Source organism: Cupriavidus sp. 207A1, assembly GCF_057798955.1.
In genome coordinates, this window is record NZ_JBYOJO010000004.1 from 174357 (window position 1) to 231372 (window position 57016).

The 57016-nt window shown below is 70.3% G+C and carries 45 protein-coding genes and 1 pseudogene (1 of these 46 running past the window's edge); 22 read left to right on the forward strand and 24 right to left on the reverse strand.

All coding sequences use genetic code 11. From position 1 onward, the window contains the following. The first annotated feature begins 145 nt into the window (after nucleotides 1-145). Nucleotides 146-2794, forward strand: a complete 2649-nt coding sequence (hpnN, locus tag AC3FMM_RS08895) for a hopanoid transporter HpnN (RefSeq protein ID WP_488686457.1) — start codon at nucleotides 146-148, stop codon at nucleotides 2792-2794. 35 nt (nucleotides 2795-2829) lie between these two features. Next, nucleotides 2830-3714, forward strand: coding sequence for an MlaA family lipoprotein (locus tag AC3FMM_RS08900; protein ID WP_473704655.1), 885 nt, complete (start codon nucleotides 2830-2832; stop codon nucleotides 3712-3714). On the opposite strand, the gene AC3FMM_RS08905 is transcribed toward AC3FMM_RS08900, so the two are convergent. Further along, a complete protein-coding gene (locus tag AC3FMM_RS08905; protein ID WP_111516743.1) occupies nucleotides 3630-4082 on the reverse strand; it encodes an FKBP-type peptidyl-prolyl cis-trans isomerase in 453 nt (150 codons plus the stop codon). The genes AC3FMM_RS08900 and AC3FMM_RS08905 overlap by 85 nt on opposite strands. Before the next feature lie 209 nt (nucleotides 4083-4291). Between AC3FMM_RS08905 and AC3FMM_RS08910 the strand changes: the two genes are divergently transcribed. The 3 genes from AC3FMM_RS08910 to AC3FMM_RS08920 all read left to right on the forward strand — a co-directional run bounded on the left by AC3FMM_RS08910 (nucleotide 4292) and on the right by AC3FMM_RS08920 (nucleotide 6614). After that, a complete protein-coding gene (locus AC3FMM_RS08910; protein ID WP_488686458.1) occupies nucleotides 4292-5626 on the forward strand; it encodes a tetratricopeptide repeat protein in 1335 nt (444 codons plus the stop codon). An 81-nt stretch (nucleotides 5627-5707) separates the two neighbouring features. Then, nucleotides 5708-6088: a DUF6152 family protein gene (locus tag AC3FMM_RS08915; protein ID WP_116313996.1), complete on the forward strand. Its 381-nt coding sequence runs from the start codon at nucleotides 5708-5710 to the stop codon at nucleotides 6086-6088. A 13-nt stretch (nucleotides 6089-6101) separates the two neighbouring features. After that, nucleotides 6102-6614 carry a DUF6644 family protein gene (locus AC3FMM_RS08920; protein ID WP_115713897.1) on the forward strand — a complete coding sequence of 171 codons (513 nt, stop codon included), beginning with the start codon at nucleotides 6102-6104 and terminating at the stop codon, nucleotides 6612-6614. A gap of 60 nt (nucleotides 6615-6674) precedes the next feature. Here AC3FMM_RS08920 and copD read toward each other — a convergent pair whose 3' ends face one another. Genes copD through AC3FMM_RS08940 form a run of 4 tightly spaced genes read right to left on the reverse strand, consistent with a single transcriptional unit; the run spans nucleotide 6675 to nucleotide 10967 of the window. Beyond that, a complete protein-coding gene (gene copD / locus AC3FMM_RS08925) occupies nucleotides 6675-7613 on the reverse strand; it encodes a copper homeostasis membrane protein CopD (protein ID WP_116313995.1) in 939 nt (312 codons plus the stop codon). Then, the gene (gene copC, locus AC3FMM_RS08930) at nucleotides 7614-8000 is read right to left on the reverse strand and encodes a copper homeostasis periplasmic binding protein CopC (RefSeq protein WP_115702003.1); all 387 of its coding nucleotides are present in this window, start codon (nucleotides 7998-8000) and stop codon (nucleotides 7614-7616) included. Nucleotides 8001-8049: 49 nt separating this feature from the next. Then, the gene (locus tag AC3FMM_RS08935; protein WP_488686459.1) at nucleotides 8050-9081 is read right to left on the reverse strand and encodes a copper resistance protein B; all 1032 of its coding nucleotides are present in this window, start codon (nucleotides 9079-9081) and stop codon (nucleotides 8050-8052) included. Then, nucleotides 9081-10967, reverse strand: coding sequence for a copper resistance system multicopper oxidase (locus AC3FMM_RS08940; RefSeq protein WP_488686460.1), 1887 nt, complete (start codon nucleotides 10965-10967; stop codon nucleotides 9081-9083). The genes AC3FMM_RS08935 and AC3FMM_RS08940 overlap by 1 nt, the downstream gene beginning before the upstream one ends. Nucleotides 10968-11134: 167 nt before the next feature. Here AC3FMM_RS08940 and AC3FMM_RS08945 point away from each other — a divergent pair, with 167 nt between their 5' ends. After that, complete coding sequence (locus AC3FMM_RS08945; protein WP_115713900.1) at nucleotides 11135-11860, forward strand: heavy metal response regulator transcription factor; 726 nt, start codon at nucleotides 11135-11137, stop codon at nucleotides 11858-11860. Next, entirely contained in the window at nucleotides 11857-13248 is a 1392-nt protein-coding gene (locus AC3FMM_RS08950; protein WP_116313992.1) for a heavy metal sensor histidine kinase, read from the forward strand. Before AC3FMM_RS08945 ends, AC3FMM_RS08950 begins: the two co-directional genes overlap by 4 nt. Nucleotides 13249-13466: 218 nt before the next feature. On the opposite strand, the gene AC3FMM_RS08955 is transcribed toward AC3FMM_RS08950, so the two are convergent. From AC3FMM_RS08955 to AC3FMM_RS09000, 10 genes are all read right to left on the reverse strand, one after another. Beyond that, complete coding sequence (locus AC3FMM_RS08955) at nucleotides 13467-15935, reverse strand: CHASE2 domain-containing protein (RefSeq protein WP_488686461.1); 2469 nt, start codon at nucleotides 15933-15935, stop codon at nucleotides 13467-13469. Beyond that, nucleotides 15913-17616: a FecR domain-containing protein gene (locus AC3FMM_RS08960; RefSeq protein WP_414248583.1), complete on the reverse strand. Its 1704-nt coding sequence runs from the start codon at nucleotides 17614-17616 to the stop codon at nucleotides 15913-15915. The genes AC3FMM_RS08955 and AC3FMM_RS08960 overlap by 23 nt, the downstream gene beginning before the upstream one ends. Next, nucleotides 17609-18334 (reverse strand): response regulator transcription factor, encoded by a 726-nt coding sequence (locus tag AC3FMM_RS08965; protein ID WP_115682430.1) that lies wholly within the window; start codon nucleotides 18332-18334, stop codon nucleotides 17609-17611. The genes AC3FMM_RS08960 and AC3FMM_RS08965 overlap by 8 nt, the downstream gene beginning before the upstream one ends. A gap of 249 nt (nucleotides 18335-18583) precedes the next feature. Beyond that, nucleotides 18584-19954: an exopolysaccharide Pel transporter PelG gene (gene pelG / locus AC3FMM_RS08970; protein ID WP_115682429.1), complete on the reverse strand. Its 1371-nt coding sequence runs from the start codon at nucleotides 19952-19954 to the stop codon at nucleotides 18584-18586. A 2-nt stretch (nucleotides 19955-19956) separates the two neighbouring features. Beyond that, nucleotides 19957-21552, reverse strand: coding sequence for a GT4 family glycosyltransferase PelF (gene pelF / locus AC3FMM_RS08975; RefSeq protein WP_488686462.1), 1596 nt, complete (start codon nucleotides 21550-21552; stop codon nucleotides 19957-19959). After that, the gene (locus AC3FMM_RS08980; protein ID WP_115682427.1) at nucleotides 21549-22535 is read right to left on the reverse strand and encodes a tetratricopeptide repeat protein; all 987 of its coding nucleotides are present in this window, start codon (nucleotides 22533-22535) and stop codon (nucleotides 21549-21551) included. The genes pelF and AC3FMM_RS08980 overlap by 4 nt, the downstream gene beginning before the upstream one ends. Beyond that, on the reverse strand, nucleotides 22528-23967 hold the full coding sequence (locus tag AC3FMM_RS08985) for a PelD GGDEF domain-containing protein (protein WP_115713905.1): 1440 nt from the start codon (nucleotides 23965-23967) through the stop codon (nucleotides 22528-22530). The genes AC3FMM_RS08980 and AC3FMM_RS08985 overlap by 8 nt, the downstream gene beginning before the upstream one ends. A gap of 65 nt (nucleotides 23968-24032) precedes the next feature. Then, nucleotides 24033-24599 (reverse strand): penicillin-binding protein activator LpoB, encoded by a 567-nt coding sequence (locus tag AC3FMM_RS08990; RefSeq protein WP_172581882.1) that lies wholly within the window; start codon nucleotides 24597-24599, stop codon nucleotides 24033-24035. A 67-nt stretch (nucleotides 24600-24666) separates the two neighbouring features. Next, nucleotides 24667-28746, reverse strand: coding sequence for a tetratricopeptide repeat protein (locus AC3FMM_RS08995; RefSeq protein WP_488686463.1), 4080 nt, complete (start codon nucleotides 28744-28746; stop codon nucleotides 24667-24669). Beyond that, a complete protein-coding gene (locus tag AC3FMM_RS09000) occupies nucleotides 28709-31477 on the reverse strand; it encodes a bifunctional glycoside hydrolase/polysaccharide deacetylase family protein (protein ID WP_488686547.1) in 2769 nt (922 codons plus the stop codon). The genes AC3FMM_RS08995 and AC3FMM_RS09000 overlap by 38 nt, the downstream gene beginning before the upstream one ends. A gap of 1100 nt (nucleotides 31478-32577) precedes the next feature. Between AC3FMM_RS09000 and AC3FMM_RS09005 the strand changes: the two genes are divergently transcribed. The 4 genes from AC3FMM_RS09005 to AC3FMM_RS09020 all read left to right on the forward strand — a co-directional run bounded on the left by AC3FMM_RS09005 (nucleotide 32578) and on the right by AC3FMM_RS09020 (nucleotide 36667). After that, complete coding sequence (locus AC3FMM_RS09005; protein ID WP_010810931.1) at nucleotides 32578-32781, forward strand: cold-shock protein; 204 nt, start codon at nucleotides 32578-32580, stop codon at nucleotides 32779-32781. Between the two features lie 222 nt (nucleotides 32782-33003). Then, nucleotides 33004-33867 (forward strand): presqualene diphosphate synthase HpnD, encoded by an 864-nt coding sequence (gene hpnD / locus AC3FMM_RS09010; RefSeq protein ID WP_488686464.1) that lies wholly within the window; start codon nucleotides 33004-33006, stop codon nucleotides 33865-33867. Nucleotides 33868-33926: 59 nt separating this feature from the next. Further along, nucleotides 33927-35978, forward strand: a complete 2052-nt coding sequence (gene shc / locus AC3FMM_RS09015; RefSeq protein WP_488686465.1) for a squalene--hopene cyclase — start codon at nucleotides 33927-33929, stop codon at nucleotides 35976-35978. Continuing rightward, a complete protein-coding gene (locus AC3FMM_RS09020; RefSeq protein WP_326346532.1) occupies nucleotides 35975-36667 on the forward strand; it encodes a phosphorylase in 693 nt (230 codons plus the stop codon). The genes shc and AC3FMM_RS09020 overlap by 4 nt, the downstream gene beginning before the upstream one ends. A gap of 110 nt (nucleotides 36668-36777) precedes the next feature. Here the strand turns inward: AC3FMM_RS09020 and AC3FMM_RS09025 are convergent, their stop codons facing one another. Next, nucleotides 36778-38043, reverse strand: a complete 1266-nt coding sequence (locus AC3FMM_RS09025) for an Hsp70 family protein (protein WP_488686466.1) — start codon at nucleotides 38041-38043, stop codon at nucleotides 36778-36780. Between the two features lie 218 nt (nucleotides 38044-38261). On the opposite strand from AC3FMM_RS09025, the gene AC3FMM_RS09030 reads away from it, so the two are divergent. Both AC3FMM_RS09030 and AC3FMM_RS09035 read left to right on the forward strand, forming a co-directional pair. After that, nucleotides 38262-39461, forward strand: a complete 1200-nt coding sequence (locus tag AC3FMM_RS09030; RefSeq protein ID WP_488686467.1) for a CaiB/BaiF CoA transferase family protein — start codon at nucleotides 38262-38264, stop codon at nucleotides 39459-39461. Next, complete coding sequence (locus AC3FMM_RS09035) at nucleotides 39458-40321, forward strand: citryl-CoA lyase (protein WP_488686468.1); 864 nt, start codon at nucleotides 39458-39460, stop codon at nucleotides 40319-40321. The genes AC3FMM_RS09030 and AC3FMM_RS09035 overlap by 4 nt, the downstream gene beginning before the upstream one ends. Before the next feature lie 46 nt (nucleotides 40322-40367). Here the strand turns inward: AC3FMM_RS09035 and AC3FMM_RS09040 are convergent. Beyond that, nucleotides 40368-41614, reverse strand: a pseudogene (locus AC3FMM_RS09040) (GGDEF domain-containing protein). Between the two features lie 210 nt (nucleotides 41615-41824). Next, the gene (locus AC3FMM_RS09045) at nucleotides 41825-42574 is read right to left on the reverse strand and encodes an IclR family transcriptional regulator (RefSeq protein ID WP_116313982.1); all 750 of its coding nucleotides are present in this window, start codon (nucleotides 42572-42574) and stop codon (nucleotides 41825-41827) included. Nucleotides 42575-42992: 418 nt separating this feature from the next. Here AC3FMM_RS09045 and AC3FMM_RS09050 point away from each other — a divergent pair, with 418 nt between their 5' ends. Together AC3FMM_RS09050 and AC3FMM_RS09055 are read left to right on the forward strand one after the other, a co-directional pair. Next, nucleotides 42993-43226: an IclR family transcriptional regulator gene (locus tag AC3FMM_RS09050; RefSeq protein WP_231942229.1), complete on the forward strand. Its 234-nt coding sequence runs from the start codon at nucleotides 42993-42995 to the stop codon at nucleotides 43224-43226. A 162-nt stretch (nucleotides 43227-43388) separates the two neighbouring features. Further along, nucleotides 43389-43754 (forward strand): helix-turn-helix domain-containing protein, encoded by a 366-nt coding sequence (locus tag AC3FMM_RS09055; RefSeq protein WP_115683683.1) that lies wholly within the window; start codon nucleotides 43389-43391, stop codon nucleotides 43752-43754. 40 nt (nucleotides 43755-43794) lie between these two features. Here AC3FMM_RS09055 and AC3FMM_RS09060 read toward each other — a convergent pair whose 3' ends face one another. The 6 genes from AC3FMM_RS09060 to soxC form a co-directional block, all read right to left on the reverse strand. After that, nucleotides 43795-44676: an ABC transporter permease gene (locus tag AC3FMM_RS09060; RefSeq protein ID WP_115682414.1), complete on the reverse strand. Its 882-nt coding sequence runs from the start codon at nucleotides 44674-44676 to the stop codon at nucleotides 43795-43797. A gap of 15 nt (nucleotides 44677-44691) precedes the next feature. After that, nucleotides 44692-45528, reverse strand: coding sequence for an ABC transporter ATP-binding protein (locus AC3FMM_RS09065; protein WP_473704644.1), 837 nt, complete (start codon nucleotides 45526-45528; stop codon nucleotides 44692-44694). Between the two features lie 2 nt (nucleotides 45529-45530). Beyond that, nucleotides 45531-46541, reverse strand: coding sequence for an ABC transporter substrate-binding protein (locus AC3FMM_RS09070; RefSeq protein ID WP_488686469.1), 1011 nt, complete (start codon nucleotides 46539-46541; stop codon nucleotides 45531-45533). An 81-nt stretch (nucleotides 46542-46622) separates the two neighbouring features. Next, complete coding sequence (locus AC3FMM_RS09075; RefSeq protein ID WP_488686470.1) at nucleotides 46623-47552, reverse strand: TauD/TfdA dioxygenase family protein; 930 nt, start codon at nucleotides 47550-47552, stop codon at nucleotides 46623-46625. A gap of 153 nt (nucleotides 47553-47705) precedes the next feature. Further along, entirely contained in the window at nucleotides 47706-48293 is a 588-nt protein-coding gene (locus AC3FMM_RS09080) for a c-type cytochrome (protein WP_488686471.1), read from the reverse strand. Next, nucleotides 48280-49521, reverse strand: a complete 1242-nt coding sequence (gene soxC / locus AC3FMM_RS09085; protein WP_488686472.1) for a sulfite dehydrogenase — start codon at nucleotides 49519-49521, stop codon at nucleotides 48280-48282. Before soxC ends, AC3FMM_RS09080 begins: the two co-directional genes overlap by 14 nt. Nucleotides 49522-49736: 215 nt before the next feature. Here soxC and AC3FMM_RS09090 point away from each other — a divergent pair, with 215 nt between their 5' ends. The 7 genes from AC3FMM_RS09090 to AC3FMM_RS09120 all read left to right on the forward strand — a co-directional run. Further along, the gene (locus AC3FMM_RS09090; RefSeq protein WP_115713921.1) at nucleotides 49737-50867 is read left to right on the forward strand and encodes an ABC transporter substrate-binding protein; all 1131 of its coding nucleotides are present in this window, start codon (nucleotides 49737-49739) and stop codon (nucleotides 50865-50867) included. Between the two features lie 4 nt (nucleotides 50868-50871). Continuing rightward, nucleotides 50872-51708 carry an ABC transporter permease gene (locus AC3FMM_RS09095; RefSeq protein ID WP_115713922.1) on the forward strand — a complete coding sequence of 279 codons (837 nt, stop codon included), beginning with the start codon at nucleotides 50872-50874 and terminating at the stop codon, nucleotides 51706-51708. A gap of 12 nt (nucleotides 51709-51720) precedes the next feature. Beyond that, nucleotides 51721-52518, forward strand: coding sequence for an ABC transporter permease (locus tag AC3FMM_RS09100; protein WP_115713923.1), 798 nt, complete (start codon nucleotides 51721-51723; stop codon nucleotides 52516-52518). A gap of 33 nt (nucleotides 52519-52551) precedes the next feature. Continuing rightward, nucleotides 52552-53346 (forward strand): ABC transporter ATP-binding protein, encoded by a 795-nt coding sequence (locus AC3FMM_RS09105; RefSeq protein ID WP_115713924.1) that lies wholly within the window; start codon nucleotides 52552-52554, stop codon nucleotides 53344-53346. 26 nt (nucleotides 53347-53372) lie between these two features. Beyond that, nucleotides 53373-54335 (forward strand): TauD/TfdA dioxygenase family protein, encoded by a 963-nt coding sequence (locus AC3FMM_RS09110; protein WP_488686473.1) that lies wholly within the window; start codon nucleotides 53373-53375, stop codon nucleotides 54333-54335. 31 nt (nucleotides 54336-54366) lie between these two features. After that, entirely contained in the window at nucleotides 54367-55740 is a 1374-nt protein-coding gene (locus AC3FMM_RS09115; RefSeq protein ID WP_488686474.1) for an LLM class flavin-dependent oxidoreductase, read from the forward strand. A 230-nt stretch (nucleotides 55741-55970) separates the two neighbouring features. Beyond that, nucleotides 55971-57016, forward strand: the 5' portion of a protein-coding gene (locus tag AC3FMM_RS09120; RefSeq protein ID WP_115713927.1) for an O-acetylhomoserine aminocarboxypropyltransferase/cysteine synthase family protein. 229 nt of this gene lie beyond the right edge of the window; only the first 1046 of its 1275 coding nucleotides appear in the window; it begins with the start codon at nucleotides 55971-55973; its stop codon lies off the right edge, out of view.

Sequence of the window (57016 nt, forward strand, 5' to 3'; positions counted from 1 at the left end):
GCGCCGCGCCATCCGACGCCCGGGCCGCCACCGGCTTCCTTTTTATCGCGTATCGGCCCGCATCGCGGCCGCGCCGTGCCGCATGGCGCATGCGGCACGGCGCCAGCCGATATACTCGCGGTTCGTGCTCCTTCCGGATCCGTCCATGCTGACCTCGCTGCTGACACGCATCGTCCGGCTTGCCACCGCCTGGCCGTGGCGCGTCATCCTGCTGGCGGCACTGCTGACGGCTGCCAGCGGCGTCTACGTGGCCCGCAACTTTGCCATCAACACCGACATCGGCCGCCTGCTGGATTCCGACGCGCCCTGGGCCCAGCGCGACGAAGCCATCGCCAAAGCGTTTCCGCAACGCGGCCAGATGATCCTGGCGGTGGTGCAGGCGCCGGCCGCGGAGCTGGCCGATGCCGCCGCCGATGCGCTGGCCGAAGCCTTGCGCCGGCAGCCGGCGCGTTTCAACGCGGTCAGCCAGCCCGGCGGCGGCGCCTTCTTCGCGCGCAACGGGCTGCTGTTCGCCGGCACCGATGAAGTCAACCAGCTGACGCAGCAACTGACGCAGGCGCGCCCGCTGCTCAACGCCCTGGCACACGACCCGACGCTGCGCGGCCTGTCCGATGTGCTCGCCACCACGCTGGCGCTGCCGCTGCAGATGGGGCAGGTCAAGCTGGGCGACATGGCCGGGCTGATGGGCAGCAGCGCGCGCACGCTGGACCAGGTGCTGGCCGGCAAGCCCGCCGCGCTGTCGTGGGCGGGGCTGCTCGACGACAGCCTCAAGCCCGGCCCCGACGGCCAGGTCTACCGCTATGTCGCGCTCAGCCCGGTCCTCGACTACAGCGACCTCAAAGCCGGCGCCGCGGCGGCGCGCGCGATCCGCCACGCCGCGGACGAACTGCAGCTGGCACAGCGCTACCAGGCCTCGGTGCGCCTGACCGGCCCGCAGGCGCTGGCCGACGATGAATTCGCCTCGGTCAGCGACGGTGCCGTGCTCAACGGCGTGCTGACGGTGCTGGCAGTAGTGCTGATCCTGTGGCTGGCGCTGCGTTCGGCGCGGCTGATCGTGGCGGTGCTGGCGAGCCTGTTCGCCGGGCTGCTGATCACCGCCGCGCTGGGGCTGGCCATGGTGGGCGCGCTGAACATGATCTCGGTGGCGTTCGCGGTGCTGTTCGTCGGGCTGGGCGTGGACTTCGGCATCCAGTTCGGCGTGCGCTACCGCGCCGAGCGCCATGGCCGCGACCATATCGTCGATGCGCTGGGCCTGGCCGCGCGCGCCGTCGGCGCGCCGCTGGCGCTGGCCGCCGCGGCCACGGCGGCGGCGTTCTTCTGCTTCCTGCCCACCGACTACCGCGGCGTGGCCGAACTGGGCCTGATCGCCGGAGTCGGCATGGTGGTGGCCTTCGCCACCACCTTCACACTGCTGCCGGCGCTGATCGCGGTGCTCAGGCCCGGCGGCGAATCCGCGTCGCCGGGCTTTGCCTGGCTGGCGCCGGCGGACCGCTTCTTCGACCGCTACCGCAAGCCGGTGCTGCTGGTGACGCTGCTCGCCATCCTCGCGGGCGCACCGCTGCTGCCGCACCTGCGCTTCGACTTCGACCCGCTGCACCTGAAGGACCCGCAGTCCGAATCGATGGCCACGCTGCTGTCGCTGCAGGACGCGCCGCAGGCCGGCACCGACGATGTCAGCGTGCTGGCGCCATCGCTGCCGGCCGCGCACGCGCTGGCGGGCCAGCTCGCGGCGCTGCCCGAAGTGGCGCGCGCGATCACGCTGCAGAGCTTTATACCCGACAACCAGCCGCCCAAGCTGCAGGCCATCGCAGCGGCCTCGGCCGCGCTGATGCCGGCACTGACCCAGGCCCCCGCGGCGCCCGCCACCGACGGCGCACGCGTCAATGCGCTGCGCAATGCCGCGCGGCAACTGGCCATCGCCGCCGACGAACATCCCGGTCCCGGCGCTGCCGAAGCGGCGCACCTTTCCGCCACGCTGAAAAAGCTGGCCAGCGCCGATGCGCACATGCGCGACCGCGCCGAGCGTGCCGTCGCCCTGCCGCTGCAGCTGGCACTGGCAAAACTGAAGCTGGCGCTGACGCCGCAGGCGGTCAGCCAGCAGACGCTGCCACCCGAGCTGGTGCGCGACTGGATCGCCCCGGACGGGCGCGCGCTGGTCAACGTCAGCCCGAAGCTGCCGCCGTCCGCCAGCGCACAGCGCGAAGCCGCGCTGGCACGCTTTATCGCCGCGGTGCAGCGCGTGGCGCCCGCCGCCACCGGAGGGCCGATTTCGATCCGCGGCTCGGCCGATACCATCATGACCGCGTTTGCGCAGGCAGGGGCCTGGGCGGTGCTGTCGATCACCATCCTGCTGTGGATCACGCTGCGCCGCTTCGGTGACGTGCTGCGCACGCTGATCCCGCTGCTGGTGTCGGCCATCGTCACGCTGGAACTGTGCGTGGTGTTCGGCATTGCGCTGAACTTCGCCAACGTGATCGCGCTGCCGCTGCTGCTGGGCGTGGGCGTCGCCTTCAAGATCTACTACGTGATTGCCTGGCGGCACGGCAAGACCCAGCTGCTGCAGTCCAGCCTGACGCACGCCGTGCTGTACAGCGCCGCCACCACCGCGGTCGCCTTCGGCAGCCTGTGGCTGTCGCGGCATCCCGGCACCGCCAGCATGGGCAAGCTGCTGGCGCTGGCGCTGGCGTGCACGCTGGTCGGCGCGGTGTTCTTCCAGCCGATCCTGATGGGCCGTCCGCGCGCGGATGGCCACGAAGGCGGCCATCAGGGACCGGACCAGCCGGCCCGGCCCTGAACGCGCATTGCGCCCGCGCGACCCTCGTTGTCTCGATGCCCGTTCCGCTTCGCTTACCGACGCTCGCCACAGCCGCCATCGCCGCGACCGTGCTCGCGGGCTGCGCCACCGGCCCGCAAGCCAGTCCGGACGATCCGCTGGAGCCGATGAACCGCGCCATCTTCAGCGTCAACGACAAGCTCGACCAGTATGTCGCGATGCCGGTGGCCAAAGGCTACAAGGCGGTCACGCCGGAGCCGGTGCGCGCGGCGGTCAGCAATTTCTATTCGAACCTCGCGGACATCGGCAACTTTGCCAACAACCTGCTGCAAGGCAAGGGCGTGGCGGCGGCGGAGAGTTTTATGCGGGTGGCGATGAATTCCGTGCTGGGCCTGGGTGGGCTGATCGATATCGCCACGCCGGCGGGGCTGCCGAAGCACTCGCAGGATTTCGGGCTGACACTGGGCACGTGGGGCGTGCCGTCAGGGCCCTACCTGGTGCTGCCGCTGTTCGGCCCCAGTTCTTTCCGCGACGGCGCGGGCCTGTATGTGAATTTCTGGTTCGATCCCACCACCTATGCCGAGCCGGCGGTGCGCAACTCGGTGTACGGGATGAACGTGGTCGACGTGCGCACCAACCTGCTCGGCGCGACCGATCTGCTCAAGCTGGCGGCGCTGGACAAGTACGCCTTCGTGCGCGACGCCTACCTGCAGCGGCGGCGCTACCTGCTCGGTGAGAACACCGCGTTGCCGGACTACGGGGATGACGAGGACGCCGGCGCGCAGCCGGTGCCGCCAGCGCCGGCCCCCGCCGGGACGCCGACGCCCGCGCAGCCGCAGGCGCCGCGCCGAGGCGCTCAGCTACCGATGCCCAGCAGCACCACCTCGAAGGTCAGCGTGGCGTTCGGCGGGATCGTGCCCGGCACGCCGCGCGCGCCGTAGGCGGTGCCCGGCGGGCAGGTCAGGCGCGCCTTCCCGCCCACCTGCATGGCCTGCACGCCTTCGGTCCAGCACGGGATTACACGATTGAGCGGAAACGAGATCGGCTGGCCGCGCTTGTACGAGCTGTCGAATTCGGTGCCGTCCGCAAGCGTGCCGCGGTAGTGCACCTGGACCGTGTCGGTGGCCTTGGGCGAGGCGCCGGTGCCCTTGATCAGGTGCTGGATGGTCATGCCCGACGCCAACGTCTGCGGCGCCGCGGCAGGGGCAGCAGGGGCGGCGGAGGCGGCAGGCGCCGAAGCGGCCGGCCCGGCAGCGCAGGCGGCGCCGGCAAGGGTCAGGGTGCCAAGGAAAAGCGCAAGTGTTTTCATGGAAGGGCCTGCTCTCGAGGTCGTGATTGGGGATGCGGCAGTTTAACCGACCCGCGCCGCCGGTATGGCGGCGGCGGCATATCGCGCTCCGCGGCCGCGCCGCCCGCGGGCATGGTGCGCCGCACCGCGCCGCGTCCGTTACACCGGCCGTTTTGCCGTCTACGATGGTTCGTGACAGCCCGCTGCCGCGCGGGCGCACGGAGACGGTCATGGCACTGACGGATTCCAGGGACCTCGCGGTCTCGACCCTGAACACGCGCTCGGTGGCGCAGTACGAGACCGCCCTGCGCCTGCTGAACGGCTACTACGGCGACCCGCTCGCCGTGATCGACGCGGCGCTGGCCGACGACCCCGGCTTCGCCATGGGCCACGCGCTGCGCGCCGCGCTGATGGTAACCTCCGGCGACGGCACCGCCGAGCCCATGCTGCGCCAGAGCGTCGAGGCCGGCGAGGACCTGCACGCCCGCGCCAATGAGCGCGAGCGCCGCCATATCGCCGCGGCGCGCGCCTGGCTCGACGGGGACTTCGAGCGCGCGGTGCGCTGCTATGGCGACATCGTGATCGATTATCCACGCGACCTGCTGGCGCTGCAGACCGCGCACCTGGGCGACTTCCTGCTGGGCCAGTCGACCATGCTGCGCGACCGCGTGGCGCGGGCGCTGCCGCACTGGGACGCCGCCATGCCCGGCTACGGCTACGTGCTCGGCATGCACGCGTTCGGCCTGGAAGAGACGCAGCTCTACGAACGCGCCGAAGAAGCCGGACGGCGCGCGCTGGAATGCCAGCCGCGCGACCCGTGGGCCGTGCATGCGGTCGCGCACGTGATGGAGATGCAGGGCCGGACCGACGACGGCATTGCCTGGCTCGAAGGCCGGCGCCAGGACTGGGCCGACGACAACATGCTGGCGGTGCATAACTGGTGGCACCTGGCGCTGTTTCTGCTGGAAGACGACCGGACCGACGAGGTGCTCGCGCTGTACGACCGCGCCATCAGCCGGCCCGCGCCGGCGATCGCGCTGGACCTGGTCGATGCCTCGGCGCTGCTGTGGCGGCTGCAGCTGCGCGGCGTCGACGTGGGCCGGCGCTGGCATGCAGTGGCGGATGACTGGCTCGGCCGCGGTGCGGCCGGTTATTACGCCTTCAACGACGTGCATGCGGTGATGGCCAGCCTGGGCGCGCAGCGCCCCGCCGCGGCCGACCAGGTGCGCGCCGCACTGGAGCGGGCCGCGCTGGGCAACGGCACCAACGCGATGATGTCGCGCGAGGTGGGGCTGCCGGTCGCCGATGCGCTGATCGCGTTCGCACAGGGCGATTACGCCACCGCCATCGAGCTGCTGGTGCCGGTGCGCCTGGTGGCCCACCGCTTCGGCGGCAGCCACGCGCAGCGCGACGTGATCGGCCTGACCCTGCTCGAAGCGGCGCTGCGCAGCGGCAGCGGCAACCTGGCGCTCGCGCTCACCGCCGAGCGCGCCGCGCTCAAGCCCGTCAGCCCGAGCCTGCGCCGGCTGGTGCAGCGCGCCGACACCTGCCGCGCGCAACCCTGAGGCGCTGGCCGGCGCGGCGGCAAGGGCCGCAAGGACGGACACGGGCGCCTATACTGCACCTGTCCTGACCGGAGACCCGCCATGCCCAGCATCCGCGCCCTGTTCCGTCCCGCCCTGCTCCGCCCCATCCTCGGCGCCGCCGCCCTGGCCATGGCGGCCGTGCCGGCCATCGCCCACCACGGCTGGTCGACCTATGACGAGGCCAAACCGATGACGCTGACCGGCAAGATCGTCGAAAGCCATTACGAGAACCCGCACGCGCATATCCGCATCGACGCCGGCGGCAAGCGCTGGCTCGCGGTGCTGGCGCCCGTGTCGCGCATGGAAGCGCGCGGCGCGACCTCGGACAAGGTCGCGGTGGGCCGCGAGGTCACGCTGGTCGGCTACGCCAGCAAGGAAAAACCGGACGAGCTGCGCGCCGAGCGCATCACCGTGGACGGCAAGACGGTCGAGCTGCGCTGAGCCGGCACGCCGCATGCCGGCGCTCTTCACCACCTGGACGGAATGGGCCGGCGCGCTGGCGCGGCTGCCGTTCGCGACGGCGCTGCGCAGTTCGGCGTGGGCCTATCCCGCGGTGGAGATCGTCCACCTCGCCGGCATGGCGCTGCTGTTCGGCTCCATCGTCGTGGTCGACATGCGGCTGGCGGGGCTTGGCCGGCGCCTGCCGGTCAGCCTGCTGCTGCGCCATGCGCTGCCCTTCACCATCGGCGCCTTCTTCGCCGTCGCGGCCAGCGGCGTGCTGCTGTTCGTGGCCCATGCCGACGAACTGGCCGCCAACCCCGCGTTCCTCGCCAAGCTGGGGCTGATCGCGCTGGCGCTCGCCAACGTGTTGTGGTTCCACGCCGGGCCCAGCCGCAGCCTGCATGACCGTGAACGCGGCTGGGACGCCGACGCCCCGCCGCCTGCCGGCGTCCGCCTGAACGCCATCCTGTCCATTGCCGCCTGGCTGCTGGTGATCTGCGCCGGACGGCTGATCGCTTATGTCTGAAGCGGCACGCCGGCACGCAAGCATTGGCTGGCCCATGCCGCGAGTGCCAGCCCGCGGCAGTCATGCCGGCGTCGGCGACTGCATGCCCAGCACCGCCACCAGCGCCAGCACCAGCGCGGCGGTGCCGGCTTCCAGCAGCAGGCTGCGCCGCAGCGCCTGGACTGCCTGCAGCGCCGGGCCCCGCTCGCCGGTGCGCGCCGCCGCTTCCAGCCGCGGCGCCAGCGCAAACCGGTTCGCCGCCGCCAGCCCGAGCATGGTGGCAAACAGCGCAAGCTTGGCCGCCAGCAGCCCGCCATAGGACATCGGCGCAAATTCCGGCAGCACCGGCCCGACGATGAACCAGTAATTGAGCGCGCCGGTAATCACCAGCAGGGCCACGATCCCGGTACCGATGCGCGCGAAGCCGTTGGTGCTGCGGCTCAGCAGCGCAAGGGCCTCGCGGTGCGGCGGCGGCCCGGGCCAGGCCATCAGCAGGAACGCCGCCAGCGCCCCCACCCATGCGCCCGCGGCCAGCAGGTGGGTCACGTCCGACGCCAGGTGCAGGTAGCGCACCGCACCGTCGTGCATCGCGCCATGCCCGCCCCACGCCAGCGTGGCCAGCGCCACGCCGCCATACGCGGCCAGCACGGCGCAGTGCGCGCGCAAGCGGTGCAGGCGCATGCCGGCCAGCACGAACAACAGCAGCGCCGCCACGCGCGCGCACCAGGCCACGCCGAAATCGGTCCCAGTGACGATCATCGCCAGCGCATGGGCCTGCAGCGCGGCATAGTCCGACACGCCCGTCATGGCGCGCGCCATCTCGACCAGGGCCAGCAGCGACAGCGCGATGCCCACGCCGGCGCCACCCAGCGCGAGCGCCCGGCAACGGCGCGCGAAGCGGCCGGCGCGTTCATCCCGATGCAGTGCGTAGAGGCAGAACAGCGGCAGCCCGAACACCAGCGCGAGGTCGAGATAAAGCGCCAGGCGCAGCCCGGCGGCCAGCCATTGCGGCTGCGCCAATTACTTCACCGTGAACGTGACGTTGCCATTGACGGGATGGGTGTCGGAAGAGACCGCGCGCCAGTCCACCCGGTAGCTGCCCGGCGGCAGCGGCTGCGTTGGGGTGATGACCATGGTCTTGGGGTCATCGCTGCCCGAGACCTTCACCGCCATCTTCATCGGCGCATGGTTGGCCATGCCCGGCATCCCGGTCATCACCAGGTTGGCGCCGGAAAACTGGGTGACGAGGTTCTCGGAGAAGCGCAGCTCGATCTTCTGCGGCGCGGGCACCTCGGCCTTGTCGGCGGGCGCCGACGCTTCCAGCTTGGGATGCGCGAAGGCAAGGCTGCTGGCCAGCGCGGCAGTGGCCGCAATCATGGCGTGGATCAGGGGGCGATTGGCATGCATGAGGGTCTCCGCTGAGGGATGTAGAAGTGGGATGGTCCGGGCGACCGCGTCAGAACCACACGCGCACGCCGGCGACGAAGCGCGTTTCGCCCGACTTGCCGCCGGCGCTGCGGATCATGTCGGCGGTATTGCCGAAGCTCTGGTAGCGCTCGACGCCGATATACGGGGCGAACTGCCGGCTGAACTCATAGCGCAGCCGCAGCCCCACGGTGCCGTTGGACAAGCCGCTGCCGATGCCCACTTCGGGGTCGTTCTTGCCATAGAGGTTGGCCTCGATGCGCGGCTGCAGGATCAGGCGCTGCGTCAGCAGCAGTTCATACTCCGCCGACAGCCGCAGCGCGGTGCGGCCGCTGGTGCCGACATAGGCGGTGGCATCGACCTCGAACCAGTACGGCGCCAGGCCCTGCACGCCGAACGCCAGCCAGTTGCGCGCCGGGCGCCCGCTGCCGGCGTCGTTGCGCAGGCCCAACTGGGTGTCCCAGTAGCTGGCCACGGCATGGCCCCACAGCAGCTCGGTGCGGGCTTCGTGCAGCTTGCCCCTGGAGGCCTCGCCCTCGGCCTTGAGCACCAGCTTGTCGAAGCTGTTGCCGAACCATGCCTGCGCCTCGTAGGCGGCGGCATTGTGGCCGTTGGCATGGGCCCATTCCAGGCGGTCGACCAGCACCGACGCGAACAGGTGCTCGTCGGCCATCACCAGCTGGCGCTTGTCGCCCAGTGCGTACTGGCCGACGCCGAGCTGGTAGCCGCCGGAATAGGCGTGCGGGTCGCGCGCGTCGGGCGGTGCGCTGCCGCCCTGCATTTTCATGTCGCCATGGTCCATCGCCGGGGCCGACTCTTGCGGCGGCGCGTTGGCGCCGTCCATGGTCTGGATCTCCGGCTGCTCCATCCCTTGCATCTGGCTATGGTCCATCCCTTGCATCGCGGCAGGCGCGGCCGGCGCGGCCTGTTGGCCATGGCCGTGCGCATGGCCGGCATGCGGGTCCTGCGCAAAGGCTGCGCTCATGGCGCCCAGCGCCAGCGCCGCGGCGAGCATGGTCTTCTTGTATCCGGGCATGACAATCGAGAGTTCAGCTTGCTTCATCAAGCCACCACCACTTCGCGGAACATGCCCGCATCCATATGCAGCATCAGGTGGCAATGCCAGGCCCAGCGCCCCAGGGCATCGGCCGTGACCAGGAAGCTGATGCGCTGCGCCGGCTGCACCGGGATGGTGTGGCGCCGCGCCTGGAAGCTGCCGTCGGGCGCCTCCAGCTCGCTCCACATGCCGTGCAGGTGCATGGGGTGGGTCATCATGGTGTCGTTGTGCAGGATCACGCGCAGCCGCTCGCCATGCTTGAAGTAGATCGGCGTGGACTTGCCGAACTCGACCCCGTCGAACGACCACGTATAGCGCTCCATATTGCCGGTCAGGTGCAACTCCACCTCGCGCCCCGGCCCGCGCGCATCCATGGCCCCGCCGATGGTGTGCTGGTCGGCCAGCGTCAGCACGCGCCTGCCGTTGTTGCGCAGGCCGATGCCGGGGTCGTCAAGGTTGGTGCGGGCCATGTCGACGCGCATGTCGGTGCTGGCGCCGTATTCGGTGCGGGCATGGCGCGCGGTCTTGCTGGGCACCCGCAGCGCATCGGTGGGCGCCATCGCGTGCTGGCTGTGATCCATGCCGGCGTGGTCCATGCCCGCCATCGGCATCGCGCCATGGCCGGCGTGAGCACCGTGGCCGCCATCTGCTCCATGGCCGGTCATCGCGCCCATCATATCGGTCATGGTCAGCCATTCGGCCCGGTCCAGAGCGGGCACCGGCGCCGACAGGCCTTCGCGCACCGCCAGCGTGCCGCGCGCATAGCCGGTGCGGTCCATCGATTGGGCGAACAGGGTGTAGGCGTCGTCCTGCGGCGTCACGATCGCGTCGCAGGTCTCGCCGGGACCGAAGCGGAATTCGTCGACGCTGACGGGCTCGATGTCCTGGCCGTCGACCTGCACCACGCGCAGCTTGAGGCCGGGGATGCGCACGTCGTAGAAGGTGTTGCCCGAACCGTTGATAAAGCGCAGGCGCACGGTCTCGCCGCGGCGGAACAGGCCGGTCCAGTTGCCCGCCGGCGTGACGCCGTTGGCCAGGTGGGTCAGGGTGGCGCTGGACAGGTCCGCCAGGTCGGTCGGGCTCATCCGCATCTGGTTCCACATGCGGCGCTTGTCCAGCGCCTGCTTCAGGCCGTCGCGCGACACGTCGCGGAAGAAGTCGACCACCGTGGGCTGGTTGTAGTTGTAGTAGTCGCCCTGGATCTTGAGCTTGTTCAGCACCCGCATCGGATCTTCGTCGGTCCAGTCCGACAGCAGCACGGTATGGTCGCGGTCGGCGTGCGCGCGCTCGTGCCCGGAGGCGGGATCGATGACGATGCCGCCGTACACGCCGGTCATCTCCTGGAAGCCGGAGTGCGAGTGATACCAGTAGCTGCCGGTCTGCGCGACCTTGAAGCAGTAGGTAAAGGTCTCGCCGGGCGGGATGCCCGGGAAGCTGATGCCGGGCACGCCGTCCATCTGGTAGGGCAGGATGATGCCGTGCCAGTGGATCGAGGTGGCCTCGCGCAGGCGGTTGGTCACGCGGATGGTGACGGTGTCGCCCTCGCGCCAGCGCAGCGTCGGGCCGGGCAGCATGCCGTTGATGGTGGTGGCGATGGCCGGCTTGCCGGTGTAGTTGACCAGCGCTTCGCCGATCACCAGGTCGAACTCGGTGCCGCGCAGCACCGGGCCGGCACCGCTGCCCGCGGGGGCGGGCTGTCCCTCGCGCGCGCCGCCGCCGTGCCCCGCATGCTGCGCCCAGGCGCTGCCGCCAAACCCGGCCAGGCCGGCCACCACGCCGCCGGCGGCCAGCCCCTGCACGAAGCGGCGGCGTCGGAGATCAGGCAATCCGGAGAGCGGGTCGGGCAGCAAAAGTGGCAGCGCTGGGCGGCCGGGGCTTGGATGGCGTCGCATGTCAGTCGGTTCGGTTAGTTGGCACGCCAAGCGTAGCCAGCGCCACCCTACCGAGGTCTGACCGGAACATGACAATCCGGTAATCTTGCGGTCATGTTGGCGCCGGCAACGCCGGCGTAGAGTTGGCCGGCCTTGTACCAGGGGCCAATCGCATAAGGAAAGCGCTGATGAAACTGCTTGTGGTGGAGGACGAATCCAAGACCGGCGAATACCTGCGCCAGGGACTGACGGAGGCGGGCTTCGTCGTCGACCTGGTGCGCAACGGGCTGGACGGCCAGCACATGGCCATGACCGAGCCCTATGACCTGATCATCCTGGACGTGATGCTGCCGGACGTCGATGGCTGGCGCATCGTGCAGGCGCTGCGCGCGGGGCAGAACCCGGTGCCGGTGCTGTTCCTGACCGCGCGCGACAGCGTGGCCGACCGCGTCAAGGGCCTCGAGCTGGGCGCCGACGACTACCTGGTCAAGCCATTCGCCTTCTCCGAACTGCTGGCGCGCGTGCGCACGCTGCTGCGCCGCGGCACTGCGCAGATGACGCTGGACCGCATCCAGGTGGCCGACCTGGTGCTGGACCTGACCCGCCGCCGCGCCACGCGCGCCGGCCGCCGCATCACGCTGACCAGCAAGGAGTTTGCGTTGCTGGAATTGCTGGCGCGCCGCCGCGGCGAGGTGCTGCCGCGCTCGCTGATCGCCTCGCAGGTGTGGGACATGAACTTCGACAGCGACAGCAATGTCATCGACGTCGCGATCCGGCGCCTGCGCGCCAAGATCGACGACGGCTTCGAGGCCCGCCTGATCCAGACCGTGCGCGGCATGGGCTATGTGCTGGAAGCGCCCGAAGCCGCCGATGAAGCAGACGCGCCGCCGGCACACGACGGGCGGCCCACATGACGCCCCGGCTGTCGCTGACGGCACGACTCACCATCCTGTTCTCGCTGTCGTCGGCGGCAGTGCTGCTGGGTCTGGGGGTGCTGATCTGGCTGGCGATCGACGATCATTTCGCCGACGAGGACTACGCGGTGCTGGCTGACAACGTGCGGCTGATCGAGAAGATCGCCGCCGACGGCCCGGCGGCGTCACTGCCGCAACGGCTGGGGCCGGCGCTGGAACACCATGCCGGCTTCGTCGCCGAAGTGCGTGGCGCCGATGGCAAGCGCCTGTACGCCACGCGGGATTTCGACTTCCGCCCGGCGCTGGCTGCCGCCGCGCAGGCGCCGGCAGGAAACGACGCCTTTGCCTGGGAACAGCAGGGCCAGACCTACCGCGGCCTGCGCGCGCGGCTGGCGCATGCTGGTGCACAGTCGGGCGGCCAGCCGGGCGCGCTGCGGGTGCTGGTCGGCATGGACACGGCGCTGCATGACCACTTCCTGCACGCGTTCCGCAACACGCTGGCCTTCTACGGCACGCTGGCGGCGCTGGCGAGCGGGCTGCTGGGCTGGTGGGCGGCGCGCCGCGGGCTGTCGCCGCTGCGCACCATGGCCTCGCGCGCGCGCGCCGTCACCGCGCACAAGCTCGACGCGCGCATGCCGGTCGAGACCGTGCCGGTGGAAATGGCTGACCTGGCCGCCAACCTCAACGCGATGCTGGAGCGCCTGCAGCGCGACTTCGCGCGCCTGTCGGAATTCTCTTCGGACCTGGCGCACGAGCTGCGCACGCCGATCACCAACCTGATGACGCAGACCCAGGTGGTGCTGTCGCAGCCGCGCGATGCGGCGCGCTACCGCGACGTGCTGTCCTCGAACATGGAAGAGTTGCAGCGACTGTCGCGCATGGTCTCGGACATGCTGTACCTGGCGAAGACCGAGCATGGCATCACGCTGCCCAGCGCGGAACCGATCGAGGTGGCGGATGAAGTCGGGGCGCTGTTCGACTTCTACGATGCGCTCGCCGAGGACAAGGGCGTGCGGCTCGCGCTGCGCGGCCGCGGCCGCATCACCGGCGACCGGCTGATGCTGCGCCGGGCGCTGAGCAACCTGTTGTCGAATGCGCTGCGGCATACACCCGCGGGCAAGGGCATCGTGGTCGAGATCACGCCCGGCGCCAACGCGGTGCAGGTGGTGGTGGAGAACGAAGGCGAGACCATCCGTCCGGAGTTGCTGCCCGCGCTGTTCGACCGCTTCTTCCGCGCCGACAAGTCGCGCGCGCGGCCCGAGTCGGATGGCGCGGGACTGGGGCTGGGGCTGGCGATCACGCAGGCCATCGTAACCGCGCACGGTGGCGCAATCGGCGTGTCGTCAGAGGCGGGCAAGACGCGTTTTACCCTGACGTTCCCCGCTTAGTTTTGCGCTTGGTTTTGCGCTTCCTTTCGCGCCTTGGGCAAGAAAAAGCCGCCCACGCCAGTTACAGCCGTGGGGGAGCTGGCGTGGGCGTGAAGACAGCCGGATGCGGCTCCAGCGGTGCTCCGATGCTACGCAAATCCCCCGTTTGCGACTGCCAACAATTGTGTCGGCGGCCGTAACAGGCAGTGCCCTGAAACGCGTGCCGGGCCGCGATCACGTCATGCCGAGGCAGGCTGCGAGGTCGCGGAAAACGGCAGCTCGATGCGGAACACCGCACCCATGCCGGGCTGGCTGCGCACGCTGGCCTGGCCGCCATGTCGCTCGGCCACGGCGCGCACCAGCACCAGGCCCAGGCCGGTCCCTTCCGGCGCGCCCTGCTGGCCTTCGTGCAGCCGCGCAAATGGCTCGAACAGCCGCGCCTGGTCAGCCTCGGCGATGCCCGGCCCATGATCTTGCACGGCCACCACGAAGCGCTCCGGCGCGCGCGTCAGCGACACCGTCACGGTCCCGCCCGCGGGGCTGAACTTGATCGCATTGCTGACCAGGTTGGCGATGGCGCGCACCAGCAACGCGGGTTCGCCCTGCAGCACCGCGGGGTCGTCGGGCAGGTCGATCTGCAAGGACACCTCGCGCGCCCTGGCCAGCGCCCATAACTGATCGGTGGCGTCGAGCACCAGCCCGCCGAGCTCCACCTCCATGAACGCCAGCGCCTTCGACTCCGCGCGCGCGACGCTGATGAAATCGTCGGCCAGCGTCAGCGTGCGGCGCGCATGCGCGCCGATGCGGGCCAGCACGCCGCTGCCTGCGGCGGCATCGCCGGTGCTGGAGCCCGCCTGATGCGCGCGACGCTGTTCCAGTTCGATCAGCGCCAGGATCGACGCCTGCGGCGAGCGCATGTCGTGCGACAGGAAACGCAGCATCTGCTCGCGCTGGCGCTCCGCCAGGCGGATCGCGGTGATGTCGATCACGCTGACGATCAGGCCCGCCACGGCGCCGGATTCGCCATGCAGCGGCGCGCCATGCAGCAGGTAGCGGCGGTCGCCGCGCCCGGACACTTCGATGCCGCCCTCGGGCACCGGCGCCGCGGCCTGGGTCCACGCCGCCGGTGCGCCGGCGTAGCGATCGTGCAGCGCCTGCCAGTAGGCCAGCGCCGGTGCCGGTGCCGGGCACACCGCCTCGATCAGCGCGCGGATGCCGGGACGCGACAGGCCAGGCTCCACCGGCCCTTCCGGTACGCGCGCCAGCAGCGCCGGGGCCAGCGCCACGCAGCGCCGGTTGGCCAGCAGCACGCCGCCGTCGAGGTCGCAGATGGCGGTGGCATCGGGCAGGCTTTCCAGCCCGTCGGAAAGGAAGCGGCGCAGGCCGCGCAGCTGCGCGCTCATGCCGTAGACCGCGCGCATGCGGCTGTCGAGCGTGGCGCCGGGGTGGCGCGGCGCGGGCATCACGCCGGGCTCGCGCTCCAGCCGCGCCAGCTCGCCGCTGAGAAAGCGCAACGCCGCTTCCTGGCGCAGCCAGCTCCACAACGGATAGAACAGCACGCAGCCCAGCGCCGCGGCGGCCGGCGCGAACCATAGCCGCGCCAGCGCCAGCAGCGCCAGCGACCCCAGCAGCAGGCCGGACAGCAGCAGCCCGGTGGCGACCAGCGCGCCGCGCGGCGGCAGCCGCAGCGCCGCCAGCGCCGCCAGCAGCACCGCCAGCAACGTGCCGCCGGCCTGCCATGCCGGCGACACCGCGACAATGGCATCGCCGTCGCTCACCGCCTGCACCGTGTTGGCCAGAATCTCCACGCCGCTCATGCCGCGGCCGTCACGCGAGACCGGTGTCGGCAGCACGTCGCCCATGCCGGTGGCAAGCGCGCCGATCAGCACCGCCTTGCCGGCAAACATGGCCGGATCGACGCGGCCATCGAGCACGTCGCGCACCGACACGCGGGCGAAGGTGCCGGGCGGGCCGGCGTAGGGGATGCGCAGGCGGCCGCTGCGTTCCCAGCCATTGGCTTCGGCGACCACGGCGGGCTCGTGGCGCACGTTCTCTGGCAGCGCGCCCGCGCGGCCGAAGCCAGCCATCACCGCGGCCAGGTGCGGCACGCCGGCGGCAGCGACCGGATGCGGGCCTTCGCGCAGGTAGACCTGGCGCGCCACGCCATCGGTATCGACCACCATGTTGATATGGCCGACGGCGGCGCCCAGTCCGGCCAGCGGGTAGCGCACCAGCATCCCGGCGGGACCGGGCTCGGCCAGCACCGGCAGCACCACGTTGCCGGCCAGCGCCATGCTGCGCGCCAGCACGGCGTCGTCCTGCGGATAGCGGGTATCGCGCTCGGACAGGATCACGTCGACGCCGATCACGCGCGGGCCGCCGGCGGCGATGCGTTCGATCAGCTGCGCCAGCACCGCGCGCCGCCATGGCCAGCGGCCGATGGCGGTGATGCTGGCGTCGTCGATGCCGACGATGACGATGTCGTTGCGGGCGGGATGAGGCTGGGCGCCGATGGCGATGTCGTAGGCGGCCAGGTCGGCGCGTTCGGTCCAGCCCTGGCGCGCCGCGAGCATTACCAGCGCCAGCACCGCGGCGGCCAGCAGGCACCATTCGACCAGCGTGCGCTGGCCGAAGGCGCGCCCCGCCGCACGCGGCTCCGCGCGCGCGCCCGGCGCGCGGGTTGCGTCAGCGGAGCCGGATGCGGCCACCGCCGTCCGGCCGGTCGCCCGAACCGATTGCACCGCCCTGCCCGTCGCGCAGCATGGCGATGACTTCAATGCGCTGCGGCGCCGAGAACGCGGCCGGGTCGGGCGCCACGCCGGGCGCGGCGCGCGCCACGCGGATGAAATAGACCCCCGGCGCGGGGCGCGGCAGGTCGATGGCGTTGGTGGCGGTGTGCTCGTCCGCCAGCAGCGTGGCAAAGCCCGCATCGGCCGCCAGCTGCACCCGGTAGCCGGGGCCGCTGCCGCCATCGGGCCAGCCGATGTGCAGCGCGCCGCCGTCGTCCTGCAGGGTGGGAACCGGCGGCTTGGGCTCGACGCGGAACGGCACCGCGTCCGACCACGGGCCCGTCAGTCCCGCCGCATCGACACTGCGCACGCGCCACCACCAGCGGCCCGGCGCCAGCGCCTGCGCGGCGGGCGACGCGGCGGCGGCGTGGACGGCGGCGTCGCGGGTAAAGGCGGCATCGGTGGCGAGCGCCAGCTCGTAGCTGGCCGCGCCCGGCACCGTGGCCCATTCGAAACTCACGGCATCGGCATAGCGCACCGCATCCGCGGCGGGCTGCTGCGTGAAAGGTGCCGGCGGGTTGAGCCGCACCGAGACCGGCGCCTGCGCGTCATGGCCGGTCAGCTGGTGCCGGTCGATGGCGCTGACGCTCAGGTACAGCGTGCCTTCCGGCAGGCCATCGACCCGCACCCGGACGGCATCGGCGCCGCTGGCGGTGCCGGTCCAGACCAGTTCGCTCAGCGCCGCATCGCGCGCCACCCGCACGCGGTAGGCCACGGCGCCCGGCACCGGTTGCCAGGCCGCCTCGAACGAGGGCCCCAGCACGGTTTCATTCGGCGGCAGCAAGGCCGGCGCCGGCAGCAGCGCCACCGGCTGCGACAGCTTGCCGCCCGCCGACACGCCGATACCAAAGCCGGCCTCGAGCGACGCCGCCGCGGTCATCGCGCGCTCCGGTGCCGCTGCCGCTGCCGATCTTGCGCGCGCGGCGCTGACGCCGACACGGCCTTGCAGCACCTCGCTGCGGCTGCCGCCGGCATCGGCCGAAACCCGGTAACGGGTGCCGCGCACGCCGGTCACCATCATCGGCGTATGCATCTCGAAGCGGCCGACGCCACCGCCCTCGGGCGCCACGCGGGTCTCGGCGGCCCCCTTGTCGAGGCGGATCACGGTATCGACCAGGCCGCTGCGCGCGAACGTGCGCAGCCGGTTCACCGCCACCGTGGTCGCGGGCGGCAAGGTGACGCGGGTGCGGTCCGGCAGCTCCAGCGTGACCGAGCCGCCGGCGGGAGTCTCGATGCGCGCTGCCTCGTCAAGGGTCATGCCCACTTGCACCGGCCGGCCGTTGGCGCGCACCTCGCCGCTGACGTAAACCACACGCGCCGACGCCGCCTGCTCCGGGATCTGGCTCAGCGGGATGCGCACGCGCGACCCCGGCACCAGCCGGTACGGATCGGCCACGCCGTTCAGGCGCTGCAGCGTGCGCCAGCCCTGCTCGGATGCCATGTAGCGCGAGGCCAGCCCGATCAGCGTATCGCCCGGTTCCACCACGTAGATGAAGTCGGCGCCCTGCGCGCCCGCGGGCCCGGCCTGCGCCGGCACTGCTGCACCGGCCAGCACGGCCAGCGCGATACCACGCACGACCCTAAGCACGCACCTAAGCATCGCGGTCCTCATCCGCCTGCGCTTCGGCGGCGGAAATCTCCTCGAAACGATAGCCGTGCGAATACACCGAGGTCAGCCGCACGCCGTTCTCGGGGCGCAGCCCCAGCTTCAGGCGCAAGCGGGAAATATGCGTGTCGAGCGTGCGCGAGCCCGCCCCCATGGCGCGGCCCCACACCGCCTGCTCCATCACTTCGCGCGCCAGCAGGCGCCCGGTATTGCGGAACAGGAACAGGGCCAGCTCATATTCGCGCGGCGACAGCACCGCGGCTTCGCCGCCGACGGTGATGGTGCGCGCGTGGGTATCGACGGTGTAGTTGCCGCGCCGGATCAGCTCGACTTCCTGCGCGGCCTCCGGGTAGGCGCGACGCAGCAGCGAGCGCACGCGCGCGACCAGCTCGCCGGCGCGGATAGGCTTGAGCATGTAGTCGTCGGCGCCCACCGTCAGGCCGTCGACGATATCGGATTCGGCGGTACGGCTGGTGACGAACAGGATCGGCGGCATGTTGCCGGACTTTTGCCGCACCCAGCTGACCAGCTCATAGCCGCTGGTGCCCGGCAGCTGCCAGTCGACCAGCAGCAGGTCGTAGGCGCGCTCGCGCAGCGCGCGCAGCAAGTCGGCACCGTTGGCGAAGGATTCGCACTCGAAACCGGCTTCGCCCAAAATCTGCCGGATCAGTTCGGCCTGATCCGGATCATCCTCCACGGATGCAATTCGCATACCTCTACACCCTTCTGCCAGCTTCCGACTGCAACTGCGGTCTCTGCCACGGCGTGTCGACGGCTCGGCCGGCAAGTCATTCTTTGTATTTCACCCTGGCAAGGGGGCGCGGCCGTCGATCTGAACCGGCGGGCCAGGCCGAAGCCCGCCGGCTGCCGCCATGTTACCCAATCGCGGCCCATTCCGTCGAGACGCCCCGAGGTGGGGTGCGCCGGCGTGCCCACCTGGCACCATTGCACCCTGCGCACGCTATTGCAGCATGTAGGTCTCGTACTCCAGCCGCTCGAGCTTGTGGTCCAGCATGGCCAGCGCCAGCGCCACCACCACCAGCAGCGACACCGCGAAGCCATAGCCATACCAGGCCGGCCCCAGCTGCAGCGTCACCAGCGTCAGGGCGCAGTTCAGCACCACGAACAGCGCGGTCAGCAGCAGCACCTCGCGGCGCCGGTCCAGGTAGAAGTAGATGTTGAGCACGCCCAGCAGCACCACTTGCAGGCTGGCGCCGATCACGTCGACGTACAGCAGCGGCAGGTACAGCTCGGAAATGCCCAGCAGCCGCAGCACCCAGGTACCGACCGCGAACAGCAGCAGCGCGGCAATGGCCTGCACCTTGACGATCTCGTACAGGCCCAGCCGGATGGTCTGGACCATGGTGTTGCGCATGTCCTCGATATGCTCGAGCGAGCTGCCGCCGCGCACCGCATCGTAGAACGCGTCGTAGTATTCGACGAAATCGGTCTCGATTCGCACCAGGAACACCGCCATGCCGGGAATGATGGCGAGGTAGGCCAGGAACACCGGGATGTCGTAGATGATCGACGCGCGCAGCGGCCCGATCACCTGGTGGCCGGTGGACGGCGCGTACCAGAACATGAACTTGTCGATCCAGATGCCCAGGTTGTAGAGCAGCCCGATCGCCACCAGGCTGGGGTAGGCATAGCGGCGCCGGAACACCTCGAACGAGATGAACTGGCGGCTGGTGTAGTTGCGGTAGATCAGGGTCACCATGCCGGTCAGCAGGCACAGCTGGCCCGCGACAAACCCGCCCAGCAGCCCTTCCATGCCGTAGCGGCGCAGCCCCAGCGCGGCCGCCACCGAGACCGCGTAGCCCAGCAGGAAGGTCCAGACGATGGCCTTGTATTGCTTCATGCTCGACAGGAAGATCGCGGCGATCCAGATATTGCTCAGCACCACGAAGCCCGCCACCATCAGCAGCCGGTACAGCACCGACTGCTCGCCGAAGCTGAACGCCGCGCACGCCACGCCGATGCCGCCCGACAGCACCGTGGCCAGCAGCGCCACCGCGTGGTAGTTGCTGAGGATCAGGTGGTCGCGCTTCTCGAACAGCCGGTCCGAGGTAAAGCGCGTGAACGACAGCTGCATCGGCCCGGTCAGGATCAGGCTGCCCGCGATCAGGTAGGTCACCGAGACCTGGAACTGCGTGATCAGCGTGCCCGGCACCACGAACGGCAGGCTCAGCATGCCGATCAGCAGGATGCCGACGATCGACAGGATCCACGGCCCCGAGCTGATGATGCCGGCATACGCGTAGGCGCTCAGCATGCCGGACAGGTTGTCCCGCCGCAGCATCTTGCGCAGCTCGAATCCAATCCCAGCCATGCTCAGGCTCCTCGGTGGACCGGGCAGCGCGCGGGATTGCCGCCGTGCCGTGCTGGTCCGTCATGCCCGGCGCCATCGGGCTGCGCCATCAGCCGTTGATACAGTTCGCGGTAGCTGCCGACCATGCGCTCCTGGGTGTAGTAGCGCTCCACGCGCGCCACGCCCGCGGCCTGCGCCCCCTGCCAGCGCGCCGGCTCGCGCAGCAGCCCGAGCGCGGCCGCGGCCAGCGCGGCGGGGTCGGCGATGCGCACCACCTCGCCCGCCTGGCCCAGCGCGGCGTCCTCGCCGGGCAGGCCGAACAGCAGCTCGCGGCACGAGCCCACGTCGGTGGTCACGCACGGCACGCCCGCGGCAAAGCCTTCCAGCACCACCAGCGGCAGCGCCTCGCTGATCGAACTGAGCACCAGCACGCCCACCTGCGGCAGCAGCGCGTCGATGCGCTGGAAGCCGAGGAATTTCACCTTCTTGCCCAGGCCCAGGCTTTCGGCCAGGCTGCGGCATTCGCGCGCGTATTCCGGGTCTTCGTCCTCCGGGCCGGCGATCCAGCCTTCGGCCTCGGGGTATTCGCGCACCACCGTCAGCATCGCGCGGATAAAGGTCTTGACGTCCTTGATCGGCACTACCCGGCCGATCAGGCACAGCACCGGCGGCACCCCCGGCTGGCGCCGCGCGCGCAGCGGCGCCAGGCGCGGCAGGTCGATGCCGTTGGGGATGCTGCGCGTGCGCGCCTCGGGCGCGCCGTCCTGCACCTGGCGGCGGCGGTTGCCTTCGTACAGCGCGACGATGTCGTCGCCGGCGTCATAGCAGACCCGGCCCAGGGTTTCGAAAAAGCGCACCCACAGCTCGCGGAAATAGCTGATCTGGGAGATGTCGCGCTCGAACACATTGCGGTTGTCGCGGATCCACTGGCTCTGGAACAGGTCGATCTTGCGTTCCTTGGTATAGATGCCGTGCTCCGACACCAGCAGCGGGCGCTGGTTGCGGTGGCGCAGCAGCGCGCCCAGAAAGCCCGCATAGCCGGTGGAAACGGTGTGGTAGACGCGCGCCGGGATCAGCCCGTCGGCAATCCGCACCAGCTGCCACAGCGGCTTGTGCATGATGCGCACGGTCCAGAAGTAATCGGTGAACGACGGGTCGGTGCAGAAGCGCCGGTATTGGTCGGTGATGGTCTGCCAGGCACGGCGGCTGTACAGGAACGCGTCCTCGCCCAGCGCGCCGCCTTCGCGCAGCGCCGGCATCAGTTCGCGGATCATCGCGCCAGCCTCGGCCTCGCGGCCCGGCTCGCGCAGCAGGTCGTGCAGGCGGTCGGCGGCGTCGAACGCCTTCGCGTCGCCGCTGCGGCCCTGCGCCAGCGGCGGCGGTGGAAAGTCATAGAGATAATGCGTTTCCAGGTGCACCACGTTGGCCGGCAGCTGGTAGGCCATATCGCCATAGTCCTCGCGCCGGCTGCCGATAAAGACGATGCCGAAGCGCAGCTCGGGGAACGCGCGGATCATCTGGTTGACCCAGCTCGACACGCCGCCGCTCACGTACGGGAAGGTGCCTTCGAGCAGCAGCATGACGTCGGCCGACGCCGCTTTCAAGAGGATCTCGCTCATGATTGCCAGTACCGCAGCAGGGGCCGCACCAGCGGGAGCGGCGAGGGGCTGTCAAACGATGCCATCAGCTGTCGCACCGCGGCGTAGTCGCGCTCCAGGTAGGCGGCTTCGGCCAGGTGCGGCAGCACGCGCTCGCGCGCGAAGCCGAGCGCCTCGGCGCGCTGCAGCCAGGCGCGCGCCTCGCGCGGGGCGTTGCGCGCCAGCGCCAGGCGCCCGCGCATGTACCACAGCGAGGCAATGCCGTCGTCATGCGACAGCGCCGCGCTGGCGTAGCGCTCGACCTGGCTGGCGGTATAGCGGTAGACGTCGCCCTGCACCAGGTTCTGGTAGATCAGTTCCCAGTACAGGTCGGCCAGGCGCTTGCTGATCTCGGCGCGCTCGCTCGGACTGTAGGCGGTTTCCAGCCGCGGCAGCTCGGCCAGGATCTGCTGGGTCAGCTGCTTCTCGGCGCCGTCCAGCATGCCGTAGGCCAGCAGCCGGATATCGTCGGCGCTGTCGGCCAGCAGCTCGCGCAGCACCGGGCTGACGGTGCGCGCCGGCATCGACTGCATCGCCACCAGCGCGGTCATGCGCTCCGGCAGCGGCGCGCGCGCATTGCCCAGCTGCGCCCGCAGCCGCGCGCCGCCGCCGTGCGTGACGCGCGACATCAGGTGCGTGACGAACTCGGGCAGGCCCACGGTGCCGATGCCGCTGGTGTCGATGCGGCGCGGGAACAGCTTCGACAGCAGGTAGCTGCCCACGCACACCAGCGCGCCGCCGAGCGGCACGAAGAAGCAGAACAGCGCCAGGAAGCCGTAGCTCCACGCGAACGGCACGCGCATGCGCCGCGGCAGCAGGCGCCACAGCAGCAGCGCCGTCAGCGCCGCGGCCACCGCCTGCATGCCCAGGAACGCCAGCAGCAGCGCGGTGCTGTTGCCGGCGCGCGCCAGCAGCGCCAGCGCGGCGATCTGGGCGGCCAGGCCGCCGGCGCCGAACTTAAACATGGGGCGCTTCCCCGGCCGCCGGTGTCGGCCGCGCCGCCGTGCCGTCGACCTGGGCCCGGCGCAGCAGCTTGACCAGCGCCTCTTCCGCGCCGGTCGCGGGCACCGCCAGCGAGTAGACGCCGATGCCGGCGCTGGTGAAATCGGTGCCGAACTGCGCGCGCAGCATGTCTTCGATGCGCACCAGGTAGGCCGCCACGGCCTGCGCATCGGACAGCGGCATCAGCGTCAGCATGGCGCGGTGGTGGGGATTGACCAGCGGCCAGGCCACGTCCAGCGCGCGCCGGCTGCGCACCACCTGCTCGAACAGCGCATCGCGCTCGGGATCGGTGTCGAACACCAGCGCCACCACCGAGCTGTCGATGCCGGTCTCGCGCTGCAGCCGCGACAGGCGCGCATAGTCCAGCGCAAACGGATACGGGCATGCCGGCAGCGCCGCCAGGATGGTGCGGGTGGCGCCGACATGCTCGACGCCGTCGGCGTAGTAGCCCAGCAGCACCATCAGCATCTGCAGGTTCTCGTAGTTGAGCGACAGGAACGGCATGCGCTCCACCACCAGCAGGCCGATCAGGTGGTCGGAGCCCGCCAGCACCGGCGCCACCGCCACGTAGCGGGTGCGCGCATCGTGCTGCAGGCCCTCGGCGCGCAGGTGGGCCAGCTGGCGCGTGTCCAGGCAGTGGCGCACCAGCGGATCGGTGGGGTCGAGGGTGAAGGCCGGGCCGATGCTGGCCGCGGGCTCGGCGTCGACGCGCTCGCCGTTGCAGGCGTAGAGCGCGGCCGCCTCGACCTGGCAGGCCTGCGCCACCACCTGCAGCACCGGCTGCGCGCCGGCCAGCACGTGGCCGCCGCGGGCGGCCTCTTCCAGCGCCACGCCGCGCAGCTGCGACAGCGTGTCGCGCAGCGTGGTGGGCCGCGCCAGCAGGTCGTTTTCCAGCCGCGAGTGGGAGATGCGCAGCAGGTAGTGGTTCTTGGTCAGCGCCGCCAGGCGCTCGTCCAGGTAGCGGTTGACGGCGCGCGCGCGCGCCAGGCGCGTGCCCCAGATATCGCCGAACTGCCCCGCCACCAGCACCAGCAGCAGGCCGCCCAGGAAGAACAGGCGCGGGAACGGGCCGGGCATCACGCCGGTCTGATGGTACACATACCAGGCGCCCAGCAGCATCAGCACGCTGCCCACGCCGATCAGCGTGCCGTAGCGCAGCGCCAGGACCACCGGCAGCAGCCAGGCCCACGGAAAGCCCATGCCCAGCAGCAGCGGGTTCTGCGGCAGCACCAGCCAGGCCAGCCCCAGCGCGGCCAGCATTGCCACCACCAGTTCCACCACGGCGGCCGGCCCGGTGACCGCGGGCGCGAGCAGGCGCGCATAGCGCCCGCCCAGGCCGATGCCCTGTCCCTGCCGCGCGCGATAGGTGTTGTCAGCCGTCTTGGCCACGCTCATCCCCTTGCTCCAACCATCCATCGCCGCGCTGGCGCGGCGCCGTGCCGATCAACGCCACCCTCACCTCAGCCCTGCATCAGTGGCGCCAGCAGGCGGCGCAGCAGCTTCTGCGCGGTGCCCGACAGCGAGGCACGGCTCCAGCCGCTGTCGCTGCCGGTGGCGGACCACACCACTTCGCCGCTGTTCACGTCGAGCAGCTGCAGCGAGATGCCGACCGCCGGCTCGCCGTCCACGCCCACTTTGTAGCGCCATTCCTGCACCGCGCCGGTGAGCGCATAGCGGGCCTTCTCGGCGCGCGCCCATTCCAGCGCCTTGCCCACCGCCTCGCGCTCGGCCGGCTCGAACAGCGTTTCCGGGTTCAGCGCGGCCGGATAGCGCTTCAGGCTGGCCACGCCGCCGGTCTTGAGCAGGCTCTCGGCGATGGCTTCGGCGCGCAGGCCGGCCTGCGGCGTCTCGGTGTAGTTGACGATCGGCAGCACCGCGATGGTCTCGCCGCGCGCCAGCGCCGGCGCGCGGCCGACGTCCGTCACCGCGCAGCCCGCCAGCCACAGCGCCGCGCCCAGCGCGCCGCACCATGCCGCCAGCCGCCTCGCCACCGTCTTGCCCGTCATGCCCGTGCCTTGCTTGTCCATATTCATCCCCTTTTTCCGTATTGCCATATCTGTTGATGCCCCGCCTGTCCCGCCATGCGCCGCGCGCTCAGTACAGCCAGCGGTAGCGCAACCCCAGTTCCGTCATCGGCCGCCCGCCGTTGCGCGCCGCGGTCTCGTGCGAGACATAGAGCGCCAGGTGGTCGTTGCCGAACAGAGATCCCGCCACGCCGCCCTGCACGCGGAAGTTCTGCCGCGCGCGGGTGTCGTGCAACAGCCCGATCTCGCCGAACGGCCGCCACTTGCGGGTGTATTCGTCCAGCAGCTCGGTGCCGAAGCCGAACAGCACGCCAGCCTGCGTGAAGCCCTGCGGCATGTAGAACGCCGGTGTCGCGGCGTCGCCGGCCGGCACCAGCGCGGCCTGGCGCGGCGTCAGGCTGCCGCCCTGCGTGCTGTAGCTGGCGTGCGTGGCGACCACGCGCACGGTGTAGTCCGGATACGCGGTGCGGATCTTGTAGCCGGCCTCGACGTCATACACCATGCCGTGGCCCAGCGTGCTGCGGTCCTGGCCGCGGAAGCGGCTGTACTCGATGCGCGCGCCGACGAACTCGCGCAGGCTGAAGCGCCACGTCGCGCCCAGCCCCAGCACGTCCTTGGCGCCGCCCACGCGCAGCGGCGCGGACTCGTCGGCCGGCTGGTTGAGCCCGGCCAGCGTGCTGAACTGCAGCCGCCCCTGCTGGTTCCACTCGCCGAAGAAGCGCGCCGTGGCCATGGTGTCGAGGCCCTCGCGGTAGCCCGCGGTGGCGCGCCAGCGCTGGTTGCTGTCGCGGTAGCCCAGCGACAGGTCGGCGCTCCGGTCCGATGCTGGCACGTTGGCCAGCTGGCGCGGATCGGTGCTGCGCTGGTCGCGCCAGGTGCCGCGCAGGTTCAGGTCATAGCCGTCCCACAGCCGCACGCCGCCGGCCAGGCTGCCTTCGGTGAACTCCAGCGGCTTCTGGTGCAGAAAGCGCACGCGCGGCTCGATCGCCTGGGCGTTGAACAGCAGCGTGTCGCGCAGGGTTTCCTGCAGCGCGTCGTCGGAGCGGGCCCGCTCCTGGGTTTCGAAGGCCAGCGTCTGCGCCGCGCCCAGGCGGTCCAGCCGCTGGTTGGCCTCGATCTGGCTCGCCACCGGCACGCGGCCGGCCTGGCGCTCCAGGATGCGGTCCAGGCTGTTCAGGTCCTGCCGGTCCAGCGCGATCGCCACCTCGGCATACGCCGGGCGCTGCAGCCGGCTGGCGTACTGGCGTGCCAGCCAGCCGCGCGCCAGTTCGTTCGATTCCGCCGACATCGCCCACGCCAGCGCGGCATCGCGCCCGGCGGCCGACAATGCTGCCTCGCGCCGCGCCGCGTCGCGCACGACCTCGGCGGGCACGGGCTCGCGCAGCGGCGGCAGTCCTGCGATCTCGCCCAGCTGCGACGCCGCGTCCGCGTCGGGCGGGCTTAGTTCGCGCGCCGCCGTGGAAGCGCGGTCGGCGCGCAGCATCTGGACCACCAGCGCGCGCGAGACCTCGCCCGAGGCAAAGATCTGCCCCAGCGCCACGGTCTGGCGGCGCAGGTCCGCGCGCGACGGCGCGCCCGAGGCGTTTTCGCGCTCCTCGTCGCCATCGGCATGGTCCGGGCGCATGCGCGCATCGCCAGCGCCGCGCCGGGCCCAGCCACGATGCAGATCGATCCACGCCTGCCGGCGCACGCGCCAGGCCATGTCGGTCTGGCCGACGGCTTCATAGGCGTCGGCCAGCAGGCTGAGCCAGAGCGGATCGGCGCTCTTGCCGTCGTTGAGCTTGCGCAGGTAATGCAGCGCCGCGCGCCCGTCGTGGAAGCGCATATGGCCGGCGGCGAAGGCGCCCCACAGGTCGGGATTGTCCTCGGCCTGGTCCTGCAGGCGGCGCATCACCGCGCGCACCTCGGTATCGCTGCCCTGGTCGACCAGCGTCCACAGCAGCGCCGCCAGCGTTTCGCTGTCGGCGTCCGGCAGGCCCGCGGCATGGCGCAGGTCGGCCAGGGCCTGCTCGCGTTGGCCCGTGACGCGGTAGTACTCGGCGCGACGCATCAGGAAGCGGCCCGACTGCCAGGCGGCGCGGCGCTGCTCCGCGCTCATGTCCTGCAGCAGCCGCTCGATGCGGCGGTAGGCGTGGGCGCGCGTGTAGTAGTACAGCGCCAGCTCCAGCGAGGCCGGGCTGGCGCTGCGGCGCCAGTCGGCCTCGGCGATGCGGCCGGCGTCGATCGGGGTCCTGTCGTAGTAGGCGATCAGGTTGGAGAAGTCCGCTTGTTGCGTGGCGCGGACCTCGGCCGTGCAGTCGTTGCGCGCCGGGCCCTCCGGCAGCTGCCGGCAGTGCTCGTCGCGGGTCTGCGCGGCCGCCATCATCAGATGCCGATAGCCGTCCTGCAGCAGGTCGTCGCGCTGGTTGAGCCGCGCCAGCTCGGTGAACGTGCGCCAGAACAGCAGGTCGCGCGGACCCGCGGCGGCGCGCGCCGGCAGCATCGCGTCGAGCGCCTGGGGCAGCCGGCCGCGCACATAGAGCAAGTTGGCCAGCTTGAGCGCGTAGGCGGGGCGCGGGCCGAAGCGCTGCTGCAGCTGCGTATAGAGCTGGAAGGCGCGCTCGTCCTTGCCGGCGCGTTCGGCCAGCGCGGCGTGGCGCTCCATGATGTCGCGCGCCTTCGGGCCCCGGCTCAGGCCTTCGAGGAAGCGCATGGCCTCTTCCGGCTCGCCCAGGCGCTCGTAGGCGGCCACCACCTCGTCCACCGTCTTCAGGTCCGAGCCGCCCGCGCGGTGGCGCAGCGCGGCCAGGTAGGCGCGATCGTCTGACAGCCCCGGCGCCAGCCGCATCACCGCATCCCACGCGCGCTCGTCGTTGGTGGCGCGGGCATAGTCGAGCCAGCTCTTCAGCGCCACCGCCGGCTGGCGGTTCCATTCCGCCACCTGCGCCAGCCGCTCGCGCCAGATCGGCTCGGCCGGCAGCCGGTGCACCGCGGTCTCGGCCACGCGCTGGGCCTGGTCGAGCTTGCCCGCGGCCAGGAACACGCGATAGGCCAGCTCGTAGTCGTCGGCATTGAACCTGGTCTCGTCCGGCTGCGCGGGCGCGGTTGCCTGGGCCGCAGCCCTGCTCACGCCGAACTGGCCGGAAGCGGCCAGCGCCTCGCGCAGCGCCACGCCGCGCGGCCCGTCGAGAAACACCACGCCGCGCTCGCGCCACGGCTGGCTGGCCGCGATGCGCCGCACCTCGGCCTCGCGCGCGGCCAGCGCGGCCGGGTCCGCATGGCCGGCATCGCGCAGCCGCGCCGACACCTTCAGCAGCCGCTCGACATAGCGGCTGGCCTGCTCGGGCTTGTTGGCCGCCAGCGCCAGCCGGGTCAGGTAGCGCAGCACCTCGGGGTCGTCGAGCAGCTTGCCGCCGTGGCGCTCGGCCTGCGCCAGCGCCTCGTCCAGAAGGTTGCCGGACTGCAGGGTCTGCACCGCCTTCAGGAACAGCGCGCGCCGCTCGGCCAGCGTGGTCGCGGCCGCCTGCTGCGCGAACAGTGCGTTGGCGGCATCGCGGTAGTCGCCGCCGGCAATCGCCATCTCCGCCAGCTGGCGGTTCCAGAATGCCGCGTTGTTGCGGTCCTGGCTCGCCAGCGCGGTATAGAAACGGCGCATCGCGGCATCCGCGCCGGCCTGGCGCGCCTGCGTGGCCAGTGCCTGCAGGTCGGCCATGCTCCAGCGGCGGCCGGCGGCCTGGTCCAGCAGGCTGCGCAGCTGCACCAGGTTCTGTTCGCGCTCGGCGGTTTCCGGCTGCGCGGCCCAGGCGCGCTGCTGCGCGATCTCGATACGCGTGCGCAGCACCTGGCCCGACAGGTCGATGCCCTGCACCGCCTGCATCCGCTCCAGCATCGCCTGCGCGTCTTCCAGGCGGCCGGTGCGCGCGTATTGCTCGGCCAGCACGCCCATGAAGGCGGGATCGTCGGGCGTGACCTTCCACCAGGCTTCCAGGTAGGCCATGGTCAGCCCGTCGATGGTGCGGCCCTGCCCCAGCAGCCGTTCGCGCAGGGTTTCGCGCGGGAACATCAGCGCCAGGCCGATGCCCACGATCGCGGTAAAGGTCAGCACCAGCGTCGGCGGCAGCAGCCGCTCGCGCTCAGCCGGCGCAGCGGACTTCGACTTGTTGCCTGACATGATTGGGGTCGGTCACGGGTGCGGTATCGACGCGCAGCGTGTTGCGTTCGCGCACCGCCGCCACGGCCTTGCCATCGACGCTGATGCGGCAGTGGCCGGCGTTGGCCAGGCGGAAGAACGGCTTGAAGTAGCCACTGAAGGCAAAACGGGTGACGCCGTCGCGCTGCGACCAGTCGCGCACGATGCCGTTGGCTTCGGCGAGTTGCGGCGTGGCGGCCGCCGTCAGTGCGGCCGAGTCGCGCATGGCAAAGCGCGCATCGCCGCCGTCCAGGTGCAGGTAGACGCCGCCGCCGGGCGCCGGCGAGGTTCCGGTCACGCCCTTCGCCGCGGCAATGTCGGGCAGGCCCGCGCCGCTCCAGCGCAGGTTGCGCAGGTTGCTGTCGCCGCGCACGATCCATTGCGTGGCGCTGCTGCCGGCACTGCCGTCGCCCACTTCGCGCGCCACCGCCATCTCCTGCCAGTCGAGCACCTTGCGCACGTAATCGGTCGAATGCAGCGGCAGCAGCGGCTGCGCCAGCACGTAGTCGTAGACCTTGCGCAGCGCCTTCAGCGACGCCGCCTTGGTGCCGGAGTAGCTGTGGTAGTAGATGTTGACGGGCTTGAAGCGATACGGCCGGTCGGTCAGCTCGAAGGTCTCGATCACGCGCTCGAAGCCGTAGAACGGGCCATGCCACAGGTTGGTGTAGACATTCTCGTTCTGGTTGGGCGCGAACACCTGGAAGGTGCCGCCCGGCTTGTTGATGCCCAGCGGCGCGATCGCGGTCCAGCTGGGATTGCTGCGCGTGATCAGCGTGTCGCCGCCGTTCATGTTGAACACGCGCGCCTGGTCGGTCAGGCGCAGGGCCTCGGCCGGCGGCTGGCAGTCGCCCGACCACAGCAGCAGGCTGACCGGCTTGCCGGCGGGCGCCAGGCTGCGGTTGATGTAGTCGATGGAACCACCGATCTCGCGGTTCAGGTCCATGGTGTAGCCGGGGATGTTCAGGTGGAAGGCCTCGTCGCCCGCGCCCGCGGCGGCGTTGCCGCCCTGAGCCGGAACCGTGCGCGCCCACTCGAACGGATGCGAGAAGGTATGGCTGGCCACCTCGACATAGGGCTGGGCGAAGATCTTGCGCGCGATCGGCTCCAGTTCGGCGGCGAGCTTCGGGTACATGCCGTCGCGGCTGACCTCGCCCTGGATCACCGACATGGTCATCGGCAGCCGGTAGCGGTCGAAGATCTCGCGCAACAGCACCTCGCCGGAGAAGCCGCCGCCGGGAATCTCGGCGCGCGAGGCAAAGCCGTCGCCATCGATATGGATGGTCAGCAGGCGCCGGCCGTTCTCGGTGGTGACGTCGGGCACCGGCATCGCGGGCAGGCGCAGCGCCTCGCGCAGGAAGTCCAGCGGCTGCACCACCCAGCGGCTGTCGGCGGTGCCGATGCCGCTCTCGTGCACCGCATACGGCCCCAGCACATAGCCGCCCCACGGCGTGATGGCCGCGGCGTCATAGGTCAGCGTGCCGGAGCGCAGGCGCAGCAGCGTGCGGAAGCCGTCGCCATCGGGCACCTGGATCGCCTCGGCCTGGTTGCGGTCGGGCGCCACCGGCATCTCGAAACCCATCATCGGGTCCTTGGCCAGCACCTCGACCGGGCCCGATACGCGCCCCCTCACCGCCTTCAGGCCGAAGCCGCGCGCCACCGCGCCACTGACGCTGGTGCCGAAGTCGTTCAGGAACACCACCGGCATGCCCTGCGCCATGCGCGCCTGCACCCAGGTGTGGAAACGGCCCGGCTGCGCCGTGACCTTGCCCGTCAGGTACATCACCACGCCGGCATAACGGTCGGGGCCGATCTCGGGCAGCTCCTCGCTGGTGTCGGCAAATTCGACGCGGTAGCCCAGGTAGTTGAGCGGCATCGAGACAAAGCGCACGCCCTCGGACTGGTCGATCGCCACGCCCGGGCCGCGCTCCTGCACCACCAGCACGCGCCGCGGCAGCACTTCGACCTTGCCGATGCCGATGGTCTGCAGGCCGGGGTCGGCAACATAGGGGGTGATGCCCAGCGCGCGGATGCGCCGCGCGGTGTCGCGCGCGCAGCGGCGGTCCGCCGGCGGGCAGTAGTCGATCGACACCACCGGCAGCCGGTATTGCTCGCGGATGGTGCGCGCCTGCGCCAGCAGCCAGTCGCGGTCGGCCTGCGGCACCTCGACATAGCGGCCCTGGGCCTGGTTCCAGCCGCGGAACAGCGACTCGAAGGCAACGGCATACGCCAGGCCATGCACCTGCGGCAGGATCTCGAAGCCGCGGTTGAAGATCAGCCGGGCATCGGGGTAGCGCGCCTTGATCGCGCGCACCACGCGCACCAGGCCGGCTTCCTGCCGCGCGCGCTCGGCGTCGGTTTTGGCGGCGAGCTGGTACGAGTCCAGGGTATCCAGAAAGAAGCCGCGGAAACCCCGTGCCCACAGCGGCGCGATCACCTTGTCGACATAGAAGGCGGGCCAGCCGTCGGCCGCCTGGTCGATCACCGGCGCGTTCCACGCGTCGTTGCGGCCGACGAACCAGCTCTTGGGGATGTCCTTGAAATACGGGCGGCCTTCCAGCACCTCGCCCACGCTGACATAGGCAAACCAGGCGGTCGCGGGGGTGGCGACCCGGCGCGGGTCGAAGCCGCTGTCGGGTTCGACCACGGCGATATCGAATGCCTGCAGCGCGTCGACCGGCGGCTTGGCGCCGTAGTGCAGCGCGATCGACGGCATTGCCGGCGCGGATGCCGCAGCGCCGGCTGCCGGCTGTGCCGCGGCGGCCCCGGCCGCTCCGAGGGCCAGCGCCAGCGCAGCGCACTGCGCCAGATGCCCCAGCAAGGCCAACCATCCCGGCCGGCATGGCGTGCAGCCACCCAGGCCGCGCCGGCTGCCTTGCGCTTCCCCCAGTCGATTCACAGCGTGCTTCCCTTTATTTTTGCGCACCCGAAGTGCACGGTGCCAGACATTTTAGAGGCGGTTCGCGACCGCGTGCGCCTGGTTCTGACCGTCAATTCGGAAAAGTCCGATGGTATCCGGCATCCGCATGCTAGAGCAGGCACCGGGCCCGTATTGTCAACAATTGTCCCGAAAAGGAGACATGGAGGCGGCTCGGCCGCCCGCGTGGGCGGCCGATGCTTGGGGACGACGGGCTGCCAGCCAGCCTCGGAAAGATCGATCCTCGCTACGCCCAGCGAGGTCGCTGTCCGTCAGCGGATTTCCGGACAGCCGCTTTGCCACCACATGAAATCTTTGCGTTCATTCTCTTATGTATGGACGCGCATGCAGGCCATTGACTCATGTATTGGCATGGATAACCTGTCTGCTGTCACGGGTATAGTGGTTTATCCGCATAATGTTATATCCGCGACGGACTGGCCTCACCCGAACGCGGTAGGAACGGTGCCGTAAAAATTTGTAAAAAAGATGGCACCAGCTTGCAGCGGGCGGCAGCCCATTATGCACGACTACATGGCACGCGGCCCGGCTGCGGTGCATGCACAGGCAAACGCAACAATAAAAAATCAGGGAATTCACTGAATCGGTACTGAAGTAGAAAACGCTAATATCTCCTGTCGGAACCTCTCATCATGATTAGGCGCTTAGCCTGATTGACACACCGGGAAAATTCGGCAGAATGATTCCCACTTGTGCAGCGCCCATTCGGTGTGTCATTTGGTGTTGTCGTTCCGTGACGGTTTCGGTTGTCACGACAGCGACATATCGAAGTCATATGGAATGCGCTGGCGGGGAAGATAAAACAGATCCGCCGGGTGCTTGCACACGGTGTATAACGAGCGTTTTCGCTCATTTTGAAATTCAAGGTTGAGATAGATATGGAAACCGGTACCGTTAAGTGGTTCAACGACGCCAAGGGCTTCGGCTTCATCACGCCGGATGAAGGCGGCAACGATCTGTTCGCGCACTTCTCCGCAATTGAAGGCAATGGCTTCAAGTCGCTGAAGGAAGGCCAGAAGGTGCGCTACGTCAAGGCCATGGGCCAGAAGGGCGAGCAAGCCACCAAGATTCAGGCCCTCTGATACCGGTGAGGTTCCGGCTGGCCCGACGGGTCGGCCGGCACGAAAGCCCCGCAGATTTGCGGGGCTTTTTGTTTGGGCGCAACCATGCTGCAGCACGGTTGCGCCCGCGCCGTTGCAGGTGAAATTGCTATAATCGCCCGACCCACAACCACCTCCCAAACGAGTCGCGCGCCAACGCCGCGCGGCCGGCGCGGGACGGTAAGCAGCGTGTCGAGGAGTTACGTGGCCGGTACTCAGATCGCAGCTTCAGACAGCCGCTCCGGCATCGGCGCCCAGGCTGGTCCCGCCGCCTCGTCGGGCAGCTCCTTCCATGCCGCGCTGCGCATCCTGCCGGCGGCGCAGCGCCAGGCCATGTTTCAGATCTACGCGTTCTGCCGCGCCGTCGACGATATCGCCGACGGCGACGCGCCGCATGCCGAGCGCCTGGCCGCGCTCGATGCCTGGCGCCGCGACATCGACGCCTGCTACGCCGGCAACCCGCCCGCGCCGCTGCAGCCGCTGTACGCGCAAATCCGCGCCTACGACCTGCAGCAGGCTGACTTCCTCGCCGTGATCGACGGCATGACCATGGACGTGGTGCAGGATATCCGCGCACCGGATGCCGCCACCCTCGACCTGTACTGCGACCGCGTGGCGAGCGCGGTGGGCCGGCTGGCGGTGCGCGTGTTCGGGCTGGAGACGGATTGCGGGATTGCGCTGGCGCACCACCTGGGCCGTGCGCTGCAGCTGACCAATATCCTGCGCGATATCGACGAGGATGCCGCCATCGGCCGGCTCTACCTGCCGGCCGAGGCGCTGGCGGCGGCCGGCATCGCGGCCGCCACGCCCGCGGCCGTGGCCGCGCACCCGGCGCTCGGGCAGGCATGCGCGGCCGTGGCGCGCGAGGCCCAGGCCCACTACGACCAGGCCCAGGCCATCATGGCGCGCTGCCCGGCACGCCAGGTGCGTTCGCCGCGCATCATGGCCGAGGTCTACCACCGCATCCTGGCGCGGCTGTGCGCGCAGGCCTGGCGGGCGCCGCGCCAGCGCGTACGCCTGCCGCGCGCGCAATTGCTCTGGATCGTGCTGCGCCACGCCATTGGCTGAGCGCGGCATGTCGATGCACGCCGGGGCCGGCCATGCCGGCGCCGGCACAAGGAGGTTGCATGTCGATTAACGAGACCGCCCTTGCCAACGCTGCGCCGCACACCGATGCGGCGCAGCGTGAGCCGGCCGGCCCGGCGCAAGCGCCGGCGACACGCTTGTCCGCGCCAGCGCTAGACCATGGCATCGGCCGCGCCCTCGACGCGCTGCTGCACCAGCAGCGCCCCGACGGCCACTGGATCTATGAACTCGAGGCCGACGCCACCATCCCCGCCGAATACGTGCTGATGGTGCACTACCTCGGCGAAGCGCCCGACCTCGACCTGGAAGCGCGCATGGCGCGCTACCTGCGCCGCATCCAGAACCCGGACGGCGGCTGGCCGCTGTTCCATCAGGGCCGCTCCGACGTCAGTGCCAGCGTCAAGGCGTATTTCGCGCTGAAGATGGCGGGCGACGATCCGCAGTCCGCGCCGATGCAGCGCGCGCGCCAGGCCATCCACGCCATGGGCGGCGCCGAGGCCACTAACGTGTTCACGCGCACGCTGCTGGCGCTGTACGGCGTGCTGCCATGGAAGGCGGTGCCGATGATGCCGGTCGAGATCATGCTGCTGCCGCGCTGGTTCCCGTTCCACCTGTCCAAGATCTCGTACTGGGCCCGCACGGTGATCGTGCCGCTGCTGGTGCTCAACAGCCTGCGCCCGCAGGCGCGCAACCCGCGCGGCATCGGCATCAACGAACTCTTCGTCGGCAACTGCCACACGGTGGGCCTGCCGCCGCGCGCGCCGCACCAGCATGCCGGCTGGTACACGGTGTTCCGCGGGCTCGATGCGCTGCTGCGCGTGGCCGAGCCGCTGCTCCCGCGCACGCTGCGCCGGCGCGCCATTGCCGCGGCACAGCGCTTCGTGCGCAAGCGACTCAACGGCGAGGACGGGCTGGGCGCGATCTTCCCGGCGATGGCCAACAGCGTGATGATGTTCGACGTGCTGGGCGTGCCGCCCGACGATCCGGCGCGCGCGGTGGCGCGGCGTTCGCTCGAGCGCCTGCTGGTCGAGCACGGCGACGAGGCCTATTGCCAGCCCTGCCTATCGCCGGTGTGGGATACCGCGCTGGCCACGCACGCGCTGATGGAAACCGGCGAAGTGCGCGCGGCGCAGGCCGCCGGGCGCGCGCTTGACTGGCTCAGGCCGCTGCAGGTGCTGGACCTGCGCGGCGACTGGGCGGTGCGGCGCCCGCTGGTGCGCCCCGGCGGCTGGGCCTTCCAGTACGCCAACGCCTACTACCCCGACGTCGACGACACCGCGGTGGTGGCCGCCGCCATGGACCGCTTCATGCGCGCGCACGATGCGCCGGGGCGCTACGGCGAAGCGGTGGCGCGCGCCACCGAGTGGATCGTCGGCATGCAGAGCGGCAACGGCGGCTGGGGCGCATTCGAGCCCGAGAACACGCACCTGTACCTGAACAACATTCCCTTCGCCGACCACGGCGCGCTGCTGGACCCGCCCACCGCGGACGTGTCGGCGCGCTGCCTGTCGATGCTGTGCCAGACCGGCGCCACCCCCCGCAAGAGCGAGCCCGCCGCGCGCGCGCTGCGCTACCTGCTGGCCGAGCAGATGCCCGACGGCAGCTGGTTCGGCCGCTGGGGCACCAACTACATCTACGGCACCTGGAGCGCGCTGTGCGCGCTGAACGCCGCCGGCCTGCCGCCTGCTGCGCCCGAACTGCAGCGCGCGGTGGCGTGGCTGGCACGGATCCAGAACGCCGACGGCGGCTGGGGCGAGGACGGCAGCAGCTACCGGCTCGACTACCGCGGCTACGAACCCGCGCCCAGTGTGGCCTCGCAAACCGCGTGGGCGCTGCTTGCAATGATGGCGGCGGGCGCCGCGCAGCATGCGGCGGTGGCGCGCGGCATCGACTACCTGCTGCGCACGCAGCAGCCCGGCGGCCTGTGGCATGAGCCCCGCTTTACCGCGGTGGGCTTCCCGCGCGTGTTCTACCTGCGCTATCACGGCTATGCGCGCTACTTTCCGCTGTGGGCACTGGCGCGCTACCGCAACCTGCAGCGCGGCCATGCCGATCACAGGGGCCACAGCGGCCAGGTGTCGTGGGGTCTGTGACGGCGCCGTTCGTGCTGGTCGTCACCGGCATGGCGTTCGAGGCGCGCATCGCGGCCGGACCGCACTGCCGCGTGGTGCACGGCGTGCGCGGCCTGGCGCTGGAGCAAGAGGTGTCGGCAATGGCCAGCCGGCACTGCATGGGCATCCTCAGCTTTGGCGTGGCGGGCGGGCTGGAGCCGGCGCTTGCGCCGGGCGATGTGGTGCTGGCCGATGCGGTGTGCGCGCCCGGCGAGCGCTACGACACCGACACGACGTGGACGCGCGCCATGCACGCGGCACTGCCGCACGCCCGCATCGGCACCGCGGCCGGGGCCGACCAGCCAGTCCTGACGGTGGCCGCCAAGGCATCGCTGCACCGGGCCACGGGGGCGCTGTGCGTCGACATGGAATCGCACCTGGCCGCGCGCATGGCGTCGGCGTGCCGGCTGCCGTTCGCGGCGTGCCGGGTGATCGTCGATCCGGCTTCTCGCGCCGTGCCGGCCGCTGCCGCGGCTGGCATGGGCGATGACGGCAAGACCGATGTGGCCGCGGTGCTGGGCGGGCTGCTGCGCGCGCCGCAGGAACTGCCGGCGCTGTTGCGCCTCGCTGGCGATGCTGCGGCCGCGCGCGGGGCGCTGCGAGCCGCAAGGCTGGCGCTGGGCGATGTATTTGGCCTGCGCGACATGCGCTCACAGCACGCTGACTCTTGAAGCGGCTGATGGGGACCCGCGGAGCAGCGAGATGACGCCGGTTTCTCCAACACTAACTGGGGGCTCCCTCTCCCGCAAGCGGGAGAGGGAGCAAAGCTAAAACCAATCCCTCATCCAAACTTCCTCGCCGCATCCAGCGCCAGCCCGCTGCCGATGCTGCCGAAGCGGTCTCCTTCCACGCAGCGCGCCTCGGGCAGCAGCGCTGCCAGCCGCTGGCGCAGCAGCGGCACGCTGCTGGAGCCGCCGGTAAAGAAGATGGTGTCGACCGCGGCGCCGCGCACGCCGGCGTCGGCCAGCAGCTTGTGCACGGTCTGCTCGGTCTTCGTCACCAGCTTGTCGATCGACGCATCGAACTCGTCGCGCGTGATGGTCAGCGACAGGCCCGGTTCCAGCCGGTGCAGGTCCACCTCGGTGCTGCCCGTGTCCGACAGCGCGATCTTGGCGGCTTCGACCTGGATTGCCAGCCAGTGTCCCGCGCGCTCGCGGATCAGCCGCACCAGGCGGTCGAGCTTGACCGTGTCCGCGGCGTCGCGATAGTTGTCCATCACCAGCGACCACGCCTTGCGCGTATAGAGCAGGTTGATGGTGTGCCAGCTGGCCAGGTCGAAATACTGGCTCGACGGCATCGCCTTGCCGTTGCGCAGCGCGCTGCCCAGGCCCAGCAGCGGCATCGCGCGCGCCAGGCTGAGCGCGCGGTCGAAGTCGGTGCCGCCGATGTGCACGCCGCCGTTGGCCAGGATGTCGTCGCGCCGGTCGCTGCGCGCGGCGCGCTCGGGCGACAGCCGCACCAGCGAGAAGTCCGAGGTGCCGCCGCCGATATCGGCAACCAGCACCAGCTCCTCGCGCGTGATGCCGGCCTCGTAGTCGAAGGCCGCCGCGATCGGTTCATACTGGAACGCGACCTCGCTGAAGCCCGCGTCGCGCGCGATCCCGGCCAGGGTGTCTTCGGCCAGCTGGTCGGCCACCGGGTCCTCGTCGATAAAGAACACCGGACGCCCCAGCACCGCGCGCGAGAACCCGGTACCGGCGGCCTGCTCGGCGCGCGACTTAAGCTCGCCGATGAAATGCGCCAGCAGCTTGCGGAACGGCATGGCCTGGCCCATCACCTCGGTGCTGTCGTCCATCATCGAGGTGCCCAGCAGGCTCTTGAGCGAGCGCATCAGCCGGCCCTCGTAGCCTGCCAGGTAATCGCCCAGCGCGGCGCGGCCGTAGCTGACCAGCGGATCCTCGGCATGGAAGAAGATCACCGACGGCAGCGTCGCCTTGCCATCCTCCAGCGGCAGCAACGCGGCCGCGCTGCCCGGGCGGCTCCAGCCCACCGTCGAGTTGGACGTGCCGAAATCCAGGCCGCATGCGTTTGACATCTTCGATTCCATTTTCCTGCCAGCTAAGTGGCCCACGCGGCACAAGACCGTTGCGGGCGGGGGCGCTATTGTAGGGCAGCCACCGGGTCCGTGCCTGTCGGCTCCGACCGCCATGCCGGCGGCACCTCCAAGGCAACCTTGACAGGGATGCGGAGCGGCTCCTATGCTGCGTCTGTTCTTTATAAAAGAGCGTTGTTCTGTTGTACAGAATACGCACACAGACCCCTGCCATGCCAAAACCATTACGCCATGTTCGCGTGCTCGACCTCACCAATGTGCTGGCCGGGCCGTTCTGCTGCCACCAGCTGGCCCACCTCGGCGCCGAAGTGATCAAGGTCGAAGCCCCTGGCAGCGGCGACCTGGCGCGCCAGCTGGGCGCCGACCCGGAGCTGAACCAGCGCCTGATGGGCGTGTCGTTCCTGGCGCAGAACCCCGGCAAGCAGTCGGTCACCCTGAACCTGAAGCACGCCAGCGGCAAGGCCGTGTTCCGCAGGCTGGTGCAAAACGCCGACGTGGTGGTCGAGAACTTCCGGCCGGGCGTGATGGAACGCCTGGGACTGGGCTATGAAACCCTGAAGCAGGACAACCCGCGGCTGATCTACTGCGCGATCTCGGGCTTCGGCCAGGACGGGCCGCTCGCGGGGTTGCCGGCCTATGACCAGATCATCCAGGGCATGGCCGGCGTGATGCAGATCACCGGCGACGCGCACAGCGCGCCGCTGCGGGTGGGCTATCCGGTGTCCGACACCATCGGCGGGCTGACCGCGGCGCTCGCGGTGTCGGCGGCGCTGGCCGATACCGGGCGCACCGAGGGCTATTTCATCGACGTTTCGATGCTCGAGGCGACGCTGGCCACGATGGGCTGGGCGGTATCCAACCACCTGATCGCGGGCCGGGCGCCCACGCCGATGGGCAACGAGAACATGACCGCGAGCCCGTCCGGCACCTTCCGCACCGCCGACGGCCTGCTCAATATCGCCGCCAACAAGCAGGAACAGTTCGAAGCGCTGTGCCGCGTAGTGGGCCGCCCGGCGCTGGCTGACGATGCGCGCTTCGCGCAGCGGCAGGCGCGGCTGGCCAACCGGGCCGCGCTGACGCAGGCGCTCGAAGCCGAACTGGCGACCCGGCCGGCCGCCGAGTGGTGGCCGCTGCTGACCGCGGCCGGCGTGCCCGCGGGCCCGGTGCTGGACGTGCCGCAGACGCTGGCCCATCCGCAGGTCAGCGAGCGCGGCATGATCGGCGACTTTGCCGATGCCCCCGGGGTGGGCCGCGACATACGCGTGGTGCGCACCGGCTTCAAGCTCAACCGCGAAGCGCCGGCGGTCGACACGCCGCCGCCGCAACTGGGCCAGCACACGCGCCAGGTGCTGGGCGGCCTGGGCTACAGCGATGCGGACATCGATGCACTGAACCGGGAGGGTGCGATATGAGCGGCAGCCAGACACAGGACGACGGCATGGATGCGGGCCAGCAACTGTCGCAGGACTGGTGGCGCACCGGCATCATCGACATGCGCCCGGGCGAGATCCGCTACCGCGGCTACCCGATCGAGCAGCTGATCGGCCGGGTGTCGTTCGCGCAGATGATCTGGCTGATGCTGCGCGGCGAGCTGCCCGGGCCGGGCCAGGGCGAACTGCTGGACGCGGCGCTGATGGCCGCGGTCGACCATGGCCCGCAGGCGCCCAGCATCGCCATCGCGCGCATGGCCGCAACGTGCGGCGTGGGGCTGAACAATGCCATGGCGTCGGCCGTCAACGTGCTGGGCGACGTGCATGGCGGCGCGGGCGAGCAGGCGGTGGCGCTGTACCACGACGTGGCGCAGCGGCTGGACACCGGCAGCACGATGGCGCTGGCGGTCGAAGACGCGCTGCGGCACTACCGCGACCTGCACGGCAAGTACGTCGGCGGCTTCGGCCACCGCTTCCATCCGGTCGATCCGCGCGCGCCGCGGCTGCTGGCGCTGGTCGCGCGGGCGGCGGAAGACGGCGTGGTGAGCGGCCGCTACGCGGGCATCGCGCGCGCGATCGAGGCTGCGCTCGGTGCCGGGCGCGGCAAGCCGATCCCGATGAACATTGATGGCGCCACCGCGGTGATCTACGCCGAACTGGGCTTTGCCGCGCCGCTGGCGCGCGGGCTGTTCTGCCTGTCGCGCTCGGTCGGCATCCTCGCGCACGCGTGGGAGCAGCAGTGCGAGGGCGGGCGCAACAAGGGCCCGATGCCGCGCCAGTTCCTGTGGCGCTATGACGGCGCGCCGCCGCGCGACGTACCGGAACCGCACAAGCCCACATAAAAGTCCGCATCAGCGGCAACACCCGCCGGCAGGCCGGATCGCGCGCTCAGCCGGCCAGGTCCGGTTGCGGCTGCAGCAGCGGCGCAGCCGCCGCGCCGGCGGCGGGCTGCGCCATCGACGATGCCAGCACATAGCGGTCGCGCCCATGCGCCTTGGCGTGGTAGAGCGCGCGGTCGGCATCGGCGAACAGGGTCCGCCACAGCGCCTCCCGGCTGCCCGCGCCGCCGCGCAGCTGCGCCACGCCGATGCTGACGCTGGCATGGCCGCGCCCGGCGGGCAAGGCGATCGCATGCACCTTGCGCAGCACGCGGTTGGCCAGTGCCGAGGCCTGCTGCTCGTCGGTATGCGGGCACAGCACGCAGAACTCTTCACCGCCGTAGCGCCCGGCCACATCCGAGGCGCGGCGCGAGTTGTCCAGCGCCTGCGCCACTTCGCGCAGCACCGCATCGCCGGCGTGGTGGCCGCAGGTATCGTTGACCTGCTTGAAGTAGTCGATATCGATCACCAGGCACGACAGCGGCTGGCCATCGCGCTGCCAGCGCGCCACCAGCGACAGCGCCGACATCTCCAGCGCGCCGCGGTTGAGCAGGCCGGTCAGCGCGTCGATGCGCGCGCCGCTTTCGTTGTGCGCGACGATCTGCTCCATCGCCATCACGGTAAAGCCGAACAGCCCGAGCAGCGTGGCGATCAGCGGCGCCAGCACCCAGGCCGAATCGGCCGGGCCGGCGAAGAACAGGGTCAGCGGCGCCGCGGCCGTGCCGCCCGCGGGCAGGCTCATGGCATGGCTGAAGCCCGCCAGCTGCGTGGCCAGTTGCACCAGGCTGGCCACCAGCACCAGCGGCGCCCCGATGCTGCGGCGCCCGCGCCCGGCGCGCGCCAGCGTGGCGAAAGTGGCCAGCGACACCAGCGCCAGCACGCCATAGACGATGCGCAGCACCAGCTGCGGGCCTTCGGGCAGGCCGCTCGAGGCCACCATCAGGCCGAGCACGATCGCGCCCGCCCCCACCAGCGCACCCGGATGCGCCGGCACGCCGTAGTAGACCCGCACGCCGCGGTAGATCAGCAGCCAGCCGGCGACGAAGGCGAACGCGCCCAGCGTGCCGAGCTGGCCGGTGCCGCTGGCCGCGCTGACCGCGAGCGCCAGGCCCGCGGCCGACACCAGCACATGGCCGAAGGCCCATAGCCGCCCCGCCGTGCTCGCGCGCAGCGCAAACACCAGCCCCGCTGCAATGATCAGCGTGCCGCAGAAAACACCATCATCACCACCGCAATGGTCTGCTGGTCCAGGTGCAAGGGATTTCCTCAAGGATGCCGTCCGCCTGCCGTCAATATCGATCGGCGGGCATCGGGGCACGGGGGCGCGACGCGAGGCATGCGGGCGCTGATTTCACCAGATGTGACGTGCGCTGTTTTTCATGCCAGCCGCATGATAGCCCGTGCCGGCGCCAGCTTGGCACCCCCTGCAAGCCGGGTCGGGTGCACTGCACCCCCCGCGGTTTACGGTCAGTCCGGGACTGCCGATGCCGGGGTAGCCTGCGGCGCCGTGCCGCCGAGCGCGCGCGTCAGCGAACGCGCTGCCTGCAGCACATCGTCGCGGAAAGCGTCGCGGTAGCGCGCCGCCGGACAGGTCAGCGTCAGCGCCCCGGCCAGCACACCGCCCGGGCCGAAGACCGGCGCGGACACGCCGGCCAGATCGGGGCTGCGGTCGCCGACCAGCGCCGCCACGCCGTCTTGCCGGATCCGGTCATAGAGCTCGCCGGGCTCGCCGGCGAAGGCACGCAGCACGCGCGCGCCGGCGCCGCGGTCGCGCGGCAGCAGCTCGCCCGCGCGCACGTGGTCCCGCACCGGCTGTGGCGAATCGACGCGGTACAGGCACAGCCGGTGCCCGCCCTGCTCGACATGAAAGGCCGCGCTCTCGCGCGTGACGTTGACCAGTTCGCGCAGCGCCGGCATCACCACCGCCTCGAGCGAGAACGATGCCGCGTAGACCGCGTGCAGCCGCGCCACCTCCGGCCCCAGGCCGTAGCGGCCATCGGCGTGGCGCAGCACCAGCCCGGCGTGTTCAAGCGATGCCAGCAGGCGCAGCAGCGTGCTTTTGTAGAGGCCGCTGCGCTGCGCCAGTTCGGCCAGCGCCAGCGCGCCATCGCCGAGCCGGAACACCGACAGCACGAACAGCGCCCGGTCCACGGCGATGGCGCCGCCGGCGGCGGCGTGCTTGTCGGCTTCGGAAACCTGTGCGGCTTTGCGGGGCATGGCGGGCGGCGGGTGATGAACCCGGAAGGCGTTGGGTCGAAACGATGCGCCACCGTATAGAACGGTCGGGGGGTTGTCAATCCGCGCTGCCGGGCGGGGCCGTGTGCGGTGGAGTCGACGCACGCACGCCAGCATGGTGGCGTTTTTCTGCAACACCCATACGCGGTGCCTGGCCCGATTGCGCGGTTGCGCAAGCGCGTTCTGCGCCCTTTGGACACCGCATGCGCCACATCGCGCGCCCCGCGCTTAGCCTATTCGCCACTCCTGGCTTTGCAAGCGGAATCAGCGGGGTAAATTGCCCCGGCTTTTGCTTTAGCGGCCGCTGCAGCGGATGGATAGAATCATGCGTTGCTCAACTCCGCGCCATCCTGCTGTTTCCGCCGCAATGTCTCATCGCCGTGCTATTCCCGACCTTGGTATGACCGTTCCCGCACTCTCGCTTGGTGCCATCCTGGACGACCTGCGCAGCGCCCCGCGGCCGCTGACCCCCGCGGAATATGCATACCTGGCCCAGCTGCGGCTACGCATCGTCACCGGCGACGCCGACCTGTGGACCACGCTCGAAACCGCAGGCGTGCCATGCAGCGAACGCCGCCTGTCGCCCGACGTGGTGCTGGCACTGACCGCGATCGGCCAGTTGCCGATGCACTGACTGCGTCGCTGCCGCACGCCTCGCCGGAAGATTCCGCACTGCATTTCTGAATCCGGCTGTCCACCTGCCCCGCGCCGCCCCGCTACGATCGATCCACTTCGATCCGCCGGGGACCCGTAGCAGCGCGCGAGCGCGAAACCGCCCCCCGGCCATGACATGGGCATGGCTTACCGACTCATCAACCGGCGCGTCTCGTTCCTCTCCCTGCGTGTCTTTGTCGCGCTGATGCAGCATCGCGACGCCGGCCGCGCCGCGCAGGCGCTCGGGATCCAGTCGCAACGGCTCCATTACCAGCTGCGCCAGCTCGAGACCGCGCTCGGCATGCCGCTGTTCCAGCCGTGCGGCGCCGCCTGGCTGCCGACCGCGGCCGGATTCAATGCCTTGCCCAAGATCTGCGCCATGCTCGAGATCTGGGAGCAGATCCAGGCCAGCACCCGCGCGCGGCGCCGTGCGGAAGCGGAGCGCCAGCGCGAGCGCTGCGCGGTGCGCGTCGGCGCGGCATTCTGGGTAAGGCAGGCGACTATGTAGGCTCAGGTTGATCGCCGGTGCCGGCGCCGCCGCCCGCCGCCTAATGCTGCATGCCCCAGCGGCGCACGGTCAGCCGCTCCAGCGTGGTGAACACCAGCCCCTCGACCAGCAATCCGATCAGGATCACCGCGGCCAGCCCGGCGAACACGCGGTCGGTATAGAGCTCGTTGCGGTTCTGGAAGATGAACCAGCCCAGCCCGCCCTGCCCCGACGACGCGCCGAACACCAGTTCGGCGGCGATCAGCGTGCGCCAGGCGAAGGCCCACCCGATCTTCAGGCCGGACAGGATCGCGGGCAGCGCCGCCGGCACCAGCACCAGCGCGACATAGCGCAGCCCGCGCAGGCCGTAGTTGCGCCCCGCCATGCGCAACGTCGGCGGCACCGCGCGGAAGCCCGCGTACATGTTCAGCGCCAGCGGCCACAGCACCGAATGGATCAGCACGAACACCAGGCTGCCGGTGCCAAGCCCGAACCACAGCAGCGCCAGCGGCAACAGCGCAATCGCCGGCAGCGGGTTGAACATCGCGGTAAGCGTGTCCAGCAGGTCGCGCCCGAGGCGCGTCGATACCGCCAGCGAGGTCAGCACGAATGCCAGCACGATGCCGGCGGCATAGCCGCGCAGCAGCACCGAAAGGGAGATCGCCGCCTTGCCCGGCAGCTCGCCGCTGGCCACCGCCGCGCCAAAGGCGCGCAGCGTGGCCAGGCACGAGGGCAGCAGCAGGTCGTTGTCCTGGATGCGCGCCACCGCTTCCCAGATCAGTCCCAGCGCCAGCAGGATCAGCGCCTTGCGCAGCCAGTCCTGCTGCCACGCGCGCTGGTGCCACGGCAACGCGCGCGCCAGCGGGGCCTCGGTGAACGGCTCGGGCTCGCGCTCGTATTCGGGCCGCAGCGGGTCGGCGAGGGTCAGCGTCGTTTGCGTCATGATGCGATGTCGGTTTCAGCGTGCCACCGCGCTGCGCGCCGGCGGCGGGTCGATGGTGGCCGGCGCGTCGAACAGCAGGCCGTGGATGCGTTGCGCGGCGGCCTGGAATTCGGCGCCGCCCTGGCTGGCCAGGCTGAACTGGTGGCTGTTGAGCTCCGCGCGCACGCGGCCCGGGTGCGGCGACAGCAGCAGGATGCGGCTGCCCACCACCAGCGCCTCTTCGATCGAATGCGTAACGAACATCAAGGTGAAGGCCGCGTCGTCCCACAGCGCCAGCAGCTCTTCCTGCATGCGCCGGCGCGTGAGCGCGTCCAGCGCGGCAAAGGGCTCGTCCATCAGCAGCACCTTGGGGCGCATGGCCAGCGCGCGCGCGATCGCCACGCGCTGCTTCATGCCGCCCGACAGCGTATGCGGGTAGGCATCGGCAAAATCGGCCAGCCCGACCTTGTGCAGGCTGTCCAGCGCCAGCTCGCGCGCCTCCGCCCGCGACAGCCTGCGCGCCTGCCGCAGCGGGAACATCACGTTCTGCACCACCGTCTTCCACGGCGGCAGCTGGTCGAACTCCTGGAACACCACGATGCGGTCCGGGCCGGGCTGCAGCACCCGCCGGCCTTCGAGCCGGATCTCGCCCTCGCTGGGCGGAACGAACCCGGCAACGGCCTTCAGCAGCGTGGACTTGCCGCAGCCGGACGGGCCCAGCAGCACGAAGCGGTCGCCGGCATGCACGTCGAAGCTGACGCGATGGGTGGCGCGCACGATGCGCTCGGGCGTGCGGTATTCCAGCGACACGCCGTCCACCTGCAGCAAGGGCGTGGCGCGGTCCGACACCACGCGCAGGTTGTGGGTGGCCATGCTCAGCTCCCCTGCGCGGTGACCGGGTCCTGGAAGAAATAGTCCTGCCAGGACTTCGGCTGGTTGCGGATCGCGCCCACGCGGTGCATGAAAGCGGCCAGCCCAAAGGTGTTCTGCGGTGCCACGCGGAACTGCACCTGCGGGTTCTTCAGCACGCGCAGCAGCAGCGCGCGGTCGGTCCGGGCCTTGCTCTGGCGCAGGTAGATATCGGCGGCCGCTTCCGGATTGGCGGTGGCAAAGGCCGCGGCCTCGGCCAGCGCATCGACGAAGGCGCGATAGGTCCTGGGGTTGTCGCTGCGGAACTTCTCGGTCGCGTACAGCACCGTGGAGGAGCTGGGGCCGCCCAGCACGTCATACGAATTCAGCACGATGCGCGCGTTGGGGTTGCCCGCCAGTTCCTGCTCCTGGAACGGCGGATTGCCGAAGTGGCCGGTGATCTCGGTGCCGCCGGAGATGATGGCTGCGGCGGCATCCGGATGCGGCACCGCCACGGTCCATTTGTCGAGCCGGTTGTATTCCTTGTCGCCCCACTGCTTTGCCGCAGCCAGTTGCAGCACGCGCGACTGCACCGATACGCCCACCGCCGGCAGCGCGATGCGGTCCTTCTCGGTGAAATCGGCAATCGACTTCACCTTGGGGTTGTTGCTGACCAGGTAGTACGGGAAGTTGCCCAGCGACGCTACGCCGCGCACGTTCTGCTTGCCGTGGGTGCGGTCCCACAGCGTCAGCAGCGGGCCCACGCCGGCGCCGGCGATATCGATGGCACCGGACAGCAGCGCGTCATTGACCGCGGCGCCGCCCGACAGCTGGGTCCATTCGACCTTGATGTCGACACCCTGCTGCTTGCCGTGCTTCTCGATCAGCTGCTGGTCGCGCGCCACGTTGAGCAGCAGGTAGACCACGCCGAACTGTTCGGCGATGCGAAGCTTGCCTTCGGCGTGCGCGCTGCCGGTGATGGCCAGGCCGGCGCTCAGCGCCAGCAGGCCGAGCTTGCGGGAAAAACGAGAGAACATGATCAAGACTCCGGGGAATACGGTGGATTGGCGCTCGCTGCTGCGAGCGCCCTGGGATGACTTGCGAAACCGCTGCCGCCTTCAGCGCGGCACGTCGCCTTCGATGGTGGTGCGGTACATCACGCGCCGCAGTTCCGGCGGACAGCCCGCGGCAAGATGCAGCAGCGAGCGGTTGTCCCAGAACACCAGGTCGTGCGGCTGCCACTGGTGGCGGTAGATGTGAGCGGGCTTGACGCTGTGCGCGAACAACTGGTCCAGCAGATCGCGGCTTTCATCCTCGGGCAGGCCGACGATGCGGGTGGTGAAGTGCTCGCTGACAAAGAGCGCCTTGCGCCCCGTTTCCGGGTGGGTGCGCACCACCGGCTGCAGCACCGGCCTGACCTGCGCAATCTGCTCCGGCGTCAGGTTGGGCCGCCACGGGCTGCGCTGCTGCAGCTCGGCATAGCGCGCCAGGTAGGTGTGCTCGGCCTGCAGGCCATCGACGGCGCTTTGCAGCGCCGCCGGCAGCGTGTCCCAGGCCAGGTGCATGTTGGCGAACAGCGTGTCGCCTCCCTCGGCGGGCAGTTCGCGCGCATGCAGCAGCGAACCGAGGCTGGGCTTTTCCTTGTACGACAGGTCCGAATGCCAGAAGTGGCCGGCATCGCCCAGCCCGATCGGCTTGCCGTTCTCGACCACGTTGGACACCACCAGCACTTCCGCATGGCCCGGCAGCTGGAACTGGTGCAGCACGTGTATCTGCAGCGGGCCGAAGCGGCGGCTGAAGCCGATCTGCTGCGCGGGCGTGATCTGCTGGTCGCGGAACACCACCACGTGGTAGTCGAGGTGGGCGCGATGGATGCGGGCAAAATCCGCGTCGGACAGCGGCTGCGACAAGTCGAGCCCGATCACTTCCGCGCCCAGCGGCGCGTCCAGCGCACGGATCTCGAAGTTGCCCGCGTCTGCGGAAAATGCGGTGGAAAGCGGCGCGCTCTGCTGGCGCGAAACACTGGCGTGGGCGGTTGCGATCGTCATGGCAAGCTCTGGCATACGGGGGAAGCCGATGCGGCATCCGGGATGCCGCGTACAAGCTTGCACTGTAGAGAGCCGGCCACTGCACGGTCAACGAATCATATCGCTGGCCCTTATCCGCTTATCGCATATCCATGTCTCGACATTGGCGGGCCATCAGGGCTTGCCGGGGCAACCGCTGCGGCACGGCACGTTGGCCGTATCCGGGCGCGCGTCGGCGACAAAGCCGTCGCGGTTCGGCATCTTCACCTGCGGCAACGTGCGCGCGTCCAGCACGGCATCTGCGGGCAGGATGCCGTTCTTGTGCAGCAACCACGCGGTGACCGCATAGACGTCGTCCGGCGCCAGGCTCTGCGGCGCGTTGTAGGGCATGGCGCGGTTGATGAAGTCGAATACCGTGGTGGCGTAGGGCCAGAAGCTGCCGATGGTCTTGACGGGGTTCTTGCCGCTGGCGGCGTCCTTCAGCGTGCCCTGCCCGCCCACCAGCGCATCGGCCGGCTTGCCTTCGCCATTGACGCCGTGACATGCGGCACAGTGCTGCGCATAGACCTGCTGGCCCCGCGCGACCGTGCCGCTGCCCGGCGGCAGGCCCGTGCCGTCCGGGGTCACATCGATATTCCACGCGGCAAGGTCGCGCTCGCTGGCGGCGCGGCCGATGCCGTAGGTCTGCGCAAGGACCGTTTGGGCAGCGCAAGCCAGCGCCAGCACGGCGGCGGCACCACTGATTCGTTCAAGCGCGCGCATTGGCAATGCTCCCGTCCGCGGCCACGCGCCAGCGCTGGATCGCGTTGTAGTGATAGGTGGAAGCCACGCCGCGCGCGGCCACCAGCTGGTCCGGCGTGGGCTGGACGTTGCCGGCTTCATCGATGGCGCGGCTCTCCAGCGAAGCTGGCCCGCCATCCCAGCGCCACGGCAGGCGGAAGCGCACCAGGGCGCGGTCCAGCACCGGCTCCTGCAACTGCGCCTCGCGCCAGCTGCGGCCGCCGTCGACCGACACCTCGACGCGGCGGATACGCCCGTGGCCCGACCACGCCAGGCCCGAGATTTCATAGAACCCGCGCTCGCGCAGCTTGTGATCCGGCGCGGGGAAGGTGATCACGGACTTCACGTCCATCAGGAAGGTGAACTGCCGCGCGCTGCCGTCAGGCAGGGAATCCGTGTATTTCGCCGTCTCTTCGCGCGACATGAACGGCGCGCGCCCCAGCTTCAGACGCCGCAGCCACTTGATGCTCATGTTGCCTTCGTAGCCCGGCAGGAACAGCCGCAGCGGATAGCCGTGCTCGGGGCGCAGCATCTCACCGTTCTGCGCATAGACCAGCAGCGCGTCTTCCAGCGCCTTGGCCAGCGGCACGCTGCGCGTCATGGCTGCGCCATCGGCGCCCTCCGCCAGCACCCAGGCCGCATCGGGCGCCACGCCGACTTCGTCCAGCACCACGGACAACGGCACGCCGGTCCACTCACAGCAAGACAGCAGGCCGTGGCTGATCTGCACCGACTTCGCACCGGGTGCTTTCCACTCGCGCCCGGTGTTGCCCGAGCACTCCAGGAAATGGATGCGGGACACCGACGGCAGGCGCACCAGGTCGTCCATGGTGAAGATGCGCGGGCGCGCCACCAGCCCGTGCACCGCCAGCCGGTGCTGCGCCGGGTCGATCAGCGGGATGCCGGCGTGATGGCGCTCGAACACCAGCCCGGTCGGCGTGATGATGCCGCGCAGGTCCTGCAGCGGCGTCATCGACGAGTTGGCGCCCGGCAGCGGCGCCGCGCTGCGGCTGCGCCGCACCACGTCTTTCTCGAACGGTGACGGCTGGCCGTAGGCATGCCACAGCACGGGCTCGCCCGGCGCGCGCGTCCACGGCGCAACCGTCAGGGGTTCTGCGCGCGCCGCAGTGGCGGCGCCGGCCGCGGCGGCGCCCAGCACCGCCCCGCGCTGGAGGAAGCGCCGGCGGCCGGAACTCAGGTCATTGCTCATCGTGAGGGCGTGGTCAGTCTGGTAGCGATCAAAATGCGCAGACTGTAGGACAGCACCGGCACTTGTCCAACGAAGAAGAATGCATGCCGATATGCCAACGCCGCGCTGCGCGCCATATGCGCGGGGCCGATAACCAAAGCCGGAATCATTCGTTCTGGTCCGCGCGCAGCGCCGCTTATCGTGGAGCCGTCCTCAACTTCAAGAAGGTCTGCACGATGACGACCCCGCGCCCCGATGCCACCGCTGCACCCACGCTGACCCGCCGCGAGCTGCTGCGCTGCGCGGCCTGGTCCGGGCTGGGCATGGCGGCTTCGCTGTCGCCGCTGTCCGCGTTCAGCGCCAGCCCGGCCGCGCGGCCTGACGTGATCCGCGTCGGCGTGGCCCAGCCCGCCACCGGCACCCCGCCCAGCTTTGCCGGCAGCTCGCTGGCGATTGCCCATGCGCGCGGCTGGCTCGAGGAATCGTTCAAGCCGACCGGCACGCGCGTGGAGTGGTTCTTCTTCAAGGGCGCCGGCCCCGCCGTCAACGAGGCGCTGGCCAACCGCCAGCTCGACTTTGCGCTGCAAGGAGACCTGCCGTCCATCGTGGCACGCTCCGCTGGACTGAAGACGCGGCTGGTGCTGGCCACCGGCGTGCGCGCCAACATCTACGTGGGAGTGCCGCCCGATTCGCCGCTGAAGACGGTCAGCGACCTGCGCGGCAAGCGCGTGTCGCTGTTCAAGGGCACCAACATGCATCTGCCCGCGCTGCGGCTGCTGGAAGCGAACGGGCTGTCGGACAAGGACCTGCGCCTGCTGAACCTGGACACGGCCGGCTACCTGGCGGCGCTGTCCACGCGCGACATCGACGCCGCCATCGGTGCCATGGACATCCTGCGCCTGCGCGACAAGGGCGCGGTGCGCATCCTTTACTCCAGCAAGAACCAGTCGCCGATCTACACACGGCAAAGCCACGTACTGGTGAGCGACGAATTCGCCGGGCGCTATCCGGAGGCCACGCAGCACCTGGTGAAGGCCGCGGTCGAGGCGGCGCGGTGGGCCTCGGACGAAAGCCATCGTGAAGAAGTGCTGCGCACCTGGGCGCGTGCGGGCACGCCTTATGACCACTGGAAGGAGGACTTCGACGGCGAGCCGCTGCGGGTGCGGCTGAACCCGAATTTCGATCCCTTCCTGGTCAGCCGCTACAAGGACGCGGTCGAGCAGGCCTATCGTTTCAAGCTGAGCCGTGCGCGCTTTGACGTGGACCAGTGGATCGACCAGCGCTTCCTGAAGGCTGCACTCACCGACCTGAGCCTGCAGAGCTACTGGCCCGTCTACCAACCCAACGGCAAGATCCTGGGAGCCTGACATCATGTCTGTCGCCGATTCGCTTTCACTGCCAGCCGCCGCGGCGCCGCGCGTGGCGGCTCCGCGCAGGCCACTGCGCTGGCAGGATGCCGCCCGCTGGCTGCTGGCCTGGCCGGTGCCGCTGGCGCTGCTGCTGGTCTGGTACGTGGCCGCCCGCAATGCCTGGATTCCGCCGCAGGTGCTGCCCGCACCCGAGGACGTCGCACGCACGCTGGCCGACCTCTGGCAAAGCGGTGAACTGCAGGCCAACCTGGCCATCAGCGCACTGCGCGTGGCCGGTGGCTTTGCCGTGGGGCTGGCCGGTGGGCTGGCGCTGGGCGCGGCCATGGGCCTGTCGCCGACGTTGCGCGACTACGTCTACCCGACTTTCAAGGCGTTCAGCCAGGTGCCGGTGCTGGGCTGGCTGCCGTTGCTGATGCTGCTGGTCGGCATCGACGAAGCGCTCAAGGTGATCCTGATCGCCAAGGCCGCCTTCGTGCCGGTGGCGCTGAACACGTACAAGGGCATCGGCAGCGTGCCGACCCGCTACCTGGAAGTGGCGCGGGTGCTGCAGCTCACGCGCTGGCAGACGCTGTCGCGCGTGGTGCTGCCCGCCGCGGCCGCGCCGGTGTGGAACGGCGTGCGCTACGGCCTGACGCACGCGTGGCTGGCACTGGTGGTGGTGGAGCTGCTGGCCTCGTCCGAGGGGCTGGGCTACATGATCGTCTACGGGCGCCAGCTGTTCCAGCTCGACATGGTGCTGGCCGCCGTGGTGGTGGTGGGCGTGGTGGGCTTTGCACTGGACAAGACCCTGGCGCTGGCCGAAGGCGCGGTACTGCGCTGGCGCAAGCCGGGCTTCTGAGGCAAGGCCGCGATGACCACTTCCGCTATCCGCCCCCGTATTCGCCTGCCCCGCGCCTTGCGCGGCTGGGTGCTGCCGCTCGCGCTGCTCGCGCTGTGGTGGGCCGCCGTGCGCTTTGGCTGGACCACTTCGCCGCTGCTGGTGCCGGTATCCAGCGTCTGGGACACCGCGGTGCGCCAGGTGCAAAGCGGCGCGCTGGCCACGGCATTGGCCGCCAGCCTGTGGCGCGACCTGGCCGGCTTTGCCATCGGCGCCAGCGCCGGGCTGGTGTTCGGCACGGCGCTGGGCCTGTCGCGCCTGTTCGAGCGCCTGGTCGGCCCGAGCTTTCACACGGTCAAGCAGATCTCGCTGTTTGCATGGATCCCGCTGATCTCGGTCTGGTTCGGGCTGGGCGATGCCGCCAAGGTGGTGTTCCTGTCGCTGGCCGCATTCTTCCCGGTGGTGCTGAACACCTTCGAAGGCATCCGCGCCGTGCCGGCCGACCTGCTTGAGGTGGCGCGTGTCCTACGCTTCAACCGCACCCAGGTGCTGTGGCGCGTGGTGCTGCCGTCGGCGGCCCCGTCGATCTTCGCCGGCATCCACCTGGCGCTGATCTATGCGTGGCTGGCGACGCTCGGCGCGGAGTACCTGCTGGTATCCGGCAAGGGCATCGGCAACACCATGACCGACGGCCGCGAAAACTTCTGGATGGACCTGGTGATCTTCGGCGTGATCGTGGTCGGCCTGGTCGGCTTCACGCTGAACTGGATCGCCAGCCGCATCGAATCCCGCCTGCTTGCCTGGCGCGGGCGCTCGGTGGCCGCGGGCTGAGCCGCGCTGCCCCTTACTGAACGGAGACCACCAATGCCACATGCCGGCACGCTAAGCATCGCGCACCTGCACAAGCAGTATGAAGTCGAGGGCCGGGCGCTGCCCGTGCTCGAGGACATCACGCTGACCATCACCCCGGGCGAGTTCGTCAGCATCGTCGGCGCCAGCGGCTGCGGCAAGTCCACCCTGCTGCGGCTGGTGGTGGGGCTGGAACAGGATTACCGCGGCGAGATCCTGCTGGACGGCAAGCGCGTATCGGGCACCAGCCTGCAGCGCGGCATCGTGTTCCAGGAGCATCGCCTGTTCCCGTGGCTGACGGTGGAACAGAACATCCGGCTGGCGCTGCTCAACACGCCGGGCAGCGACGCGGAGAAAGACCGCAACGTTGCCGAGCATATCGCGCTGGTTGGCCTGCGCGGCTTCGAGCAGGCCTATCCGCACCAGCTCTCCGGCGGCATGTCGCAGCGCGTGGCGATTGCGCGGGCACTGGTGACGCGCCCGGAGATCCTGCTGCTCGACGAGCCCTTCGGCGCGCTCGATGCGATGACGCGGGCCTACCTGCAGCAGGAGCTGCAGCGCATCTGGCAGGCCGAGGGCATCACCATGATCCTGGTCACCCACGACGTCGAGGAAGCCGTCTTCCTGGGCGACCGCGTGGTGGTGATGGAACCCCGGCCCGGCCGCATCCGCCGCATCCTGCCGGTGGACCTGCCGCATCCGCGCGAACGCGCCGGACTTCCCTTCGCGCGGGCGCGCGATGCCGTGCTGCGCGAATTCGCCGGGCAGGAGCCCGTCGTGCAGCGGGCCCCTGAACCTGAACTCGCCTGACCCAACCCTCTCCCCGGAGCTTCGTGATGACCCAAGCCAACGCCACGCAAGACCAGCCCGTCCAGCTCGACATCCACCCGGTTGCCGGCCGCATCGGCGCCGAGATCCGCGGTGTCGCGCTGCACGGCGACCTGCCGCCCGCCACCTTCGCCGCCATCCGCGCAGCCTTGCTCAGGCACAAGGTGCTGTTCTTCCGCGACCAGGTGCATCTGGACGATGCCGCGCAGCAGGGCTTTGCGCGCCTGTTCGGCGACACCGTGCCGCACCCGACCGTGCCTTCGCGCGACGGCACGCAGCTGCTTGAGCTGGACTCGCAGCACGGCGGCCGCGCCAACTCCTGGCATACCGACGTGACCTTCGACCTGGCCTACCCCGCGGTCTCGGTGCTGCGCGCCGTGACCGTTCCCGCCGCCGGCGGCGACACGGTGTGGGCCAACACCGCCGCCGCGTACCAGGACTTGCCCGGGCCGCTGCGCGAACTGGCCGACAAGCTGTGGGCGCTGCACACCAACGACTACGACTACGCGGCCACGCGCGTCAATCCGAGCGACGAAGGGCTGAAGCGCTACCGCGAGCTATTTACCTCGGCGCTCTACGAGACCGAGCACCCGGTGGTGCGCGTGCACCCGGAAACCGGTGAGCGCACGCTGGTGCTGGGCCACTTCGTCAAGAAGCTGCTGGACTACGCGTCGGCCGATTCGGCGCACCTGATTGCCGTGCTGCAGGGCCATGTGCACCGGCTGGAGAACACCGTGCGCTGGCGCTGGCGCGCGGGCGACGTCGCCATCTGGGACAACCGCGCCACCCAGCACTACGCCATCAACGACTATGGCGACGCGCACCGCGTGGTGCGCCGCGCCACCGTCGCCGGCGACATTCCGGTCGGCGTGGATGGCCGCCGCAGCAAGGCGGTGAAGGCGGGCGTGCGCGGCGAGGGCGCGGCGCCGGCCAACCAGTCCGCCGGTGCCGCGCAACGGCAAGCGGCCTGATTCAGCCAGTCTCTTCCGGAGAGCACGATCGATGTCACCGCAAAAGCCGCCGCGCCAGCTGCATCTGGGCGCCTTTCTCCAGGCCACCGGGCACCATGTCGCCGGGTGGCGCCATCCCGGCGCGCAGGCCGATGCCGGGCGCAACCTGGCGCACTACATCGCACTGGCGCAGCGCGCCGAGGCCGCGGGGTTCGATGCGCTGTTCCTGGCGGACGGCGTCGCCATCCGCGGCATGGACGATGCCACCCTGCCGCGCACCGCGCGCGCCGCCACCTTCGAGCCGCTGACGCTGCTGTCGGCACTGGCGGCGGTGACGCAGCGCATCGGCCTGGTGGCGACCGTCTCCACCACCTACAACGAGCCCTTTCATGTGGCGCGCAAGTTCGCCTCGCTCGACCATCTCAGCGGCGGCCGCGCGGGCTGGAACGTGGTGACATCGTGGTCGGATGCCGAGGCGCGCAACTTCAGCCTCGAGCGTCATCCCGCGCACGCTGACCGCTACGCCCGTGCCGAGGAGTTCGTCGACGTGGTCACCGGGCTGTGGGACACCTGGGAGGATGATGCCTTCCTGTACGACAAGCACAGCGGCCGGCATTTCGATGCGGACAAGCTGCACACGCTGGACCATCGCGGCGCGCACTTCCAGGTGCGCGGGCCGCTCAACGTCGCGCGCCCGCCGCAGGGCCATCCGGTGATCGTGCAGGCCGGCTCGTCCGAGGCCGGGCAGGAGCTGGCCGCACGCACCGCCGAGGTCATCTTCACCGCGCAGCAGTCGCTGGCGGATGCGCAGGCCTTCTATCGCGGCCTGAAAGCGCGGCTCGCGCGCTATGGCCGCACGCCCGACCAGCTCAAGATCCTGCCGGGCGTGTTCCCGGTGGTGGGCCGCAGCGAGGCCGAGGCGCACGAGAAATTCGAAGCGCTGCAAAACCTGATCCATCCGTCGGTGGGGCTGGCCCTGCTGTCGCAGCACCTGGGCGGGATCGACCTGAGCGGCTATCCACTGGACGGCCCGTTGCCCGACAACCTGGCCGAGCCGAACGGCGCCAAGAGCCGCTTCCAGCTGGTTACCGGCCTGGCCCGGCGCGAGGGGCTCACCATCCGCCAGTTGTGCCTGCGCGTGGCCACCGCGCGCGGCCACTGGTCGATCCACGGCACGCCGCAGTCCATCGCCGACCAGCTGCAGGCGTGGTTCGAGGGCGAGGCCGCCGATGGCTTCAACGTGATGCCGCCCTGGCTGCCGGGCGGGCTCGATGATTTCATCGAACTGGTGGTGCCGGAACTGCGCCGGCGCGGGCTCTATCGCGAGCACTATACGGGCACCACGCTGCGCGAGCACCTGGGGCTGCGCCGGCCGGAGAACCTGCGCTGGCAGCAGCTCGAACCGCCGCTCGCGGTCGGGGCATGAGCGCTGCGCCGCGGCACCGCGCATATCCAAATGCAATAAGTTTCCTTGCTTCGCGCGAGCGCCGTCGGCAACCATAGCAGCCACGCCGCAGGGGCGTGCGCGGGCCGGCTGGTACCATCGCACGGCCTGGTGCGCCCGTGCGGCGCACTGCTCGGCATGCCCGGCGCCAGGGCAGGCACTGCCCCCGCGCGCCGGTCCGGCACCCAACAGCGAGAAGAAGAGAGAAGAAGATGAGACTCGAAACCCTGGCCGTCCACGGCGGCTATTCGCCCGATCCCACCACGCGCGCGGTGGCCGTGCCCATCTACCAGACGGTGGCGTACGCCTTCGACAACGCCCAGCATGGCGCCGACCTGTTCGACCTGAAGGTGGCCGGCAACATCTACAGCCGCATCATGAACCCGACCAACGATGTGCTCGAGCAGCGCCTGGCCGCGCTCGAGGGCGGCGTGGGCGCGCTGGCGCTGGCGTCGGGCATGGCGGCGATCACCTATGCGATCCAGACCATTGCCGAGGCCGGGGACAACATCGTCTCGTCCAGCCAGCTCTATGGCGGCACCTACAACCTGTTGGCGCACACGCTGCCGCAGTCCGGCATCGAGACGCGCTTTGCCGACGGCCGCAATCCGTCCAGCTTCGGCGACCTGATCGATGCCCGCACCAAGGCCGTGTTCGTCGAGTCGGTGGGCAACCCGCTCGGCAACGTGGTCGATATCGCCGCGATCGCGCGCGTGGCGCACAACCACGGCGTGCCGCTGATCGTCGATAACACGGTGCCGTCGCCCTACCTGTGCCGGCCATTCGAGCATGGCGCGGATATCGTCGTGCATTCGCTGACCAAGTACCTGGGCGGCCACGGCAACAGCGTCGGCGGCGCCATCGTCGACAGCGGCAAGTTCCCGTGGGCGCAGCACAAGGAGCGCTTCCGTCGCCTGAACGAGCCGGACGTGTCGTATCACGGCGTGGTCTATACGGAAGCGCTGGGGCCGGCCGCCTATATCGGCCGCGCGCGCGTGGTGCCGCTGCGCAATACCGGCGCGGCGCTGTCGCCGTTCAACGCGTTCCTGATCCTGCAGGGCATCGAGACCCTGGCGCTGCGGCTGGACCGCATCACCGACAACGCCCTGGCGATCGCGCGCCACCTGCAGCAGCACGCCAAGGTGGCGTGGGTCAATTTTGCCGGCCTGCCGGACCACGCCGACCACGCGCTGGTGCAGCAATACCTGGGCGGCCGCGGGCCCGGCATTCTGTCGTTCGGCCTGAAGCAGGGCGGCCG

Coding starts and splice junctions, on each gene's coding strand:
- hpnN (WP_488686457.1), top strand. CDS start 146: ATGCTGACCTCGCTGCTGACACGCATCGTCCGGCTTGCCACCGCCTGG.
- AC3FMM_RS08920 (WP_115713897.1), top strand. CDS start 6,102: ATGCCGGCGCTCTTCACCACCTGGACGGAATGGGCCGGCGCGCTGGCG.
- AC3FMM_RS08950 (WP_116313992.1), top strand. CDS start 11,857: ATGACGCCCCGGCTGTCGCTGACGGCACGACTCACCATCCTGTTCTCG.
- AC3FMM_RS09095 (WP_115713922.1), top strand. CDS start 50,872: ATGTCTGTCGCCGATTCGCTTTCACTGCCAGCCGCCGCGGCGCCGCGC.
- AC3FMM_RS09080 (WP_488686471.1), bottom strand. CDS start 48,293: ATGCGCGCGCTTGAACGAATCAGTGGTGCCGCCGCCGTGCTGGCGCTG.
- AC3FMM_RS09100 (WP_115713923.1), top strand. CDS start 51,721: ATGACCACTTCCGCTATCCGCCCCCGTATTCGCCTGCCCCGCGCCTTG.
- AC3FMM_RS09025 (WP_488686466.1), bottom strand. CDS start 38,043: ATGGAATCGAAGATGTCAAACGCATGCGGCCTGGATTTCGGCACGTCC.
- AC3FMM_RS09105 (WP_115713924.1), top strand. CDS start 52,552: ATGCCACATGCCGGCACGCTAAGCATCGCGCACCTGCACAAGCAGTAT.
- AC3FMM_RS09000 (WP_488686547.1), bottom strand. CDS start 31,477: ATGCCGTCGATCGCGCTGCACTACGGCGCCAAGCCGCCGGTCGACGCG.
- AC3FMM_RS09060 (WP_115682414.1), bottom strand. CDS start 44,676: ATGACGCAAACGACGCTGACCCTCGCCGACCCGCTGCGGCCCGAATAC.
- soxC (WP_488686472.1), bottom strand. CDS start 49,521: ATGAGCAATGACCTGAGTTCCGGCCGCCGGCGCTTCCTCCAGCGCGGG.
- AC3FMM_RS08905 (WP_111516743.1), bottom strand. CDS start 4,082: ATGAAAACACTTGCGCTTTTCCTTGGCACCCTGACCCTTGCCGGCGCC.
- AC3FMM_RS08935 (WP_488686459.1), bottom strand. CDS start 9,081: ATGAAGCAAGCTGAACTCTCGATTGTCATGCCCGGATACAAGAAGACC.
- pelF (WP_488686462.1), bottom strand. CDS start 21,552: ATGAGCGAGATCCTCTTGAAAGCGGCGTCGGCCGACGTCATGCTGCTG.
- AC3FMM_RS09055 (WP_115683683.1), top strand. CDS start 43,389: ATGGCTTACCGACTCATCAACCGGCGCGTCTCGTTCCTCTCCCTGCGT.
- AC3FMM_RS09065 (WP_473704644.1), bottom strand. CDS start 45,528: ATGGCCACCCACAACCTGCGCGTGGTGTCGGACCGCGCCACGCCCTTG.
- AC3FMM_RS08900 (WP_473704655.1), top strand. CDS start 2,830: ATGCCCGTTCCGCTTCGCTTACCGACGCTCGCCACAGCCGCCATCGCC.
- AC3FMM_RS09030 (WP_488686467.1), top strand. CDS start 38,262: ATGCCAAAACCATTACGCCATGTTCGCGTGCTCGACCTCACCAATGTG.
- AC3FMM_RS08985 (WP_115713905.1), bottom strand. CDS start 23,967: ATGAGCGTGGCCAAGACGGCTGACAACACCTATCGCGCGCGGCAGGGA.
- AC3FMM_RS08980 (WP_115682427.1), bottom strand. CDS start 22,535: ATGTTTAAGTTCGGCGCCGGCGGCCTGGCCGCCCAGATCGCCGCGCTG.
- AC3FMM_RS09115 (WP_488686474.1), top strand. CDS start 54,367: ATGTCACCGCAAAAGCCGCCGCGCCAGCTGCATCTGGGCGCCTTTCTC.
- AC3FMM_RS09090 (WP_115713921.1), top strand. CDS start 49,737: ATGACGACCCCGCGCCCCGATGCCACCGCTGCACCCACGCTGACCCGC.
- AC3FMM_RS09110 (WP_488686473.1), top strand. CDS start 53,373: ATGACCCAAGCCAACGCCACGCAAGACCAGCCCGTCCAGCTCGACATC.
- pelG (WP_115682429.1), bottom strand. CDS start 19,954: ATGGCTGGGATTGGATTCGAGCTGCGCAAGATGCTGCGGCGGGACAAC.
- AC3FMM_RS09070 (WP_488686469.1), bottom strand. CDS start 46,541: ATGTTCTCTCGTTTTTCCCGCAAGCTCGGCCTGCTGGCGCTGAGCGCC.
- AC3FMM_RS09075 (WP_488686470.1), bottom strand. CDS start 47,552: ATGACGATCGCAACCGCCCACGCCAGTGTTTCGCGCCAGCAGAGCGCG.
- copC (WP_115702003.1), bottom strand. CDS start 8,000: ATGCATGCCAATCGCCCCCTGATCCACGCCATGATTGCGGCCACTGCC.
- AC3FMM_RS09035 (WP_488686468.1), top strand. CDS start 39,458: ATGAGCGGCAGCCAGACACAGGACGACGGCATGGATGCGGGCCAGCAA.
- AC3FMM_RS08960 (WP_414248583.1), bottom strand. CDS start 17,616: ATGCTTAGGTGCGTGCTTAGGGTCGTGCGTGGTATCGCGCTGGCCGTG.
- AC3FMM_RS08995 (WP_488686463.1), bottom strand. CDS start 28,746: ATGTCAGGCAACAAGTCGAAGTCCGCTGCGCCGGCTGAGCGCGAGCGG.
- AC3FMM_RS08990 (WP_172581882.1), bottom strand. CDS start 24,599: ATGGACAAGCAAGGCACGGGCATGACGGGCAAGACGGTGGCGAGGCGG.
- AC3FMM_RS09005 (WP_010810931.1), top strand. CDS start 32,578: ATGGAAACCGGTACCGTTAAGTGGTTCAACGACGCCAAGGGCTTCGGC.
- AC3FMM_RS08915 (WP_116313996.1), top strand. CDS start 5,708: ATGCCCAGCATCCGCGCCCTGTTCCGTCCCGCCCTGCTCCGCCCCATC.
- AC3FMM_RS08945 (WP_115713900.1), top strand. CDS start 11,135: ATGAAACTGCTTGTGGTGGAGGACGAATCCAAGACCGGCGAATACCTG.
- AC3FMM_RS08940 (WP_488686460.1), bottom strand. CDS start 10,967: ATGCGACGCCATCCAAGCCCCGGCCGCCCAGCGCTGCCACTTTTGCTG.
- AC3FMM_RS08965 (WP_115682430.1), bottom strand. CDS start 18,334: ATGCGAATTGCATCCGTGGAGGATGATCCGGATCAGGCCGAACTGATC.
- AC3FMM_RS09050 (WP_231942229.1), top strand. CDS start 42,993: ATGACCGTTCCCGCACTCTCGCTTGGTGCCATCCTGGACGACCTGCGC.
- AC3FMM_RS09045 (WP_116313982.1), bottom strand. CDS start 42,574: ATGCCCCGCAAAGCCGCACAGGTTTCCGAAGCCGACAAGCACGCCGCC.
- AC3FMM_RS08910 (WP_488686458.1), top strand. CDS start 4,292: ATGGCACTGACGGATTCCAGGGACCTCGCGGTCTCGACCCTGAACACG.
- shc (WP_488686465.1), top strand. CDS start 33,927: ATGTCGATTAACGAGACCGCCCTTGCCAACGCTGCGCCGCACACCGAT.